The organism is Pantoea sp. GM01, from assembly GCF_000282675.1.
In the GTDB taxonomy this organism is placed as follows: domain Bacteria; phylum Pseudomonadota; class Gammaproteobacteria; order Enterobacterales; family Enterobacteriaceae; genus Pantoea; species Pantoea nemavictus.
Map to the genome: position 1 here is coordinate 1 of NZ_AKIU01000028.1, position 56054 is coordinate 56054.

Here is a 56054-nt window from a genome sequence, read left to right on the forward strand (position 1 = left end):
GCCAATGGCGAACGAAACTTGCTCCATGCGAACGAAAGTCGCTCAGCGCTTAACTGATCGGCATTACGCCATTGATGGCGACCTGCTATATCAGGCATCACGCCAGCGTTTAAACACCAGCGAGGTATTAATGCCGCCAAACGCGAAGTTGTTGGATTGGATGTAATCGGTCTCAATATGCCGTGCTTCGCCGACAATGTAATCAAGATCGCCACACTCCGCTGCCGGTTGCGTCAGATTCAGCGTCGGCGCGAACCAGCCTTCACGCATCATCTCGATGCTCATCCACGCTTCCAGCGCTCCGCAGGCACCCAGCGTATGGCCAAAATAGCTCTTCAGTGAGGAGATTGGCGTGCTGCGGCCAAAGATCGCCGCCGTTGCCTGGCTCTCGGCGATATCGCCGCGATCGGTAGCGGTGCCGTGGGCGTTGATATAGCCAATCTGATCCGCCGTGACACCGGCCGTTTTCAGCGCGCGCTCAATACAAATCTGCATAGTTTCGCGCTGCGGCTGGGTGATATGCGCGGCATCGCAGTTAGTGTGGAAACCCACCAGCTCAGCGTAAATGGTGGCACCGCGCGCCTGTGCATGATCCAGCGACTCGAGGATCAAGGTGCCCGCGCCTTCGCCAATCACTAAACCATCGCGCTGCTGATCAAACGGCGCAGGCGAGCTGTGTGGTGCATCGTTGCGCTGGCTGGTGGCGAACAGCGTGTCGAACACCGCTGCTTCGGAAGGACACAACTCTTCCGCACCACCGGCGACCATCACGGTTTGATAGCCGTGGCGGATCGCTTCCCATGCGTAGCCAATCGCCTGGCTGCCCGACGTGCAGGCGCTGGACGTCGGTATCACCCGGCCGCGCAGGCCAAAGAATAGACCGGTATTAACGGCGGTGGTGTGCGGCATCATCTGCACATAGGTGGTGCCGGTAATGTTATTAGTGTGTTTTTCCGTCAGCATGGTAGCGAACTCGCTCACCGGGCCGGTGCTGCCGGTTGAGGAGCCGTAGGCAATGCCGGTTTCACCGCTGGTCAGCACCGGATGATCGATCAAGCCGGCCTGCTCCAGCGCCAGTTCGGTCGCGCGCGTCGCCATCAGCGAGACGCGCCCCATCGAGCGAATGCGCTTACGCGTGTAATGGGCAGGCAGCGTGAAGTCGTCCACCGGCGCACCCAGCAGCGTGTGCAAGCCATCGTAAACCTGCCACTCCGGCATGTGACGCACGGCATTTTTGCCCTGCTTAATGCGCTCGGCCACCGCGCTCCAGCTGTCACCAAAGGCGGTTACGCCACCCATACCAGTTACCACGACGCGCTGAATCACAGCATACCTCCATTGATTGAAATCACCTGACGCGTGACGTAGCCCGCGATGTCCGACATCAGATAACTGGCCAGTCCGGCCACTTCCTCCGCCGCGCCCATGCGCTTCATCGGGATCAGCTTCATCGCCTCATCAATCACCAACGGCTCGAGATCGGTCATGCCGGTATCAATTAAACCCGGTGCGATGCAGTTAACGGTAATTTTGCGTTTTGCCAGCTCAATCGCTAACGCTTTGGTGGCGCCAATAATGCCAGCTTTGGCCGCGCTGTAGTTGACCTGACCACGATTGCCCATTATTCCCGATACTGAGGAGAGCGTAATAATGCGTCCTCCTTGGCGCAGGCCAATCATTGGCATCACGCACGGATGAATCACATTGTAAAAGCTGTCGAGATTGGTGTGGATTACGCTGTCCCACTCATCGTCGGTCAACGCCGGAAACGCCGCATCGCGCGTGATACCCGCATTGCTCACCACGCCGTAATAGGCGCCGTGCGTGGCGATATCCTGCTCCAGCGCGTTGCGCGTGGTTTCACGCTGCGCCACGTCAAACTGCAAGGTGCGTCCGCGTCCGCCCGCCTGTTCAATCCCGGCCAGCGTTTGCTGTGCACCGCTGGCATCGCGATGGTAATGCACCACAATCTCAAAACCGTCCAGCGCCAGACGTTGCGCAATGGCGCGGCCAATCCCTTTACTGGCGCCGGTGACTAATACGCTGCGTGTCATGGCTGAACTCCTTGTTTTAACGGCGTTTGTTGCAATTGAATTAACTCTTGTTGATTAGGCTGATAGGTGTTCAGCCGCCCGCTGGCGATCATTACGTCGTTGCAGCGGATCTCCCCTTCGAAGCTGCCCAGCCGGTCGTCACGCATCAGCAGACGCATCTCAACGCACAGCGTGCTATTGGCGGCAAAGGTGGCGCTATTGGCGCGATAGCCACGTCCACCGAGCAGCATGCCGGGATGAATCTCGCTCTCGCCGCGCTGGCGGGCATGAAAGCCAGACCAGACGCCAATGGTTTGCGCCATGATCTCCACGCCGTACCACGCCGGCAAATCACCTTGTGGCGTAAGAAACGGCGCCAGCACGCCGTCAGCGTTGATGCTGACTTCGCAGATCACGCTGTCATCGCTGACCAGGATAGCGCGGTCGAGCAGCAGCATCGGCGCGCGGTGCGGCAAATAAGCCGCGACCGGCAGAAAATCAGTCATGAGGCTTCCCTACAATCAGGCAGGTATTGTTCCCGCCAAAAGCAAATGAGTTTGAAGCGATGATCGGACGCTGCAAAGGTTGTGGCGTGGTGATCAAGCCGCATTCCGGCAATGTGGCATCACGTGCTGCCACAGAGAAATCCTGCGGCGGCAGCGGCAAATTCTGCTGCAGAATCAGCGCCGCCAGCGCCGCTTCAGTGGCGCCCGCCGCGCCCAGCGTATGGCCGGTGAGATGTTTTGTTGAGCTGCACGGCACGCGCTCGCCAAATAGCCGCTGGATAACCGCAGATTCCACCCGATCGTTGAGCGGCGTCGCGGTGCCATGCAGATTGATGTAACCGACATCCTGCGGCTGTAATCCCGCCTGCTGCAGCGCCATCAGCATCGCGCGCTCCGCACCGACGCCTTCCGGATGCGGTGCCGACATGTGCCACGCATCCGATGACTCACCGCAGCCGAGAAGCGCCAGCGGCTGCTTCTCCCGCGTCAGCAACAGCAGCGCCGCGGCTTCGCCAATCGAAATGCCGTCGCGGTCGGCGCTAAAGGGTGCGCAGTGGCGATCCGAGAGCGAATCAAGACTGGCGAAGCCGTTGATCGGCATGCGGCTCAGCGAATCCGCGCCGCCCACCAGCGCCACATCCACTAACCCGGCATCAATCAAACGTTGTCCGCTGATCATTGCGCGCGCGCTGGAGGAGCAAGCGGTAGAAATCGTATAAGCCGGGCCCTCCAGTGCTAAAAAGTGGGCAAGGAAGCGCGACGGATCGCCCAGCTCCTGCATGCGGTAATCGTAGCCCGGCAAGCCGTCAGCGACCTGACGATCGCCTTCATCCACGCCGGACGTGCTGGTGCCGAGCACAATCGCCACGCGATCGCGCCCGTATTGCGCGATGGCCGCCTCCAGCGCTGGACGCAGCTGCGCCAACGCCGCCAGCAGCAGCTGATTGTTACGCGTGTTGTGCACGGCTAACGCGGCAGGGATTGCGGGTAACTCGCCCTGCACCTGCCCCAGCCAGCAGCGTTTGCCTGCCTGCAACCAGCCGTCACGCGGCTGCATGCCCGGCGCACGGCCCGCTTGCAGCTGCACAGCAATCTGCGCCAGGTTATTGCCCAGCGCATTGACCATGCCAAAGGCGGAAATGTAGATCATGATGACGCATCCAGTTGTTGGATTTGAATCTGATAACCAAAGGCGCGTTGATCGATGCTGATCGGCTCACGCTGCGCACCGTGTTGTAAATAACGAATCAACGTCACCACCTTGCCGGCCGGATCGCGCAGCTCGCGGCGATCATCAATATCGATCAGCGTCCAGCCGCGCGGCAACTGCGGCTGCCACGCGCTGATTGGCCAATGGCTCAGCATCACGTCGGCCAGCACCTGACTGGCGGGCGGCATTTCCGGCAGCGCCATCATCTGCTGGGTGTGAATGCCGTTTTTATCATAGGTGACGCGGAACAGACGAATGCCGAGCGACGACAATCCCGCCAGGCTCAGCTGCTGCGCATCGGCGCTGAGTAATACCAGCAGCGACTGGGTTTTCCCTTTGGCGTGCCCGGTCAGCAGTTGCTGCTGCTGAAAAGCGGGCGAAATCCCTGGCGGCGGTAGCGTCACGCGTACGCCCGGTTTCAGCCAGGCGGTTGGCCGATTAATTTCGCTGGCATGTTGAGCACAACCGCTTAGCAGCAGGCTCAACATCAGCACAAGCGCACCCATTTTCATCGTTGCTTCCTTTTCCCCGGCGCCAGCGCCAGTGGCGCCAGCAAGAATGCACAAAAAATGCCGCTACACAGCACGGTACCAAAGCCGCTGATGGCGGCGGTGCTGCTGAACACCAGCATGCCAAGCGTTAATAGCGTGGTCATCATTGCCAGCGTTACCGCCAGCATTGAGGTTAACGGCGTACCGCGCGGATTGCTGAAGAACAGCGTGTAGTTGATGCCGATGCCGAGCACCAGAATCAGCGCCAGCAGAGCAAACAGATTGAGGCTCGCGCCGATCCAGCCCAGTGTCGCCAGCGCCGCCGCCAGCGACAACCACGACGGCAGCGCGCTGCGCATGCCGGCTTTTACCCCCAGCCGCAGCATGTAGCTGGCGGTAATCAGCAACAGCGCCAGCGCCAGTAAGCCGCTCAGCAAGGTGCGCCAGAAGCGGAACAGTTCATCGTAGCTGGCCTTGCGATCGACCCAGCTCACGCCTGCCTGCTGGGCTGCCAGCTGTTGCAGCGCGGCGCTGTTTTTCACGCCGCTGACCGGCACCAACACGCTGCTGCGCCCGTCCGGCAGCGACAGCCATAACAGCCGCCAGCCTTCACTCAGTGGGCTTGCCAGCCAGTCGGCGGCGCTCACCGGCATCGCGCTAAGATGGGCGTTCGCCACGCTAATGCCCGCTTGCTGCAAGCGTTGCAGAATGTTCGGTGCCGCCTGCTGCAACAGCGCCACATCCTGCTGCTGCTGCGCCAGCGAACTGAGCGGCAAGATGCGATAACCGGCCAGCCAGCCTTGCTGCTGCGCCTGCTGCAGCTGCGGTGCCAGCGCGCTAAGCCGCTGCAGCGCTTGCTGCTCATCATCGCCCCACACCACAAACCAGGTTTGATCGGCCTGCTGGCCGGTCAGTTGCGCCAATTGACGATCCTGTGCCAGTAGCTGCGCCGGTGCACTCTGCAGATGGGCAATATCATCGTCGACGTGCAGCTGCAGCATGCCGCTCAGCGCATAGATCGCCACCAGCGCCGGCAATCCGCGCTTCAGCCAATTATTGCGCCGCCAGGCTGCCAGCCAGCGTGCCAGCCATACCATCGCCGGAATGGGACGCACCGGTAAGCCACGTACCAGCCACGGATAAAAGCAGATTACCGTCAGGCAGGAGGCGCTCAATCCGCTGGCGGCAAACACCGCCAGCTGGCGCAAGCCGGGGAACGGTGCCAGCAGCATCAGCAGCCAGGCAATCGCCGTGGTGCCAAGCGCCAGCAGCAGCGTGCCGCGCACCTTGTGCAAACTCTGCCACGGCGTGGCTTGCTCGCCGTGCACCATGCGCTCCGTCAGATAGTAGAGGGTATAATCGGCCGAGATGCCGACAATGCTTAGGCTCATCACTAAGGTGGTGAGATGCAGTTCGCCAAAACAGAGTAGCGTCAGCACCGTGCCCGCCATCGCGCCTATCGCCACCGACAGCGCACACAGCGCCAGCGGCCGCAGCGAGCGAAATACCAGCCACACCAGCAGCAGCAATCCTGCCAGCGTCGCGCTGCCGAGGGTTTCCACATCATGCTGCGCGCGCTGGCTGGCATCATCACTGAATAATACCGTGCCGCGCGTTAGCAGCTGCGCATCCGGCCAGCGCGTTTTGAGCTGGGATTGCAGCTGATTGAGCGCCGTCACCAGCTGATGGCTCTCTTTAATGCTGAAGGCATTGCTCGCCAGTTCACCGTGCAGGAAATACCAGCGACGCTGCTGCGCATCCTTCACCGTTAGCCAGCCGTTATGCAGCAGCATTTTGTTGGCGCTTTGCTGCAGCGCCAGCTGCGCACCGCGCACCAGCAGCAGCGGATCGTTGCCGATCTCCTTGCTGCCGACGCCGGCGAACGCCGAGAACAGCTGCGCCAGAATCCAGTCGGCCTGCGCATCGCCGCCGTTTTGCAGTCGGCCGCGCGTGGCGGGATCGATCAGGCCATTGCGATGCTGAAACGCATACGCGCCCCAGCGCTGCAGCTGATCGTCATCCAGCTCGCCGCTCACCTGTTTCAGCATCGGCAGGGCTTGTAACTGCGTTTGCCACCAGGCTGCGACCGCATCACCCTCCTGATCGTTGGCGCTCACCAGCCACACCAGTTGACGATCGAGGCGCTGCATAAAGCCCTGCTGAATCTCCGCCGGTGCCTGGCCGAGGTTCTGCTGCGGCAACAGCGCCAGCACGCTGCTATTGAGCTGACTGCGCGGCAACAGGATCGCCAGCGCTACCGCTAACATCAGGCACACCGCCAGCCACAGCAGCGCGACGGTTTTCTCACTGCGCTGGGGCAAAACGCGCTCGCTCTTCATCGGTCAACTGTTGCGGTTCGGTGCGGGTATCGCTCAGGGTGATGTCGGTCTTATCGCCCTGCTTATCATCCAGCGTGATGCGATTGAGGAATTTATCGCCCTGCAGATCGATGCGGTTAAAGATCTTATTCAGCGGCGCGGCTTTCGGCGTCAGACCCAGCTGCCAGCGGTCATTGCCACGATCGTGGAAATCGAGCACAAAATTCTCGCGCAGCACTTTTTCATCGGCCTGGAACAGCGCGCGCAGCAGATGGTTGAACTGGAACATCTGTGGATTGCTGTCGGCGGTGATCACCTGCGGCGGCTGGCCGCTGATGCTCTGCACCATGCGCTTTTCATCGAGGATCAGCATCAGCGGGAACGGCGTCGCTTGCTGCCACCACAAGCCCTGCTGCTGGGCGATCAACAGCTGACCGCGCGACACCAGCGGCTGCGCCATGCCAGCAATGGTGCGCACCTGAACAAAATTGGCGCGAATCACCGGCTGGCTGGCGAAGCGCTGTTGCAGCTGCTCGAGCGTTACCGCGCTGGCGTTGGCACACACCATCAACAGCAACAGACAAAAGGTTCGAATCACGGCTTCACTCCCAGGCGGGCAAACAGAATGTCAGGCGAGACAAAACACATCTCCTGCGTCGCGGCGTTGACGGCGACCTGCAGCGTGTGGGCTTTGGTGGTCACCTGCCCTGCCGCGTTACGAATCACATAATCGATGCGCAAACGGTTTTCATATTCACTGATGCTGGCGGCCACGCGCGCCACCTCTTCACAGCGCAGCGGCTGGCGATATTTCACGTGGGTATCGACCACCGGCCAGACGTAGCCGCTGGCGGCCATTTCGCCGTAGCTATAGTTGATGCTGCGCAGCAAGGCTTCGCGCGCCAGCTCAAAATAGCGGAAGTAGTTGCCGTGCCACACCACGCCCATCGGATCGCAGTCGTGAAACGACACGGTTATCTCCACCTCTGCGCGGTAGTTGCTTTCACTCATCGCGGCTTTTCTCCTCGGGCAACGTCCAGAAATCGTAAAAGTTAAACCAGTCGAGCGGTGCCATCAGCGCATGCTGTTGCAGCCGCTCGGCATAGCGATCCACCGTGGCCTGCAACGCCTGCTGGCGCTGGGCGCGTGGCAGCAGTAGCGGATCGGCAAAGGCTTCACAATGCACCCGCAGGCGGCCCTGTTCGCGCAGGGCAAACATCAGCAGCACCGGACAGCGCAACGCGGCCGCCAGCACAAACGGCCCTTGTGGAAACGGCGCAGGACGGCCCATAAATTCGCTCCACACTACGCGGCGCTCACCGCCGCGCTGGCGATGGATCGCCGTGCGATCGCCAACAATCGCCACCCATTCACCGGCATCCAGTTTTTGCTGCAGCAGAATGGCGGTATCCGGACCGATATCGGTCACCGGCATCAAATTCACGCCCGCCTGCGGCGCAATGCTCTCCAGCACCTCGCGAAAACGCTGCGCGTTGTCGGTAAACACCAGCGCGTTAATCACCAGCCCGCTGACCTGTTTGGCCATCGCGCGGCAGGCTTCGATATCACCTAAATGCGATGCCAGAATCAGATGGCCTTTGCCTTCGGCGGCACGAATGGTGGCTTCAGCGCCGGGCGCGAAATCGATATCGCGACCCCACTGCAGATCGCCGCGCCAGCTGGCCACTTTATCCAGCATGCTGTAGCCGAAACGCAAAAAGTGATGATAGCTATTCACCGGCGCAGGCAGCGTGATGTTCTGCTGCTGCGCCACCGCTTGCACACGCGTCAGCCACTGCTGCGACGCGGCGCGCGCGGCGCGTCCGGTTAGCCAGTAAACCGCCACCACCGGCCACAGCAGCAGCACAAAAGGCAAGCGTCCAGCACGGCGATAGAGCCACAGCATAAAGCGCATACCGCTCTGCCCACGGCGTTCCGGCGTGGCCGACCAGTGCTGCGCATCGCCACGCTGGCGCAGCAACTGCGGGATGCGCGGCAACATGCCGAAGAACAGGCGCGTGTGCATCCACGAAATACGCAGGTTGTCACGCAGCGCATCGAAATGCGACACGCCGCTCTCTGGATAGGTGACGCGCGTGGCGAGAAAACGGCTCGGCGTGCCCTGCCAATAGAGACGCACCATGATCTCGGTATCGAAATCCATACGTTGGCCAATTGGACGGCGGTCGCAAAGCCTGAGCGACGGCGCAAGCGGATAGACGCGGAAGCCGCACATGCTGTCTTTAAGTGACAGCGACAGCGTTTCCACCCACACCCAGAAATGGGTGATGTAGCGGCCATACAGGCGCGATTTAGGGATCGAATCATCGTAAATCGGCTGACCGGAGATCAAACAGTGCGGATAGCGTTGCGCTTCGTCCAACATGCGCGGCGCATCTTCCACCTGATGCTGACCATCGGCATCCAGCTGCAGCGCGTGCGTATAGCCCGCCGCCGCCGCCGCGCGCATGCCGGCAATGACTGCCGCCCCTTTGCCCTGATTGTGCGGCAACGTCAGCACCTGCAATTGCGGCGCCGCCAGCGCGGCGATCTGCCGTTTGGTCTCGGCATTGCTGCCATCGTCCACCAGCAGCACTGGCAAGTTAAACGGCGCCAGCCGCGCCAGCACCGAGGCCAGCATCGCGCCGTGGTTATAGCAGGGAATCAATACGCAGGGCGTGAAGTGAGGGCTCAACACAGGCGGATCTTCCCGCTGCTGGCCACCGTCGCCACCTCGCCGTTGATCAGGCTGTAGCTGAAACTGAGCAGCGATTTTTCCGCTTGCCACTGTAGCCGTAACTCCAGTTCGGCATCCGGCGGCACCGGCTGCTGGAATTTAATATTATCAATCGAGGCGAAGCTTTTTCCCGGCGCTAAACGCGTCAGACCGTAATGCAGCACCCAGTCGAGCTGCGCCACGCCAGGCAGAATGGGCAAGGTGGGAAAGTGACCACGAAACCAAAACAGATCGGCGGCAGCGTGCAGACGCAACGTCAGCGCATCGCCCTGCTGTTGGGCATCTAATTCAACCGGCAACATCAAACAACTCCTCAATTTGCGGCCACGCGCGCTTGCTTTGCGCCGTGACAGGAATCGACGTCACCACGCGCCAATAGCGCGGCATCGCCACCGGCTCCAGCCAGGGTTGCAACGCGCGCTTCCACGCGATTTTTAGCTGATGCAGCGTCGCCGCATCCATCTGCTCGGCTAGCGCCAGCACCACGCCGATGGCGTGACGTCCATGGCGCTGAATCGCCAGCGCGGCGGCATCTTCTACGCCCGGCAGTGCCAGCAAGCGCCGTTCAATTTCACTCAGCGACACGCGTTTATCTTCAATCTTCACCACGCGATCCTGGCGGCCCGCCAGCTGAAACTGGCCGGACGGCTGCTGCACAATGCGATCGTCGAGCGCACAACCCTCTTCGGTGTCCAGCAAGGCGGAGAACACCCGCCAGCGACCGGCTTCCTGCTCGCGCAGGGTGATGTGCGGGAAACAGTGCCACAGCACGTTTTCCGCCGTAGCGCAGCGCCAGCCAATTACCCCGGTTTCGGTGCTGCCATAGATTTCATCCACCGTACAGCTCAGCGTCTGTTGCGCCTGCTGTGCCGCCGTCCACGGCAACGCACCGCCGGCAGAGACAATCAGCTCACAGCGCGGTGCAGTAAGCGACGTATCCAGCCGACGGAGAAACGCCGGGCTGCTGATAAAAGCGTAGCGACGGTCGCTGGGTTGATCCGCCAGTTGTTCGCCGTAAAAAATCTGTTGCGCGGCAAACGGTAAACCCAGCGCCATCGGCAAGATAATGCGGAAACTCAGACCATAAAGATGTTGATGACTCACCGAGGCAATCACATGGCAATCGCGTAACCGATCGCCCCACAAGCTGTGGAGCCAGCTGGCTTCGATATCGAGCGCGCGCAGTGATTTCGTTACCCGGCGCGGCGTGCCGGTCGAGCCGGAGGTAAACAGCACGAGGTGAGCATCATCGGCGATGGGCGGCAGCTCGCCGCTGGCCAGCGTACCGTCCCAGCGCAGCTGCGGTAATGACACCCCCAGCGGCATATCGCAAAGCACGCCGTCGAGGCTGTCGGCCATCTCTTCCAACTGGGCCGCGCGGCAGTGTCCGGGGATCACCGGCGTTTTTCCCGCATACCACAGCGCCAGCAGCGCGGCGGTGAATGCATAGCTGTTGTCAAAGCACAGCGCCCAATGCTGGCCTGGATGCTGGAGCAGCCGCTCGGCCAGCGCCTGAACCTGCTGGCGCAGGGTGTGCAGCGTAGTGTGCTGCGTGCCGTGCCAGGCAACCGTGCGATCCGGTGCAGTGAGCCAGTCGCGGATGCTGCGTAGCTTCATGTCTGTTTCCTTATGCGCTGACGCAGCAGCCATTCGCCGCCCATCAGCGTGCCCATCAGCAGGTAGCTGATGCACCCATTCCAGAGTGTCCAAAGCGTGACATCGTTGAGCAGACAGGTGACCAGCGCCACGCTGCCGTTGAAGATGAAAAAGCCGCACCACACTTGCGTTACCCGGCGAGTGTAGCGCACCGCGCGCGCGGGTAAATCTGCTTCACGCAGTCGCGCCAGGCGTTCCACCAGCGGCATTGGGCTCCACAGCGATGCGCCAAATAGCAGCAGCAGCAAAACGTTGACCACCAGCGGATACCACAGCAGCAGATGTTGCGAGCGCAGCAGCAGGCTGGTGAGACACAGCACGGTGCCAACCAGCGCCAGCAGCAGCATCACGCGGCCCATCGGGCCCGCCGCGCGGCGTAAACTCCAGACGCGCAGTACAAACAGCAGCGCCAGCAGGCCGGTGATGCCGCGCCACTGCGGCTGGGTGAGGGTTAACCACACCAGAAAAGGCCAGGCCAACAGCGCCGAGCCATTTAGCAGCCGCAGAAGCGTGCGCATGACAGAAATCAGGCTTCGTCGCGCATCAGCTGGTCGACGGCGTCAACCACGTCCTGCACGGTACGCACCGCACGGAAGGTTTCCGGTTTGATTTTCCGGCCCGTGCGCTTTTGCAAATGCACCACCATATCCACCGCATCAATGCTATCCAGCTCGAGATCTTCATACAGACGGGCATCTGGTCGAATCGCATCCGGCTCAATTTCAAACAGCGAAGTGAGTAGCGTGGCCACTTCCTGGTAAATTTCGTTTTTGTTCATCATGTTGACTGTTCTCAGGCTTGCTGTTGTTCAACAAACGCGGCCAGTGTAGCCACGGAAAAAAAGTGCGCACGCAGCGTTTCACTCTCGGCGGAGAGCTGTACGCCAAAGCGATTTTTGACCGCCAGTCCCAGCTCCAGCGCATCGATAGAATCGAGTCCCAGCCCTTCGCCAAACAACGGCGCATCGGTTTCAATGTCGTCAGGGCTGATATCTTCCAGATTCAGCGTGTCGATAATCATCTGTTTGATGTCGTTGATCAGTACTTGCATAACTTAGTTAGTCTCTTCAGGCACCAGCGCCTGTTGCAGATGTCGCGTCAGGCGACGGGCGGCCAGCGGCTGCGCATCCTCTTCGGCTTCACTAAAGGCCTGGCTAGCGATACGCGATTGTACGCGTACAGTAAAAAGCGGTTTAACCAGCGGAATCTGATACCAGCGGCTTTGCTTATCAAGCATGCGTTCGCTGCAGGTGATATGAACCACGCGCAGGTCGCATCCGGCACGCACCGCAATATTGGCGGCACCGCGCTGCAGCTTCAGTGGCTCGCCGTAGCGCGTGCGCGTCCCTTCGGGAAAAATCAGGATGGTATCGCCGCGCGCCAGCCGCTGCTGACTATCCGGCAGCAGCGTATCGGCTTCGCTATTAATCAGATAATCGGCGGCACGAATCACGCCGCGGAAGAAGATGTTGTGCTGCAGCTCGGCTTTGACCAGACAATCCATCTCCGGCAACACCGAGGCAATCATCACGTAATCGATCAACGACGGATGATTAGCGACGATCAGGCAGCCACGATCCTGGCGCAGCTGTTCTGCGCCGATAATCTGGTAATCGTAAACACCGACAAAACGGCAGAAGCGCAGGAAGCAGCGGAAGCTCCAGGCGATACTGCTGCGCGCGATTTGCCGACGACGCAGGCCATCGCGCTGCACCAGCAGCAGCACATTAAACCAGATGAGCGACAGTAATAGGCCGCCGACGCTGAACAGCGTGAAGCTGACGGCGGTCATCCCCAGTCGCCAGTAATAGTTAAAACCGGGACGCGACTGCACCAGCGAATTATCCACCATGCTGACGCTCCCACATCCATTGGTGGCGCTCGCCTGGTACGCAAAACGCTGGCGCATCACGCAATATCGCCGAGAGTACCTGCAGGCTTTGCGGCAGCGGGTGCGCTGCGGGTGGAGCGGCCTGCGCCGTACAGCGCCACTCGTCGCCCGCGCGCAGCAGCAACGCCAGCGCATAGGGCGCATTGAAATGATCGATCTCCGGCAGCCACGGACGATAGTACGGCGGTACGCTGCCGTCAAAATCCACCAGTAACACCTGCGCATAGCCGGCCTGATGCAGTGCCGCGACTTCGAGTAAACCTTGCTGGAAGCTATCAATGCCCGCCGAGATCGACGTTGACACCAGCGGCTGACGCGCGGCAATGGTTAAGCTCCCCACCGCAGAGTTGTGGACCGACATGGCGAAGTCGGTCGGAGACAGCGCTTGCTGCTCGGCCAGCGCGCTAAGAATACGCAGGTTGCGCTCGAGCTCACCGTGGCGACTGGTAAAGACGATGGCATCGACCGTTTGTCGCGCCAATAGCGCCAGCCCGCACTCTACAGCCGCTCGGCTGCCCGCGCTGAGACGACGCGCGGTCATCATCGGCAAAAATTGGGGTTTCGCGATGGGTTGTGTGGCGTTCAGCACTGGCGCCTGTTGCGCCCAGCGCTGCCACTCTTCTACGGTGCTGTGACCCGGCGCAATGGCATGCCAGTCAACAAGGGAGTAAGCGAGTTTCATACCTGTATTCTTTCTTCAGCCTCAGGGCGGGTCAGATTTCCACTGTCCGGCATCCCTTCCTTGCTCTCTATACCCGTCATCCCATGCGGATGTCGCCGATTAACAAGGCGGGCACATGGCCCGCCTGTTTTCTATTTCGGCAGCGTTGCGGCTAACTTTACAACATTATGTCCGTTAGCACGCTTCGCGCTTATTTGTAGGCATTAGCCTTTAAACGTGTTTGGATGCTGCGATCCAACCGATCAATCCAGACATTATAATTGCGGTGAATCTGACCACTACCCGCTTTTAAATTCTGGCTGCTGACATAGAGGATTTGATAGCTGTTCGCGGTGTAGTTAACGCGAATATCTGCACTGTAGCCGCGCGCGGCCAGGTAGCCATCAATAGCGCCGGGGCCTACTGGCGTCATGGTCCATTTATTGGTTGTGCCAGCCTGAATAATCGCCTGCTTCATCTGTTCATCAGAGTAGCTTTGAGCAACGGTTTGGCTAACATTTTTAATCGGCGCGGTTCGCGATGCGCAACCGCTTAACAGTGCCGCCGTAACCAACAACATTAAGCCGATTTTTTTATTCATCATTTCCTTTTTTTCCCCTGTCTTATCAGCCGCCCAGGTTGGCGACTGCGCTGTTATAGGTACCAGCACTGTTCCGTTCAGACTGTGTAAAGCGGGCGGATAATAACATTATTTGTAAAGACAAGTAAAAAGAAGCATGAATCACTTAAGAAGGGTTTAAGGCCAATCTAAAACCAGACGCTGGCCATTTTACAGCGGAATTTCTACCGTAAAATGGCCTTGCGGAATGATGTTTAACCCTGCCAGCCGCCGCCGAGGGAGCGATAAAGATCGATCTGCGCCAGCAGCAAGGTGTTTTTCACCGACACGATATTCAGCTGGGTGCTGAACAGAGTGCGCTGGGCATCCAGCTCGTCAAGATAGGAGGCGTAACCGTTCTGATATCGGTTATGCGCAATACGATAGGCTTCTGTCACATACTCTTCCTGCTTCTGCAACTCCGTCAGCTGCTGCTGGCTGCGGCGAATCGCGTCCAGCGCATTATCCACTTCGGAGAACGCGTTGCGTACCACTTTCTCATAGCCGTAGAGTGCCTGATTGCGCGTCGCCATCGCCACATCTACCTGCGCGGTGAGCGCTTCGCGATTCAGTAGCGGTGCCAGAATGCTGCCGCCAATACTCCACAAGCGGAACGGGTTATCCAGCAGTTGATGCAGCTCGCTACTTTGTAACGTGCCGCTGGCGGTGAGATTGAGTGACGGCAGCAGGTTCGCCTGCGTTGACGCCAGTGAAGCATCCGCTGCAAGCAGTTGGCGCTGCGCCTGCACAATATCTGGCCGACGATTGAGCAACTGCGAAGGCAGCAGTGAGGGCAAGGTTTGCGGCTTGATATGATCGAACTGGCTGCTGCGCGCAATTTCACGCGGATTCATGCCCACCAGCACGCTGAGCGCATTCTCCTGCTGCTCGATCTGATGCTGCAGCTGGGGAATCTGGGCTTTGGCCGTTTGGTATTCCGATGCCGCCTGCATCCACTCAAGGCGTGAGGTATAGCCGGTTTCAAACTGACGCTGTGCCAGATTAAGTGAGTTTTCCCGCGTCGCCAGCGTGGCTTCGGTTACGCGCAGCTGTTCGTCCAGCGCGCACAGGCTGAGATAGCCCGATGCTACCGAACTGGCAACGGTTAACTCGGCAGCCGAGGCGGCGGCACGCTGCGCATCCAGCGTGGCTTCGGCTGCGCGAATGCTGTTGCTGCGGCTGCCCCATAAATCCACGTCATAGTTGGCCTGCAACAGCCCCTGAAACACCGCGCTTTCATACGGCTGACCGGTTGCCGCCGACAGCGCGCGCTGATGCGTCGCCGCGACGCCGGCTGACAAGGTCGGAAAATTATCGCCCTGCGCGGCGCGCAACTCAGCGCGGTATTGGTCGACGCGCGAACGTGCGGTGAGGATATCGCTGTTGTGCTGCAGCGCCTGATTAACCAGGCGATTGAGGTTGGCATCACCAAAGTTTTGCCACCACTGCGCCTCTGGTGCGGCCTGCGGCCCCACCTGCTGACGCCAGCTATCGGGAATCGGCAATGATGACGGCGCCTTTTCGACTTCTGTCGCACAGCCGCTCACCATCAACGCCACAACCGTGGCTAACAGTGAGCGCTTCATGGCGCATCCTTGTGTGGCTCAGCGGCGGTATCAATGTGTACTTCTACCGACATACCTGGACGTAGCGCGTGCAGATCGTCGTTAAGAATCTTAATCCGCACCGGAATGCGCTGGGCAATTTTCACAAAGTTGCCGGTGGCATTATCTGGCGAGATGGCACTGAATTCGGAGCCGGCAGCAGGGGAAATAAACTCGACCCGACCGTCATAATGCTTGCCGTCCAGCGCATCGACGCGAATGCTCACCGGCAAGCCGGGACGCACGCGTGCCAGCTGGGTCTCTTTCAGGTTGGCGATGATCCATTTGTTCTCTGGCACCACCGACGTTAAACGCGTGCCGGCGGTGACGTAGGTCCCTTTGCGCACCGAAAGCTGACCAAGCTGGCCGCTATCTGGCGCGATAATACGGGTATTTGCCAGATCGATATTCGCCAGCTCCAATGCCGCCTGGGCGCTGGCGACATCGCCTTGCAGAGATCCGCGGTTAACCACCACGGTTTGCAGATTTTGCTGCGCTACCGCGACCTGCGCATCCGCCTGACGCAACTGCGCTTGAGCCTGGGCGTTGGCCGCACGCGCCGCGTCGCGTTCACGCACCGACAGCGAACCGTCGGCTGCCAGATTCTCCACGCGCTTGAGATCGAGACTGCTTTTCAGCGCCTGAGCTTTAGCATTTTCCAGCGCCGCTTTATTGCTGAGAATTGTGGCTTCAGCACTTTTGCGCTGCTGCTGGTTATTGTTCTGCGCGGCGATTTTCATATCCAGCTGCGCCTGCGCCTGATGCACCCGCTGACGATAAATACGATCGTCAATGGTCATCAGCAGCTGGCCTTTGGTCACCGGCTGCAAATCCACGACCTTGACTTCGGTGAGATAGCCACTGACCTGCGGGCTGATAAAGGTCACCTGACCACGCACGTAGGCGTTTTCCGTGGATTGAATGGTGCTGGTAAATGGCCATAGCTGCCAGGCATATAAAATCACCAGCACGCCGACGATGACAATACCGCTACCGGCAGCGATGGAAAGAATGCGTCGGCGGTTGGTGCGCTCGCGCTCCGCAGCCTGAATGTCGTCCTGTTGGCTCATGAATTCTCCGTCGGGTTTACTGCGGGTTGTGCCGCATTCATTTTTGTCTGACGCCAGTTGAGATAGCGTAAACGCGTCAGGCGATACAGCACCCAAATTAAGGTGACGAACGCCAGCGCAGCGGTAAGAAGATAGGTGTCGTTATAGGCCAGCACGTTGGCCTGCAGCGTGGCTACCGCTTGCAGCTGAGCGCTACTTTGCGCGCTGAGCAACACGTTATCGGGCAGCTGGCTGCTGAATAATGAACTGTACTGGCTCAGTCGTTCAGTGACGTTGGGATCGAGCTGTGAAAGCTGATCGCCCAGCAGGCTGGAGTGATACTTTTCGCGCCACGTCTGGAAGGTGCCGAGAATCGCCGCGCCAATCAATCCGCCTAAGTTCTGGCTCATGCCAAACAGCACCGAGAAGCTGACCAGGTTCTTCGGCTGCGTGACCACGCCACCAATCCCCAACAGCATGGCCGGCGCGAGGAAGAAGGCGCTGCCAAATCCGAGTAAAAACTGGCTGAAATAGAGATTGTGAGCGCGCGTCAACGGGTTGGATTGCGCATCCATCAGCGAGGCGACGATCATCACCACCAGCGAGGCCACAATCGGCCAGCTCAGATGCGTTGGTTTAATGGTTAAGGCACTGGCAATGATGCCGGAAATTACCCCAGCAATGATGGCAAACGCCAGACCGCGCATCTGATCGTTAAGCAAGCCAAGCTGCTGCAGGAACCCCACCGCGCCGGTGTTCTGTTCGGCCAGCAGAATACGCATCATGATCATCACAATGCCTAACCGCACAATCGTGCCGTTGCTGAGCCAGCGCGTGTTGAGCAACGGGTTTTTGCGATTATGTTCAACCACAATCGCCGCCACGATTAACACCAGCGCCAGCGCCAATGCCACACCGAGCCACGGCGTGCTGAACCACCACTCGATACGGCCAAGCGACAGTACCGCGCACAGCAGCGCCATGCCCGGCGCCATCAGCATAAAGGTGAGGAAATCCATCTTCTCGAACGCTTTGATGCGATCGCCGGGCGGCAGCTTCACTAACAGCACGCAACCCAACGAGATCAGCGCCAGACCGAGTTCAAACAGGTACAGGCCGCGCCATGCTTCCAACTGCAGCAGTTCGGTAGAAAAGAGACGCGCCAGCGGGATCGCCAGCTGCGAAGCGGTAATGCCAATCACTAACGCCTTAAGACGATGCTTCGCCGGCCATGCCTGAATCTGGTAATAGATGCCGAGCGAGCTGAGCGCGGCGCCCACCATGCCGTGCGCGGTGCGCACAATAATCGCCGAGCTGAGATCGTTGGCGAGAATATGGAAAAACGCCACGATGACGTACAGCACCAGAAAGGCTTCGGTAAAGAGTCGCAGACCAAACTGCTGGCGAAACTTCACCAACAGCAGGTTGATGGAGATGTTGCCCATCACATATACCGCGGGCAGCCAGGCGATCTCATTGCTATAGGCGGCAAAGGTGCCTTGCAGATTGGTAAGATTGGCGGATACCAGCGCGTTACTCAGCGCACCGGTAATCGAGATCAGCAGGCCGATAATGCCAAAGGCGATGCGTTTAGAGGGCGAATGCAGCGGCGTAGAGGGCGAGCCCGGCAGCATCGGTTTTTCATGCGGCAGCCATTCGCGTTGGGCGTAGGGATTACGTTTGGCCACGATCAGACGCTTCCTAGTCGGGTGAGCAACTGTTGTAAGACTTTTTCAGTGATGGCTAACGATTCCGCATCAATATCTGCCAGCAACTGCGCACGCAGCGCATCGGCTTGCGTTTTCACTTCAGCAAACGCTACGCGGCCTTGCTCGGTCAGCATCAACAGACGCTTGCGACGATCTTCCGGTGGCTGGACGCGCGCTAATAGCTGCTGCTTCACTAATCGATCGACCAGCGGCACCACACTCGCCTCCTCCAGGCCGAGTAGCTGTGCCAGCGCTTTCTGCGTCGGCGGTTCGGCTGCGGTGGCAACGCTGGCAATCGCCATCCAGCTACTCATACTCAGTCCGCTCTCTTTTAAGCGACGATCAACCGCCAGCCGCCATGCGTGCGCGGTGAGATGCAATAAACGAGAAAAGGGTTGCGGATAGTCGCTCAAAACGTAGTGGCCTAATGGTTAGGTATCTAACTAAATGGGGGCGTTATTATATGCGAAGCCGCATAGCAATGAAAAGTTTGCTGATACCAACAAACGTAGTTGACGCGATTAACACTCACCAATTTTCTTTATCAGTTGTACAACCTTGGGCAAATTTTGCCAGGAATTCACTTTCTTGTATAGCTTTTAGAAAACATTACAAATCACAACTCATTGTTAAATAAGGATTAGCACTAATTGCCTAAAAAGCTTATTGTACAAGTTGAGCTGAATTGTATAAGTTTACGTCCCGTGAGCCAGCTGATGGCTCCGTAACGAATGATGCACTTTGCGTCGCCTCTGAAGGTGTTATGGATTTCCACCTTCAGAGGTGTCTTTTTGCGTTGGTTAATGAGTTGGGTCTAGCGCGCCTGTCCGCGCGTGAGTTTTTTCATCATGGAGCTGAAGGCACATTGCCCTCAGGCCGATCTTAAGGGCTTCACATATGCAAAACGCCGCAACCAGTAACAACGCCATTGCTGACTACTTCAAACTGGCAGGTAACAGCGATAGCGCTGAGATGGAAGTTTTCGGGCAGATCATTGCCGAAATCCTGCAAGCCGGTATGCCGGTTTCTAATAAAGCGATTATTTCCTCTCTGATTAACCGCCTTGAAATGGAAAGCGATGTGATTCAGCTGGACATTTATCGCCACCTGCTTGAATTGGTCGTGAATAAAACACCTGACGATCTCGCGGTCTAAAGCCGGATTCCAGGGATGGAATCACTCTCACCTCCCCCATCACGCTAGCGTCTTCGCTTTTTGCCCGGTAACATCCTCCCTCGCACTATTCCAACTGGTTACTGCCGTACCGTGACGGTATGCGCACAATAATAAAAGAGCCTGCACAATCTATGAGCCAACCAACCGATCGCGCCACTGCGGTGGAGAGCGATATTACCGTGGGGCGCGTACTCCGCTCGCCTGCCCTGCTCACGCGCGAATGTCTGGCGGGGATCATTACCGCCCTGGCGCTGATTCCTGAAGTTATCTCCTTCTCGGTGATTGCGGGGGTTGATCCCAAAGTCAGTCTTGTTGCCTCGGTGGTGCTGTGTCTGACGCTGTCGATTCTGGGCGGTCGTCCGGCGATGGTGACCGCCGCTGCCGGTTCCGTGGCGCTGGTGATTGGCCCAATGGTGCACGCGCACGGCGTCGAATACATCCTGCCGGCGGTGATCATGGGCGGCATCATCCAGATCATTTTTGGCTTCGCTGGCTTATCGCGCATGATGCGCTATATCCCGCGCTCGGTGATGATCGGTTTTGTTAATGCTCTCGGCATTTTGATTTTCTTCGCGCAGGTTCCACACGTGTGGGGGCAATCCAGCCTGGTGTGGGTGCTGTTTGCCGTGACGCTGGCGATTGTTCTGCTGTTGCCGAAAGTGTTGAAAAGTGTGCCATCTCCGCTGGTCGCGATTGTGGTGGTGACCGCCGTGGCACTGCTGCTGGGTTATCGCGTGCCGAACGTGGGCGATGAAGGCCCAATGACGGCCGGTCTGCCAGGTTTCACTACGCTGCTGGTGCCGATCAATCTACAGACGCTGCAAATTATCTGGCCAACCGCGCTGAGTATCGCCTTTGTTGGTCTGATGGAGTCACTGCTGACGGCAAAATTGGTGGATGACATCACTGATACGCCGTCCGGCAAACGTCGCGAATCCTGGGCGCTGGGCATCGGCAATATTCTGGCGGGCTTTTATGGCGGCATTGCTGGTTGCGCAATGATTGGGCAAACCATCGTTAACGTTGAGCTGGGCAAAGCGCGTACGCGCGTTTCCACTGTAGCGGCAGGTATTGTTTTACTGCTGCTGGTGACCGGACTGAGCCAAATTATGGCACAGATTCCTATGGTGGTGCTGGCAGGCATTATGATGGTGGTGGCGGTAAAAACCGTGAACTGGCACAGCCTGCAACCGGCAACGCTGAAGCGTATGCCGTGGTCGGAAACCTGTGTGATGGTGATTACCGTCGCTGTTACCGTATGGACCGGCAACCTGGCAATTGGCGTACTGATCGGTGTGATTCTGGCGATGATGCTGTTTGCCCGCCGTATCGCCCATGTGATTCACGCAGAGCGTCAGTTGAGCGACGATGGCGAACAGGTTAATTACACCGTGCGTGGCCCGCTGTTCTTCGGCAGCAGCAATGATTTGTTTGAACACTTTGATTACGGCCACGATCCTAAAGCTGTCACCATCGATCTGACACACGCTCAAATTTGGGATGCATCCAGCGTCGCGGCCCTCGATGCTATCGAGTACCGCTATCAACGCCACGGCGCGACCGTAACCTTTATTGGTTTGGATAACCGCAGCAGCGATTTCCGCGATCGGCTGAGCGGGAATTTAGGTTAAGTCGACTTCGCTTAGGATTGAGATGAAAAACGCCGAAAAGGGGGTGTTTTTCATCTATGCACTGCCGCTTCGCTTGCGTAATAGGCTGCTGCTGTCTTTGCTTACCTCTAGGTCAATGCCTTGATCTCTTTGAGATTGATTACGTAATCGCTTAATAATGGGGAGTAGCAGATGCAGGTTTTAACAAAAGCAGTATTAGTAACGTTGACGTTGGTATCGCTTGCCGGCTGTATGCATAAAAGTGACGCTGTAGGCGGTGATGGACGCCCACATGCTCCAAGTAACCAACCGGTGCCGGGCGCCAGCGAAGGCGCGGGGCCAGTAGGACAACCTCAGTCTTGATGATATGCCCGGCTTCGCCGGGTTTTTTATTGGCTATGGGTAAACGACAAAAACAAAAAAACCGCCCTTAGGCGGTCACGACATTGCTGCTTATTGCTTTATTTTATTCGTTTTATCAACTGCGAATATGGTGCCCGGGGCGGGACTTGAACCCGCACAGCCATAAGCCGAGGGATTTTAAATCCCTTGTGTCTACCGATTTCACCACCCGGGCAGGGTGTAAATTGGAGGCGCGTCCCGGAGTCGAACCGAGGTAGACGGATTTGCAATCCGTTGCATGGCCACTCTGCCAACGCGCCTTTAATCTGGTATGTAATCCGTTGAATACGAATCACTAAATTTGGAGCGGGAAACGAGACTCGAACTCGCGACCCCGACCTTGGCAAGGTCGTGCTCTACCAACTGAGCTATTCCCGCATTACCATCGCACTTGAGTTTGTCACTGCATAGCTTCTTTCACTCATCCAGGCCACTTACTTGTGTAAGTTTTCAGGGAATTGTTTAGTTGCCGCGTTATTACCAACTCAACTACTCGGTTTTGGTATTTCTTTATCAAACTTGCTGATTTTATTCAGCTTCTTGCAGACTCGCTGCCGTTCGATGCGATGCATTCTACTTATCTGACGCAGTGAGTCAATAGAATTATCCACACACTGCGTCCGTTTGCTGCTTTTTAAATCGCATCGATCAGCTATCGAGCAAATCGCCGCGCGCCGCGCTCAAATACTGGAACATTGACCAGAAAGTCAGCACTGCCGCGATGTACAGCGCAATCACCCCAACGCCCACCACCGTAGCTTCTGGACGCCACAACAACGCAAACAGCGAGAACATCTGCGCGGTGGTTTTCACTTTACCGATCCACGACACCGCCACGCTGCTGCGCTTGCCAATCTCCGCCATCCACTCACGCAGTGCAGAGATAATGATTTCACGCGCAATCATGGTTGCTGCGGGCAGCGTAATCCACCACGCATGAAAATGCTCAGCGACCAGCACCAGCGCAATGGCCACCAGCACTTTATCCGCAACCGGATCGAGGAACGCGCCAAAACGCGTCGTTTGCTTCCAGCGACGCGCCAAAAAACCATCAAACCAGTCAGTTACCGCAGCGATCACAAAGATCAGTGCAGTGGCAAAGGGAGCCCATTGAAATGGCAAATAGAACGCCAGGACAAAGAAGGGAATAAGTACGACTCGAAACAGGGTAAGACACGTCGGAATGTTAAATTGCATATGCCAGTAACTGTCTGGTGTGAGTAGGATTTCACGTATGTTCCTACATTGCCCACCCTGTTTCAACGTTAGTGTTTCAGTGAGTAGTATATTTTTTCCGCCAGGGCGGTGGAAATCCCCGGCACTTTGGCGATTTCATCCACGCTGGCATTCATCAACGGTTGCAGGCCGCCCATGTACTTAAGCAACTGCTGGCGGCGTTTTGGTCCTACGCCTTCGATACTTTCCAGCGCACTGGTGTTCTTCACTTTGGCGCGTTTTTTCCGATGACCTGAAATCGCATGATTGTGAGAGTCGTCACGAATATGCTGAATGACATGCAGCGCAGGCGAGTCAGGCGGCAAGGAAACGCCCTCACCTTCCGCTTCAAAGAACAGCGTTTCCAGCCCGGCTTTACGATCGCTGCCTTTAGCAACACCGAGTAAAATTGGGCGATCTTTATCCCAGGGAACATTTAACTCAGCAAAAACCTGTTTCGCCTGGGCCAACTGACCTTTACCGCCGTCGATGATGATCACGTCGGGGATTTTATCCTCTTCCAGCGCTTTACCGTAACGACGACGCAGCACCTGATTCATCGCAGCATAATCATCGCCAGGCGTGATGCCTTCTATGTTGTAGCGACGATAATCGGAACGCAGCGGACCATCCCGATTAAACACCACGCACGACGCAATCGTCTGCTCGCCCATGGTATGGCTAATATCGAAGCACTCCATGCGGTTGATGCTGTCGAGCTCAAGGAACGTCGCCAGCGCCGCCAGACGCTGCTGGATAGTCGAGTTCTGCGAAAGCTTAGTGGTCAGCGCGGTTGCCGCGTTAGTGCGCGCCAGTTTCAGATAGCGCGCACGGTCACCACGCGGCTTACTTTGAATGTTCACCTTGCGTCCCGCCAGGACGCTGAGCGATTCGGCCAGTAGCTCACGTTCTGGCAGAGTAAAGTCCAGCAAGATTTCCGCCGGCAAGGTGCGCGCTTCACTCCCCTGCAGATAAAATTGCCCAACAAAAGTTTGCACCACTTCGGTCAGTTCGGTATCGGCTGGCACTTTAGGGAAATAGCTTCGGCTCCCCAGCACTTTGCCCTGACGAATAAACAGCACGTGCAAACAGGCCATTCCGGCATCAAACGCCACACCCATGACATCAAGGTCGTCGCCCTGATTGGAGACAAACTGCCGCTCGGTGACGCGTCGCACGGCCTGGATTTGATCGCGTAAAATTCCCGCCTCTTCAAATCGCAGTTCCTGACTGGCATTTTCCATGCGGTTAACCAGCTGATTGATCACCTGATCATCTTTGCCGGCGAGAAACAGCCGCACGTATTCAGTTTGCTGCGCATACTCTTCTTCGCTCACCAAACCCGCGACGCACGGGCCAAGGCAGCGGCCAATCTGATACTGCAAACATGGGCGCGAACGGTTGCGGTAAACGCTATTCTCGCACTGCCGTATTGGAAACACCTTCTGCAGCAACGCCAGCGTTTCACGCACCGCGTAGCCATTGGGGAACGGCCCAAAGTACTCGCCTTTGGCATGCTTCGCCCCGCGATGCATCGCCAGACGTGGGTGACTATCGCCGCTAAGAAAAATATAGGGATACGATTTGTCATCGCGCAGCAGCACGTTATAGCGCGGCTGGTAGAGCTTGATGTAGTTATGCTCCAGCAGCAGCGCTTCTGTTTCGGTGTGCGTCACAGTGACGTCAATGTTGTGGATGTTGCTTACCAGCACTTCAGTTTTGCGACTGCCCACCTGCGTACGGAAGTAGCTGGTCAGGCGCTTTTTGAGGTCTTTGGCTTTACCAACATAGATCACCGTGCCGGTCGCATCGTACATGCGGTAGACGCCGGGTTGACTGGTCACGGTGCTGAGAAAGGCTTTGGAATTAAAAACGTCACTCACTACTGATTAACGGCTCCGCATTGAATAGACCATGTCGAATGGCTAAATGCGTTAACTCTACGTCGCCACTGATATTCAGCTTACTGAACATGCGATAACGGTAGCTGTTAACGGTTTTCGGGCTGAGACTAAGTTGTTCGGATATTTCCGTCACTTTCTGCCCGCGCGTGATCATCAGCATAATCTGCAATTCCCTTTCCGACAAACAGCTGAACGGTGATTCGGCTTTTTGCGGCTCGATCTGGCTTAGCGCCATTTGCTGGGCGATATCCGAAGCAATATAGCGCTGACCTGAGTGTACCGAGCGGATGGCGCTTACCACTTCCTGCGGCGCGGCACCTTTGCTGAGATAACCGGCGGCTCCCGCCTGCATCACTTTGGCAGGCAGTGGATTTTCAGTATGGATGGTGAGCATGATGATACGGATATCGGGATTAAAACGGACGATTTTACGCGTCGCTTCCAGACCACCGATACCCGGCATGTTCATATCCATTAGCACCACGTCGACGGGATGGTTACGACACCATTTTACCGCGTCTTCACCGCAGGCCACTTCACCGGCAATCACAAGTCCTTTCATATCTTCAAGAATACGGCGAATACCGGCGCGTACCAGTTCATGGTCATCAACAAGAAGCAGGCTGATCAACGGGACGTACTCCGCAGGTTAAGAAAGGGAAATATATTACAGAGCCGTTATCTTACCGGTTTTCAGGTGGAAAAAACATCTATCGCCACAGATAAATCTCAAATGAAATGATACAAATCAATTAGATTGCTTTGATCCTGTTTTTTTAACAAATGGCAATAACATGCGAAAACCCAAATGTGAAATTGTGACTAATATCATTAAGTTATAATTTATAGCTCATTTTCATTCGTTTAGCCGATTTGCCGCATAAATAACGCGTAAACGTCTTTTCTGTTTGCAGATAAATAGCGCAATGAACAATTAAAAAGCAATCTCCGTTAACCGCTTCGGCTTGATTAAAATTCGGCTGACAACCATATGATATACTCTCTTTTTTACGCACAGGAAGAATGTGTCAACACTGAGTAACACCACCAAGGAGTCAATGATGAGTGATGAAGATTTTGCAACTTCACGAGACACGCAGGCGCTGGCAGACGAAGTAGCCTGTCTGAAAATGATGGTGACGCTGATTCTGAAAGGGATGGGTCAAGCCGATGCCGGTAAGGTGATCATCAACATGGAGCGTTATGTGCAAGCTTCGTTAGGCGATAAGCCGCAGGCGGAAGTATTTAACAATACTATTCGTCAGATCAAAACCGCTTACCGTCAATAAGCGCTATGCCCCGCGCGCGATGCGCGGGGTAGTTAGCTGTGTGATTGCCAGTTCACCGATACGCCCAGCGACGGCAATACCTCTTCCGGACTAAAGCGGCGCGTACCACGATACTTCTCCGCCAGCGCCGGCTGATTAACCGGGATGCGAATGGCGAACAGATTATCTTCAGATTGGATCAGACCTGGCGACAGCGGCTCGTACACCACCTGATGCTGCTCAAACATCTTCTCCAGCATCGGCGTGGCCGAGCTGATCAAATACTCCATGCCGTTCAATTCGGCTAACTGCACCGAGTGCCACAAAATACTCAGCGGCAGCTCCGCATCGACTTCGAGGCGCGCCGAAAAGCGCGACATCTCCCAGACCTTTTCCTGATCAAAAGGCAGAACAAAGCCTTCAGGCACTTCAGGTTCATGCCAGGGTAATAAACGCGCGCAACCGCAAATACCCTGTCGCGCGTTCCAGGCAATCAGCCATGTGACATCCGAACGATCAAAACGGTCATACTCCTGCCCGGGGGTACTCAATCGCGGTGGAATTGACCACCCTTCGCCACGCGCAAATACGCTGTAACGATACGTTCCCAGTTCTGCCAACAGTGAGGACGGCATATCCTTAAGCTGTGTTTGAATTACTTTCATCATGCGCCTCTGACATCCTCATGTATGCAATGATTTCTTTGAGCCAGCCTGGCAACGTTGCGCGCAGGGTAGACAACTGACACGGCAGAAGGAACTACTAAAATTAGTAGTTGCCTTTTCGCTATATCAGGCCAACCGCTGCGGCGTAACAAGCAATCTGCGTTTTATTGGAAACATTAAAACGCTTTTGCATATTCTTTTGGTGAAAATTCACCGTATGTTCAGATATGGCTAAAATAAGTGAAATTTCCGCAGAGGTTTTCCCTTCTGCCGTCCATTTCAGAATTTCCAACTCACGCTGACTAAAATCATTAGATAAAACCACCATAGAACTATCGTTCAGACGCTCCAGCACGCGCAAACTCAGTTCCGCCAGAAGATGCAGTTTCACCTCTAGCTGGATGCGTAAGTGTTGGGTCTTACTGTGAAGCTTCGATGCAATAGATAATATACCAATGGTACGATTTGGCGCCATTGCTGAGCAGGAAAAGCCACTCATTAATCCTGCCGCGTTGGCTTCCGCCCATAAATTACCCGCACCGGTAAATAAATCGCGCGTCCACTCCACGCCGCGGCCTGGTCGCTGGCAAAGTAATAGCACCGGATCGACTGCATAATAGTTCTCACTTTCGTAGCGTTTTACCCAGCTTTCTGGATAACTACTAAACAAAAAGAGCCGCGGCCGGGTAAAAGGCACCGGATGCTGAACCAGAAAAGCGAAGTAATCAAAACCCAACGCTTCAATCTGCTTTTGCAATAGCGATTTCAATTGCATCACTTCTTTGAGCGCCAGAAATTCATTTTCCATTTCGCCTCGCCAGACGAAATAATTATCGGTCGTCATTATTGCCTTAGCGCTGTTTCACGCTTATACATCCTGAAATTCATTGTTGCTAACGCAAAAAAATAAATTAGTCAGACAAAAAATATTGATTGAAAAGAGAGCAAGTCTACTAGCAGCAAGCATAACTCTCTTAATGTCAATGCGTTAACCTAATGGGAGAGTGTGAGTTCACGCTATTTTTTTAACAGGTTCACAACGTTAATTCCTCAGCATATTAGAATAGGATTTTTCTGAAGTAGTTTCAATCACCCTATTCATCGAAAATGATCATTAGATTGATAAATTTTTAGCATCGACATTAACTAAAATTAGTCATGGTTAGAGCAGATTCTTTTGTCATGAAAGGATTATAGGGGGGGAATTAGTTTCGACTTAATCTTAATCCCACTTATTTATGCGGTTAAGATAATGTAATACGCTGCGGTATGATCTCTCTCAGGCTCTTTTCCGGCTACGCTTAATCGGTGAGAGCAGAATCATGCACGGCGAGCTTGCAAGGGGAGACAGTGGCGCAGCACTCATCAGGCGCATTGTCGCACGTAGGTTGGCGTTTTAGCGGAACTGACTATGTTGAACCAGTTTGCATTACCTTTCCTTGTCTTGGGTGGCTGCACTGCCCTGATGATTTTAAAAGATCTTTTTCGCCATCCACATCCTGTGCGGGTGATGAATATTATTTGGCCTGTAACCGGGTTGTATATGCCATTTATTGGCTGGATCGCCTGGTGGTACCTGGGCCGTAAACCTTCGCGCCAGCAAAAACTTGCGCTGCTGGTTTCGCAAAAAATAGCGGGCAATGCCGGCTGGCAAACCATATTTATTTCCACTTCATTATCCGCTGCGGCCTGTATATTCGGCGATATCATCACAATCCCGATAATCACCTTACTAAAACAATTTGCTATTAATCCGACGCTATGGATGCAGGCAATTATTTGCGTGATCGTTTCATTGTTTATCGGATTACTCTTTCAATTCCTGGCTATTCGCCAACGTGAAAAACTTTCATTCGTCCGCGCATTATTACTCGCGCTGAAAACCGAAATTTTTCCCTTACTCATTTACCAATTAGGGATCTTTATCTTTATGGCGCTGGCCCTAAAATTTGTGCTAAACCAGCAGATTGACCCGCTGCTGGCAGCATTCTGGTTTATGCTGCAATTAGCAATATTGATTGGCTTTGTTTTCTCGTGGCCAGCTAATCATTTCCTGATAAAACGTGGACTTAATCCCGCCGTGTAGTTATCGACAGTAACCCGAGCCGCGCATGCCAAGATGAAAATGAGTGGCGTGCGCCGCGTTGTAGTCGGGCCCCAGCGCGTTGCCAAAAGTGGCGCAACCATTACGCCACAGCGCATGCAGTCCTGCCGCTGCCTCTTCCGGCTGCTGCCAGTTCTTCCCCACCTGTAACCAGCGCCCATTCGCGAGTTGAAACCCAGTGACATCCCAGGCATCGGCGCTGGCATGCTCGCTCAAGCGGCCTTCCTGACGATGATAAATATTGCGGCAGGCATAGCTGCCAACGTGAGAAATCCGCTTAAGCGAGCTATTAATTCCCGCCTGGCGCAATGCGCTATCGCTATTGATCACGAACATGGTGCTGGTGACTGCCATTGGACAGCTGGCGAGAAAACTGCTGCTGAGCGTGACGTCGCCGTAGCCACTGATGCGCAGCGGCTGCTCAAGCGGGCAACCGCCTTGCATCGGCGGCAACGCACGGAACTGCACCAGCCGCTGTTCACTTGCCTGACGCATTACCGCCATGCAGGCAGCAGGATCGCCACTCAACTTCTTGAGCTTATAACGCGTCATCCAACCCGGCGGGTCGGTCACTTTAAGTGGTGTAAACGGATTCCACTGCGGTGGCAGATGGGTTTTCAACCACGGCAGACTTAACCAGCCGCAAACGGCCAGCAACGCGACGGCTAATAAAGCGCGCACAATGCCTCACTTTTCCTGATGAAATGAACTAACAAGTGTAGAGGTCGCGCGCGGGGAGAGTGACGTAAATGGCTTAATTGCTGAAGATTTACGCAAAATGACTGCGCTTTAAACACTGTAAATAATTACTGACAGAGCAAAGCGCGTAAAAGGTCACAAAGGGGGAAAAACCATTATCGAAACTGCCTGCCTTTCCACTATCTTATGCCCCTTGCCCTATAAAGGGCACCTAACAATGCCCTAAATAATTCGAGCTGCAGGAAGGCGGCAAGTATGTAAATCCTCAGGAGCTTACTTAAGTAAGTGACTGGGGTGAACATGCGCAGCCAACGCATCTGCGGCTTGAAGTATGACGGGCAAATCAGCCATTAGAGCTGACACAACATCCCCGACAGGAAAGAAAAATTTATGGTTGATCAATCTAAAGAGGCGCTCAACGAGGCCGAACAGCCGGATAAACTCCAGCGTAATCTGCATAATCGTCACATCCAGCTCATTGCCATTGGTGGCGCCATCGGCACCGGACTGTTTATGGGTTCGGGAAAAACCATTAGCCTTGCCGGCCCATCGATCATCTTCGTGTATATGATCATTGGCTTTATGCTGTTCTTCGTGATGCGCGCCATGGGCGAGCTGCTGCTGTCGAATCTCGAATACAAATCCTTTAGCGATTTTGCTGCCGATCTACTTGGCCCGTGGGCGGGATATTTTACCGGCTGGACCTATTGGTTCTGTTGGGTGGTGACCGGTATTGCCGACGTGGTTGCCATTAGCGCCTATTTCCAACTGTGGTTCCCGGACTTCTCCATCTGGATGAGCGCCCTGCTGTGCGTCTTCGTCTTCCTGGCGCTGAATATTGCCACGGTGAAGTTGTTCGGCGAGATGGAATTCTGGTTTGCGATTATCAAAATCGTCGCCATTGTCGCCCTAATCATCACCGGTATTGTGCTGGTGAGCATGCATTATCCGTCTCCGAACGGCGGCAGCGCAGCATTGAGTAATATCTGGGATCACGGTGGCATGTTCCCGAAAGGGTTGAGTGGCTTCTTTGCCGGCTTCCAGATTGCCGTATTCGCCTTTGTCGGCATTGAGCTGGTCGGCACCGCCGCGGCAGAAACTAAAGATCCGCACAAAGTTTTACCGCGTGCGATTAATGCCATTCCGCTGCGTATCATTATGTTTTACGTGCTGGCGCTGATGGTGATCATGGCGGTGACGCCGTGGAATCAGGTGCTGCCGAATCGCAGCCCGTTCGTAGAAATGTTTGTGCTGATTGGCCTGCCTGCTGCCGCCAGCATTGTTAACTTTGTGGTGCTGACGTCGGCGGCCTCGTCTGCCAATAGCGGTATCTTCTCTACCAGCCGCATGCTGTATGGCCTGGCAGAACAGGGCGTGGCGCATAAATCCTTTGGTCGCCTCTCGGCGCGTGCGGTGCCGACGACCGGACTGTTCTTCTCCTGCCTGTGCCTGCTGGCTGGCGTGGCGTTGATTTACCTGATTCCGGATGTGATGACCGTATTTACCATGGTCACCACCGTGTCGGCGATTCTGTTTATGTTCGTCTGGACGATCATCCTGTGCAGCTATCTGGCTTACCGTAAGCAGCATCCACAGCGTCATGCGGAATCGAAATTCAAGATGCCGCTGGGCAAGTTTATGTGCTGGGTGTGCATGGCGTTTTTCGCCTTTGTGCTGGTGCTGCTGACGCTACAGGAAGATACCCGCCAGGCGCTGATGATCACACCATTATGGTTTGTGATTCTGACGATGGGATGGTTGTTGCGTCGTCGTAAGGCCTGATTTGCACAGCCAAAGGCCCGGTGATTTCACCGGGCCTTTCTCGTTATAACCTCTCCAGCAATTTTCGCCACGCTTCACCTAACGCCGGACGCAGCGAAGGTTCACGCTGTGGCGCCACCTCAGGCGACTGCGGCGATCCCAGATTAAAGGTGAAGGTGTAATTCGGCTCTTCGCCCATGCGCAAGTCGCTAATCAACGTATCATCGCCCTGCTGCTGCATCGCGTAGAAACCATGGCTAAACCACGCCACGCGTTCGGCATGCCATTGGCCTTTAAACGGGGCAAACAACTCAGGTTTGCGATCGTGCCAGCTAATCTGCAGCTGACGCTGCGACGACAGCAGCGACCAATAGGCTTCGCCATAGCGATCTGGCGTGATGATCACCGTGCGCCATACCAGCGTATTGAACGCGGTCGGCGTCACCAACAGCTGCTCAGGTTGCACCGATTGCTGCGTCAACTGTTGCTCAATATGCTGCGTCGCCATGCTTTGAATCACCATGCTCCAGGCGAGATATAGCGTACTCACCAATAGCCCCGCCTGATTCCAGCGTAAGCCTCGGGCATCGCGCCGCCATAAGGCGACCAGCAGTGCAATCAGCAGGGGCAAGGTATACAGCGGATCGATGATGTACATGCTGCCAATGGCATAAGGGAAATCGGTGAGCGGCAGACCCAGCTGCGTGCCATACACTGTGGTGAGGTCCAGCAGCGGATGCGTCACCAGCGCCAGCCAGATTGCCAGCGTCCAGCCGCGCCAGTGAGTTCGACTGCGCATCGCGCCCGCCACCAGCCAGCCGAGCAGCGGCGCAATTAAGGTGAGAAATATCAGCGCATGACTTTCGGTGCGATGCAGCGTCATATTGCGGATGGCATCGCCGTGATCGATGAACACATCGAGGTCCGGCAAGGTGCCGGCGACCGCGCCCACCAGCGCCGCCTGCCACACCGGCACGCGTTTGCCCATCACGGCGACGGTTACCGCCGCGCCTAACGTCAGTTGCGATAATGAATCCATGCACTCTCCTTGAAAAAGCGGGATCAGCGCACGCGGATCCCTTCAATAATCATGCGCTGTACGTTTTCCAGCGTCTGTTCAAAGAACGCCGCATCGTTCAACGTTTGGCCGGTAATCGCTTCAACCTGCGAGGCGAAATCCGCATAGTGCTGCGTGGTGGCCCACAGCAGGAAAAACAGGTGCTGTGGCTGCACGCCCGCCAGGCGACCTTCGGCGATCCACCGTTCGATAATCGCCGCCTTTTCATCCACCAGCGCCTTTAAATCACCGACCAGTTCGCCTTTTAACAGCGGCGCGCCCTGCAACATCTCGAGGCAGAATAAGCGCGAGGCTTGCGGATGGTCGCGCGAGACTTCCAGTTTCAGACGAATGTATTGGCGAATGGCCGTCAGCGGATCATGATCGTGCTGCAGCGCACGCAGCGGCGCCAGCCACACATCAAGAATCTCTTTCAGAACCGCCACATACAGCACTTCTTTTGACGGAAAGTAATAGAGCAGATTGGTTTTGGAGACATCGGCACGTTCGGCCACTTTATCCAGGCTGGTGCCGTGAATGCCGTATTGCGAGAAGAAGGCTAAAGCCGCTTCAAGAATAGCTGCCCGCTTAGCGGCGACCGCACGCGAACGGCGTCCCGGTTTTTTTTCATCGCTTTTCACACTGTTACCTCATCCGTCCTGCTTAACCGCATCATAACAAAGGCCTCCTTTCCTGCCTAATTCGCCGCCTGCACCTTTTTTGACCACGCCGCGCATGAAAAACGTGCAGCCGTTTTGACCAAACGGTCTGATTTGGACCAATTACTCCAGTTTACACGCCACGTAAATTTTAACGCATTGTTATATAAGCCCTTTAAAAATGTGGCACAGGCTTTGCAGATTTGTGATGGAGCGCCGCCCGCAGGATGCGTGCAGGAAGCAGCGCAGCGCGTGAAGCAATCCCCGTCTAATGCAGAGAGGTTTCACATGAAAATTGGCGTCTTTATCCCGATTGGTAATAACGGCTGGCTGATCTCCACCCATGCGCCGCAGTACAAGCCCACCTTTGAACTGAATAAAGAGATCGTGCTGAAAGCGGAGCATTATCATTTCGACTTTGCGCTTTCGATGATCAAGCTGCGCGGCTTCGGCGGTAAAACCGAGTTTTGGGATCACAACCTCGAATCCTTCACCTTGATGGCGGGCCTCGCGGCAGTGACCTCACGCATTGAGATCTACGCTACCGCCGCCACGCTGACCTTACCGCCCGCGATTGTCGCGCGCATGGCATCCACCATTGATTCCATCTCCAATGGCCGCTTTGGCGTCAATCTGGTTACCGGCTGGCAGAAACCCGAGTATGAACAAATGGGCTTGTGGCCAGGCGATGCCTACTTCTCCAGCCGCTACCAATATCTGACCGAATACGTCACCGTGCTGCGCGATTTGTGGGGCACCGGCCAGAGCGATTTCAAAGGCGAATTCTTCACCATGAACGATTGCCGCGTCAGCCCGCAGCCACAAAAACCGATGAAGGTGATCTGCGCCGGTCAGAGCGATGCCGGCATGGCGTTCTCGGCGCAGCACGCCGATTACAACTTCTGCTTCGGCAAAGGCGTCAACACGCCAACCGCCTTCGCCCCGACCGCCGCGCGCATGAAACAGGCCGCCGATAAAGCCGGTCGTGATGTCGGTTCCTATGTGCTGTTTATGATTATCGCCGCCGAAAGCGACGAAGCCGCACGCGCCAAATGGGAGCACTACAAAGCCGGTGCCGATGAAGAGGCGCTCGCCTGGCTCACCACGCAAAGTCAGCAGGACACCAAGTCCGGCAGCGACACCAACGTGCGCCAGATGGCCGATCCGACCTCAGCGGTCAACATCAATATGGGCACGCTGGTTGGCTCTTACGCCAATGTGGCACGAATGTTGGATGAAGTTGCATTAGTTTACGGCACCCAAGGCGTATTGCTGACCTTTGATGACTTCCTGCAAGGCATTGAAGATTTCGGTGAGCGTATTCAGCCATTAATGCAGTGCCGTCACGATTTAATTGCATCACAGCAGGAGGTTGCCTGATGAGTACCGTTGTTTGCGCCCATAGCGAAAGTTTACCGAACATCACCTTGCCCGCGCGTCCGGAAGCTATCGCGCTGCCCGCCGCGCAAAGTGCGCTGATTGTGGTGGATATGCAGAATGCTTACGCCACCGAAGGCGGATATCTCGACCTGGCGGGCTTTGATGTCTCTGCCACTAAACCGGTAATTGCCAAAATTCATCAGGCGGTGACCGCTGCGCGAGCAGCAGGTATGCAGATTATCTGGTTCCAGAATGGCTGGGACGATCAATACGTTGAAGCCGGGGATGCCGGTTCACCCAATTTCCACAAATCCAATGCGCTGAAAACTATGCGCAAGCGCCCGGAACTGCAGGGCACGCTGCTGTCGAAAGGCGGCTGGGATTATGCGCTGGTGGATGAACTGGTGCCGCAGGCTGGCGATATTGTGCTGCCGAAACCGCGCTACAGCGGCTTTTTCAATACCCCGCTCGACAGCATGCTGCGCAGCCGAGGTATTCGCCATCTGGTGTTTACCGGTATTGCCACCAATGTCTGCGTCGAATCAACGCTGCGTGACGGCTTCTTCCTCGAGTATTTCGGCGTGGTTTTGGAAGACGCCACTTATCAGGCAGGACCTGCGTTTGCCCAGCAGGCGGCCATTTTTAATATCGAGACGTTCTTTGGCTGGGTCAGCAATACCGACACGTTCTGTGAAGCGCTAAAAAGCTAACGTACCGCTTCATCTGCAAACTGATAAGAAGAGGATTTCGCCATGCCTAAAAGTGTGATTATTCCGCCCGGCACTGGAACACCCATCGCCCCATTCGTGCCCGGCACCTTAGCCGATGGCGTGGTGTACGTCTCCGGCACCTTGCCCTTTGATGCTAACAACAATGTAGTGCATGTCGGTGATGCGGCAGCGCAAACACGCCACGTGCTGGACACCATCAAAAAGGTGATTGAAACCGCAGGCGGCACCATGGATGACGTCACGTTCAACTCGATCTTTCTCACCGACTGGAGCAACTACGCGGCGATTAACCAGATTTATGCCGAATATTTCCCCGGCGATAAACCGGCGCGCTTCTGCATTCAGTGTGGGCTGGTGAAACCGGATGCGCTGATTGAAATCGCCACCGTTGCCCATATCGGCAAGCAGGAGGCGTGATGCATCTGGAGATTCAGGGATTAACCGCCGCAGATGCGCCGACGCTGGTGCTGGCTTCTGGTTTAGGCGGCGTTGCCGGTTTCTGGCAGCCGCAGCTGGCGGCGCTGACGCCACACTTTCGCGTGGTGACTTACGATCAGCGCGGTACTGGTCGCAGTGCCGATACGCTGCCGGAAGGCTACAGCATGGCGATGATGGCGGCGGAACTGGCCGCTGCGCTGGAACAACGGGGCATTGAACATTACGACGTTATCGGTCATGCGCTGGGCGGTTTGATTGGCCTGCAGTTGGCGCTGGATTTCCCCGCGCGCGTTGGCCGCGTGGTGGTGATCAATGGCTGGCTGTCGCTGGATGCGCATACGCAACGCTGCTTCCAGGTGCGTCAGGATCTGCTGATGAACGTTGGCGTTGAAGCCTTTGTACGCGCTCAGCCGCTGTTCCTCTATCCTGCCGAATGGCTGGCGCGTAATCAGGCGCGCATTACGGCGGAAGATGCGCACCATGTGGCCCATTTTCAGGGTATGGAAAATCTGCTGCCTCGTCTGCACGCGCTGAAAAGCGCCGACTTCCGTGCGCAGATAGCGCGTATCACGCAGCCGGTATTAGCGATTTGCAGTCAGGACGACTTGCTGGTGCCGTGGAGCTGCTCGCCGCAGCTGGCGCAGGCATTGCCTAACGGCAGCCTGATTGAGATGCCCTGGGGTGGACACGCCATGAGCGTGACGGATGCCGACAATTTTAACGCGCTGCTGTTGCGCTGGCTGGCCGATACGGCTGCGCCTGCCCAACGTGCGGCCAGCTAATCACAGGAGCCGCTGATGAGCGTGCACGAACTGCCTGTTTTACCCCTTGTGGAGCGCGATGCGTTTCGTAACGCCATGGCGTGCCTAGGCGCAGCGGTGAATATCATCACCACCGATGGCCCCGCCGGACGCGCCGGTTTTACCGCTTCAGCGGTGTGCAGCGTGACGGATACGCCGCCGACGTTGCTGGTCTGCCTTAACCGCTCAGCGTCGGTATGGCCGATTTTTCGCGATAACGGCTATCTGTGCGTCAACACGCTGGCCGCCGGGCATGAAGAACTTTCGACGCTGTTTGGTGGCAAAACGCCGATGGATCAACGCTTCGCCGCCGCCGGTTGGCAGACGCTTGCCAGCGGTGCACCCCTGTTAGACGGCGCGCTGGTGTCGTTTGATTGCAAAGTGTCGCAAGTGGTCAGCGTCGGGACACACGACATCCTGTTTTGCGAAGTGCTGGCGCTGGTGCGCAATGATGAAACGCACGGCCTGGCATGGTTTGACCGTGGATATCATCACCTTTTACGGCAGGATGCCCGCTAACGCCGCGCTGTGCGGCCCGCTTTCACTGACACCCTGGAGATGACGATGGCGAGTTCCTGGTTCCCCCGCTGGCAGAAAAAGTCAGCCTTGACCGATGATGGGCTGATTGCGCCGGATGAAACGCTGCCGTTTGCGCAGACGGTCGTCCTTGGCCTGCAGCATGCTGTGGCAATGTTTGGCGCAACGGTATTGATGCCGTTGCTGATGGGACTGGACCCCAATCTGGCGATTCTGGTTTCCGGCATCGGTACGCTGCTGTTTTTTGTTGTCACCGGCGGACGCGTGCCCAGCTATCTCGGCTCCAGCGCGGCGTTTGTAGGTGTGATTATTGCGGTAACCGGCTTTAACGGCCAGGGACTCAATCCTAATCTGGCGCAGGCGCTCGGCGGCGTGATCGCCTGCGGCGCGCTCTATACGCTGATTGGTCTGGTGGTGATGAAAGTCGGCACCGGCTGGATCGAGCGCCTGATGCCGCCAGTGGTGACGGGTGCGGTGGTGATGGCGATTGGTCTGAACCTGGCCCCGATAGCCGTGCACGGCGTCTCCGGCTCGATGTTCGACAGCTGGATGGCGGTGATGACGGTGTTGTGCATCGGCCTGGTGGCGGTGTTTACCCGCGGGATGATTCAGCGCCTGCTGATCCTGGTCGGGCTGATTGTGGCATGGGCAATCTACGCCTTGCTGACCAACGTGATGGGCTTTGGCAAGCCGGTGGATTTCAGCGGTCTTGCCAATGCGCCGTGGTTTGGTCTGCCGCACACCACCGCGCCGATCTTTGATATGCAGGCCATCGTGATGATTGCACCGGTGGCGATCATTCTGGTGGCGGAAAACCTCGGTCACATTAAAGCGGTGGCGGGTATGACCGGACGCAACCTCGATCCGTGGATGGGCCGCGCATTCGTCGGCGATGGATTAGCAACCATGCTATCCGGCTCGATGGGCGGCAGCGGCGTCACCACCTATGCGGAAAATATCGGCGTGATGGCGGTGACGAAAGTCTATTCGACCTTAGCATTCGTCGCGGCGGCGGTGATTGCACTGGTGCTCGGCTTCTCACCAAAATTTGGCGCGTTGATCCACACCATTCCCGGCCCGGTGATTGGCGGTGCATCGATTGTGGTGTTTGGTTTGATTGCGGTGGCAGGGGCACGTATTTGGGTGCAGAACCATGTGGACTTCAATCAGAACGGTAATCTGATCATGGTGGCGACCACGCTGGTGCTCGGTGCCGGTGATTTTGCGCTGAAGATTGGTAGCTTCACGATTGGCGGTATTGGCACCGCGACCTTTGGTGCCATCATCCTCAACGCCATTCTGCAACGACGCGGTGCCGCACGGGTTAACCAGGCGGCACGGCAACATCCTTAAGGTTCGAGCGGTGCCTCATCGGGCACCGCTTTCTTACGGCGAATACGCAGCTCGCTAACGATGACCCCGCACACAATCAGTGCCGCGCCCAGCAGCGCAGCGGCAGGCAAACGTTCCCCCGCGATACGCCCTACTACGCCCGCCCAAACCGGTTCACCGGCATAGATTACCGTGGCACGCGTTGGCGATACGCTACGTTGCGCCCAGTTCATCGTCACCTGGATTAATGCACTGGCCGCACCTAAACCCAGCGCGCTGAGCAGCAGTGGCGTGGACATGGCAGGAACCGATTCGCCATTCGGGATCATCAAGACAAAGGCACAGGCGGATGCGACCATCAGCTGAATCAGCGTCACACGGCGCACATCGACTTGCCCGGCATAGCGGCTAATCAGGATGATCTCCGCCGCAATCGCCAGCGTACTGAGTAAGGTGGCGATTTCGCCGGCATTCAGCGTCAAACTGCCATCCTGTGGACCCGCCACCAGCACTAAGCCGGTAAATGCCAGCAGAATACCCAGCCACGCCATTAATCCCGGCGGACGCCGCAGAAACACCCATTGCAATAACGGTACCACCGGCACATACAGCGCGGTGAGAAACGCTGACTGACTGCTGGAAATGGTCTGCATGCCCCAGGTCTGCAAGCCGTAGCCGCCAGCGATCGACAAACCAATCAGCGCGCCAGCTTTGATTTCCAGCCAGGTTACCTGTTTAAGGTAACGACGGAAGAAAAATGCCAGCAGTAGTGAAGCCGTGGCAAAACGCAGCCCAACGAAGAAAAACGGGCCGGAATGGGCCATCGCCCGATGCACCACCAAAAAGGTGCCACCCCAGACCATGGTAATGAAAATGAGTACCAGCTCCTGACGCGAAATTCGCAGGCTGAGACGGTAAGATGAAGCGGACATAACGCACCAAAATAGTCAATTGGCGGTCAGTTTGCGCAGAGATATGGGAAATTGCAATGCTTGTTACCGCCGGGCGAACCCGGCGGCCGGGGATGAATGGGCAGGAGCACTATTTTTTAGCGCGGCTGCGTCCCCCTTTTTCACCGGCTTCGGAAGCGCGCTGTGGGTCGTTTCTGAAATTACCCCCGCTGTTTTTACCGCCTTTGCGGCCCGCTTCTGCAGCTCTTTCACGGTCTTCTGCGAAATTGCCGGAACCTCCACGATGTTGTGCCATCATTTCCTCCAGAGATTGAGCATCCAGTTTGAGGACTCATCACGTTGCAACTGTGAAAAGCAGGGTGGCGAATGTTCCGCTCACCTGCTTAAAGAATAGACAACCCACCGATAACCCCGCCTGCCATTCATATTTTGAAACAGATAATTCACTCATTTAGCTGCAAAAAACCAAATTTACCGCCGCGTTACAACGAGTTATCCGCCAATTATTAGCACCTGCTCAAGCTCTGTACAGCAGCCTGCGCAGGCTCTTCTATACTTCTGATTACTCATCACCTCCAGCAGGATGAAAACTATGGCAAAGATTTTGGTGCTCTACTATTCGATGTACGGACATATTGAAACCATGGCGCAGGCCGTGGCCGAAGGTGCAAAGAGCGTAAGTGGCGCAGAAGTCACCATTTTGCGCGTGCCGGAAAGCATGGATGCGGAGCGTTTCGCCCAGGTTGGCGGCAAAGTGAATCAGGCGGCGCCTGAGGCTAAACCGGAGGATTTGCCGCAGTACGATGCCATCATCGTCGGCACCCCAACCCGTTTTGGCAATATGGCCGGCCAGATGCGTAACTTCTGGGATCGCACCGGCGGACTTTGGGCCTCGGGCGCGCTTTACGGCAAAATCGCCAGCGTCTTTGCTTCAACCGGTACCGGCGGCGGCCAGGAACAAACCATCACCTCTGTCTGGACCACCCTCGCCCACCACGGCATGGTGATTGTTCCCATCGGCTACGGCACCAAAGAACTTTTCGACATCTCGCATGTGCGCGGCGGCACGCCTTATGGCGCAACCACGCTGGCTGGCGGAGATGGATCGCGTCAACCCTCGGCGGAAGAACTGGATATAGCCCGTTATCAGGGCCAACACGTCGCCGGACTGGCGGTAAAGCTGCAAGGATAAAATCCACAACAGGAGACCTTTATGACAACAGAACAGTCGAAAGAGCATCACGTGGGCGAATGGGCTTCACTGCGCCATACATCGCGCGAAATTGCTGAAGCCATTTTTGAGGTAGCCAACTACGACGAACGTCTGGCAGAGCAGATTTGGAGTCAGCAAGGCAGTGATGAAGTGCTGATTCGCGCTTTCAAAAAGACCGACCAGGACGTTCTGACCTGGGACGACAAAACCGTTGAGCGCAAAAACGTTTGAATTGCAGGCGGGCCTTGTCCCGCCCTCGCTATCTTTTAGATTTTCAGGGAGCCATATATGTCAACTTATCAAAGTATCAATCCGGCCAACAACCAACTGCTCAAAGCGTGGGACGAACACGATGACGCTTATGCGCAACAGGCGCTGAAAACCGCGGATGAGCTTTATCACTCCAGCTGGAGCAAAGGCGATATTCAGCCACGTCTACAGGTGTTGCATCGTTTAGCCGATTTGATCGACCAACGTGCCGAAGAGCTGGCAACTATCGCCAGTAAAGAGATGGGCAAGCTGATTGGGCAAAGCCGTGGTGAAGTGAAAATTTGTTCGCAGATTGCCCGCTATTACGCTGAACATGCTGCCACCTTTTTGCAGCCGCAACCTTATGCCAGCGAAGTGGGCGACGCCTGGCTTGAATATCATCCGATTGGCGTGATCGTCGCGGTTGAACCGTGGAACTTCCCCTACTACCAGCTGATGCGCGTATTGGCGCCAAACCTGGCGCTTGGCAATCCGGTACTGGCGAAACATGCTAATATCGTGCCGCACTGTGCAGATGTGTTTGAAAAATTGGTGGCAGAAGCTGGCGCACCAAAAGGTGCGTGGACCAATCTGTTTATCTCCACCGATCAGGTTGCGGATTTGATTGCCGACTCACGGGTGCAGGGCGTGGCGCTGACCGGTTCCGAACGTGCCGGTAGCGCGGTAGCAGAGCAAGCTGGCAAACATCTGAAGAAATCAACGCTGGAATTGGGCGGTAATGATGTATTCGTGGTGCTGGACGATGCCGATATTGATGAAGCGGTTCGCCAGGGCGCTCAGGGCCGCCTCAGCAACTGCGGCCAGGTCTGTACTGCGGCCAAACGCTTCATTCTGCATGAAAAAATCGCCGATAACTTTATGGCGAAATTCAGCGCGGCACTGCAATCGGCCACGCCGGGCGATCCGCTGGATGAGAAAACCACGCTGGGTCCGCTATCTTCTAAAGATGCACGCGATCGTTTAGTGAAGCAGGTTGATGATGCGGTTAAGCACGGCGCGCGCCTGGAGTTTGGCGGTCGTGCGATTGAAGGCGTCGGCTGCTATTACCAGCCAACGGTGCTCACCGGTCTGACGCCGGATAACCCGGCTTACTATCAAGAGTTCTTTGGTCCGGTGGCGCAAGTGTATGTGGTGGCCGACGATCGTGCAGCCGTCGCGCTGGCGAATGACTCGAACTATGGCCTTGGCGGTTCAGTCTGGACCAAAGATATTGCACGTGGTCGTAAGATGGCATCGCAAATTGAAACTGGCATGGTATTCATCAATTCGCAGAGCGATACCTCCGCAGAGCTGCCGTTTGGTGGCGTGAAGCGATCCGGTTACGGACGTGAACTATCGGATTTGGGTATTAAAGAGTTTGCCAACCAAAAACTGGTGGTGGTCGCCGGTTAACGGTTACCAGATACAAAAAACCCCGCCGCGGCGGGGTTTTTCTTTTGCGTCAATCTTAATTGCTGGTCGCCGGTTTAGCCGGTTCTGCTGGCGTCGCATCCGCTTGCGCTTTCTGCGCGGCTGCCGCATCGGCCTTGGCTTTGTCATCCGCTGCTTTCTGAGCAGTGGTTTTCTCCGCTTTGGCTTTCTCGTCAGCGGCTTTCTGCGCTGCCGCTTTATCCGCTTTCACTTTCTCTTCAGCGGCTTTCGTATCAGACGCTTTCTGCGCCGCGGCTTTATCCGCTGCGACTTTTTCTTCAGCCGCTTTGTCTGCAGCGGCCTGATCGGCTTTCTGCTTAGCATCATCGGCAGCAGGAGCTGCAGTGGCTGGGGCTGGGGCTGGCTGTTCTGTCGGAGCCGGTGCAGTTGCAGGCTGCAATGGCGTACCTTGCAGAGCGCCATTCAACGCGCCAGTGAACTGATCCCAGCTGCAGTAGCCGTTGGCATCTGTTTCACAACCCGCCAGCTGCAGCGTGACGCGTTTCGGCGGATTTTTCAGGCTCAGCACATCGGCATCGCGCAGCTGATCGGCGGTTTGATAAACGTACTCAATTTTCAGCAGATCTTTGTTGTTCTTCACATCGTGCCAGCGTTCAAATACTACCTGGCCGCCAATGGGCGTTTTCTCATCATTGCCTGGCAGCTCATAAGGCTTCACCTGCAACGCACTGAGCAAGGAGGCGATATTGGAGTCATGTCCGACCATCAACGTCACTTTCGGCGCGTTGGCTTTATCCTGATCGACTAACTGGCTGCGGATATAATCCACCAGCGGTGCGGCCACTTCGCGCGCCACTTCAGGCGAGGCGAACAACGCATCCTGATAACCATTTTTGATCGACGCCAACTCTTTCCACTGCTCAGGCGTTTTGATCTGGCCCCACGCCACCTGATCGGCCGGGAAACCTTCGTAATATTGCAGCGTGAACGCATCCACCAGCGAGTTGCCAATCTTCAGCGGGCCGCTGACATTCGGCTCTTTGCCGTTATCTGCACTGAACGTGTTGTCGCCGCTGCTCAGATCACACTGTTTTTTGCCGTTACAGGCAGGAGCAGATTTGTAATCAACAATTTTTTCCAGATGCTGGAATGCTGGCTTTAACGCCAGTTTTTCATTGGCAGCGGTCATGGCAGCCAGCGCTTTTTTGTTGAACTCATCGCTGCCGTCGGTAACAACCGGATTAAAGATAGGATCCATGGTACCCATCGCATCCTGATGGGTTACCGCGATATCGCAGCCCGGGAAGGCGCCAGTTATAAAGTACTGCGCGGTAGCGACGGTGCGCTGCAGGCTGTTGGCATAAACGAAGATATTGCTGCTGTCCGGGCAGGTGCCGTTTTGCACCAGCCCCTGCTGTGCCAGCCACTGACGGGTGTAGTTACCCATGTAGACTTCCAGCACGCCACCTTTGGTGGTCAGCTCGCCACCCGCGACATCCCACTTCGGCCAGCTTTTTTTGGTGGATTGCTCCAGCACGCTACCATTATTGGCTAACGGCGCACGCAGGTTATGCCGACTTAACATCAGCACCTGCTGGAGTTGCATATCTCCATCCGCCGCGTACGCGGACATGCCCATCGGGAGCGCAGCGATGACTGACAACGCGCAAAGACTCAGTTTCTTGATCATTGTGCCTATTCCATAATTCATCAGTGAAACACTCTGGCTTTCAAGCGATTAGCACGCCAAAGAGCGAATTACCGCACAGTGTAACCCAGCTTGCATCGGAAAATCGCCAGATGTTTGCAAAAACCGTGAATGGAATATAGCAGTAAACGCGCGTGCCGTCGGGTAACGGCAGCAGATTGAAAAGCAACGCGATGTTTTTCGGAATCTGTGAATGCTGAAAAGCAAAAAGCCCGCATTGCTGCGGGCTTCTCTAATATGGCGGAGGAACAGAGATTCGAACTCTGGGATGGTTTCCCATCGACGGTTTTCAAGACCGTTGCCTTAAGCCACTCGGCCATCCCTCCGGGGATTTTTTGTTGCGTCACTCTGCAAGAGTGAATGGCGGAGGAGGAGAGATTCGAACTCTCGGATGGTTTCCCATCGACGGTTTTCAAGACCGTTGCCTTAAGCCACTCGGCCACCCCTCCGCAATGAGGCGCACTATAAACATCCCCCCGAACGATGTAAAGCCTGCATTGAATCGTTCGGCTGAAAAACAGCCAAATTTTATTTTTTCGGCGTCAAATTCGCCATTCTGCTCAGCGAAACAGCAATTTATCGCGTAAAGATGGGTAAAACGCCTTTTCTGTCTTTCAGACGCTGCGTATCCTCGTGCCATATTTGGTGTTTCTCTCTTTAAGGAGCGCATGATGGAAAGAATTTTTAGCTCGTCGCAGCAATCGTTAGTCAGCACCCACAAGGTGCTGCGCAATACTTATCTGTTACTTGGCTTTACGCTAGCCTTCTCGGCGGTCACCGCCACACTCAGCACCGTGTTTGCCTTGCCTTCGCCGGGCCTGATTCTGATGCTGGTTGGCTTTTATGGTTTGATGTTCCTGACGCATAAACTGGCTAACAGCCCGGCAGGTATTCTGGCTGCCTTCGCCTTTACCGGTTTCCTCGGTTATTGCCTTGGCCCAATCCTCAGCTCGTTCCTGACCGCAGGCATGGGTGATGTGATTGCCATGGCGCTGGGCGGTACCGCGTTGGTGTTCTTTGGTTGCTCGGCATATGTGCTGACCACGCGTCGCGATATGTCATTCCTGAGCGGCATGATGATGGCGGGCTTCGTGGTGTTGCTGGTAGCGGTTGTTGCTAACATCTTCCTGCAACTGCCTGCGCTGCATCTGGCGATCAGCGCTCTGTTTATCCTGTTCTCTGCCGGTGCCATCCTGTGGGAAACCAGCAACATCATTCACGGCGGCGAAACTAACTACATTCGCGCCACCGTAAGCCTGTATGTTTCGCTGTATAACATCTTTGTTAGCCTGCTCAGCCTGCTGGGCTTCGCTAACCGCGATTAAGTTGTTCGCAATAGTCTTTCAAACCCTGCTTCGGCAGGGTTTTTGCTTTTTATGGCCGGGCGAATTTACAATGTGCCGATTAACGCGATGAGGAAGAACTGTGATTTTTGCCGGTAAAGAGATTGCCACCGATGCGGAAGGCTATTTAAAAAATAGCGCGGACTGGAGCGAGCTGCTGGCTGTCGCCATCGCGGAGCAGGAAGCGATCGTAATGAGTGAAGCTCACTGGGAAGTGGTGCACTTTGTCCGGGCGTTTTATCAGGAATTTAATACCTCACCGGCGGTACGCATGCTGGTGAAAGCCATGGCGCAAAAATATGGCGAGGAGAAAGGCAACAGCCGCTACCTATTCCGCCTGTTTCCTGAAGGTCCAGCAAAACAGGCGACTAAAATTGCGGGTTTGCCAAAACCGGCTAAATGTTTGTAATCATCCAGTGGTAAACCGGGTGGGAAGCTCCGCCGGCTGATGCGGTTCCACCAGCACTTTGTCGACGCGCGCGCTGCGCGGCCCACCCGCTTTTAACCAGCTGATTAATTCATCGACCTGTTGCGCATCACCGGACGCCAGCACTTCAACGCTGCCATCCGCTAAATTGTGCGCATAGCCGTTGATATTCAATGCTCTGGCCTGCGTTTGCGTGTGATAACGGAATCCCACGCCCTGCACCATGCCGTGCACCCAGATTTTGCAGCAAGTGGTTGCCATTACGTTCTCCCATCACTGTGCGTTGCAATTTGCGGCCATCCGCCGGAAAATGGCGCCTCATTTTTTCAGGTAAGCATAGCAAACTATGACCGTTCGATTGATTCTCGCAAAGGGACGTGAAAAATCCCTGCTCCGCCGCCATCCGTGGGTGTTCTCAGGTGCCGTTGCACGTATGGAAGGTAAAGCCCAGTCTGGTGAGACCATTGATGTCTGCGACAGCAATGGCAAATGGCTGGCTCGTGCCGCGTATTCTCCGCAATCACAAATTCGCGCACGCGTCTGGAGCTGGCAGCAGGATGAGTCAATCGACATCACCTTCTTCGTGCGCCGCTTTGAGCAAGCACAGCTATGGCGCGACTGGCTGGCAAAACGCGATGGGTTGGATAGCTATCGTCTGATCGCCGGTGAATCCGACGGCATGCCGGGCGTCACCATCGATCGCTTCGGTGACTTCCTCGTGCTGCAACTGTTGTCAGCGGGCGCAGAGTATCAGCGTCCAGCCATCGTCTCCGCTTTACAACAGTGCTTCCCTGACTGCGCTATTTACGATCGTTCAGACGTCGCGGTGCGTAAAAAAGAGGGACTGGAACTGGCGCAAGGTCCGGTTTCAGGTGAACTGCCGCCGCCGCTGCTGCCTATCACTGAGCACGGCATGAAGCTGTTGGTGGATATTCAGGGCGGTCATAAAACCGGTTATTACCTTGATCAGCGTGATAGCCGCCTGGCGACACGTCGCTACGCAGAGAATGCCCGCGTACTGAATTGCTTCTCTTATACCGGTGGTTTTGCGGTTTCAGCATTGCTGGGCGGCTGCCGTGAAGTGATCAGCGTCGACACCTCGCAGGATGCGCTCGATGTGGCAAAACAAAACGTTGAGCTGAATGGCCTCGATGTGTCGCGCGCGCAGTTTGTACGCGACGATGTATTTAAACTGCTGCGCCGCTATCGCGACAGCGGTGAGAAGTTCGACGTGATCGTGATGGATCCGCCGAAATTCGTCGAGAATAAGAACCAACTAATGGGCGCGTGCCGCGGTTATAAAGATATCAACATGCTGGCAATCCAGCTGTTGAATCCCGGCGGCGTCTTGCTCACCTTCTCATGTTCCGGCTTGATGCCAACCGATTTGTTCCAGAAAATCATCGCTGACGCCGCCGTTGATGCCGGTCGTGATGTACAATTTATAGAGCAGTTCCGTCAGGCAGCCGACCATCCAGTGATTGCCAGCTATCCTGAAGGGCTTTATCTGAAAGGTTTTGCCTGCCGCGTGCTGTGACTTGAAAACGCTGTCCCTGCCTCCATATTGGTGATAGGGCAGTCTTTTGGGAGGTCACAATGATTACGACTAAATTTGGAATTGGACAGCAGGTCCGACACCGTCTCTCCGGGGTGCTCGGCGTTATTGTGGATGTCGATCCGGAGTTTTCGCTTGATGAGCCAGAGGTGGATGATGTCGCCTCTAGCGAAACATTACGCGCCGCGCCTTGGTATCACGTGGTGATGGAAGATGAAGAAGGCGATCAAGTGCACACTTACGTGGCTGAGGTTCAGCTGGCAGGTGAAACCTCATTCGAACATCCTGAACAACCTTCCATGGATGAGCTGGCCGCTTCAATTCGGCAGCAGCTGCAGGCACCCAGCCTGCGCCATTAATCAAAACGGCGACTCAGGTCGCCGTTACTTTTAGTGCGTTATTCCCAATCGCGGAATTTCAATTTTCGGACAACGATCCATAATCACTGTCATACCCGCGTCCTGCGCTAACACTGCAGCTTGCTCATTAATCACGCCCAGCTGTAGCCACAAGGTATCCGCACCAATGGCGATCGCTTCCTGCGCCACGCCCCATGCCGCTTCGGCATTGCGAAACACATCTACCATATCCACTTTTCCCGGAACATCTGCCAGCGTGGCATAAGCCGTTTGGCCCAGAAGCTGCTGACCAGCCAGTTTCGGACTGACCGGAATCACCTCGTAGCCCTGATCGAGCAGATATTTCATTACGCCATAGCTTGGTCGGTCGGGGCGATCGCTGGCGCCTACTAATGCGATACGTTTAGTTTTGGTGAGCACATCGCGAATTGTTTGATCATTCATCTTTTTTCTCCTGGTTCATTCGCCTAAGTGTAGTTGGCATTGCACTTTACGCTGCTAATGCTGCGCACCAGAAGTTTGCGCAGCCGCACGAATAAATATGTAAAAATGTAAATTTACTGCCATAATGTAATACTTTGCTACACATATTCGATTACCCCCCCCCTTTTGCCGGGAGTTGCAATGAAGCTGTCCTTTACTGCTACGGGTTTACTCATGTTGCTCGTATCAGCATCCTGTCATGCCATTACGCTTAAGCTCGATCCCGAGATCGAACTGTTGGTGTTAGACGGTCGCAAAATTTCCGGCTCGTTATTGAAAGGCGCTGGAAGTCTTGAGCTGGAACGTGGACAGCATCAGTTTCTCTTCCGTGTAGAAAAACCCGCTGCCGATGCCACGCATTTTCAGTCGGTGCCCATGATTGTCACTTTTAATGCCAACGCCCATTCTGTTGCTATCCGCTTACCTGCCTTAAATAACCGTCGTGAGCGCAACGCTTTTGATAAAACCTTGAACTTTCAACTGATTGATGAGCGAGGCATCGAAATTACTAGCCTGCGCGACCACCTGCCGCGGGCAAGTGATAACGATTTTGAAAAAGCGATGGTGAATTACAATCGCGATGCGCACGCAGCTTCGGTGCCACGCTTTGCCCTCCATTCGCTCAGTGCTAATGAAGCACAGCTGAATCTCGATTACGCCTGGCAAGACGTCAGCGATCTACCCGCTTTGCAAGGCTGGTTCAAGCGTTTTGATGCTGCAACCCGTTTGCGTTTTATTAGCTGGATGAAAACCTTACGCGCAAGTTGATAGTAATGAAACGCCAGGGGTAAACTCCTGCATTAACAAATAATGCATGAGAAGAAACAGGAAGCCCTATGGAGCAGACCGTTCGTACCCTTCAGGTTCAAAAACATATCGCCCTCGTTGCACATGACCACTGTAAAGCCTCGCTGCTGGAGTGGGTGCAAATCAACCAAAGTACCTTGCAAACTCATGTGCTGTACGCCACCGGTACGACCGGTAACCTGATAAATCGTCATACCGGTTTGGATGTTAACGCCATGCTGAGCGGGCCGATGGGTGGCGATCAGCAGGTTGGTGCGTTGATTTCGGAAGGCAAAATTGATGTGTTGATTTTCTTCTGGGATCCGTTGAACGCTGTGCCGCACGATCCGGATGTAAAAGCGTTGCTCCGCTTGGCAACGGTGTGGAACATCCCGGTGGCCAATAATCGCACCACCGCAGATTTTATTATCCAGTCACCGAAGTTTGCCGAGCAGATTGAGATCCAGATTCCAGACTATCAGCGTTACCTCGCCGATCGCCTGAAATCGTAATCATCAGGCCTTGCGGCTTTGCGGTACACCCAGCTCGCGGAAGTGTTCGACAAAAACCGAAGGCCGATCTTTATCGAACATCAGCCACACCTGTTGGCGTGCACGCGTCATTGCTACATACGCCAAACGTCGCTCCTCCGCATCCGGGAAATCTTCCGGCTGGGGCAACAAACCCTGTTCCATGATCGATTCACGCGCTTCTGCCGGGAAGCCGTCGCGTCCCTGATGCAGGCCCAGCACAATGACGAAATCTGCCTGCTGACCTTTACTGGCGTGAATGGTCATGAAATCCAGTTGCAGTTTCGGCCAGCGCGTTTTGGCTTTATCCAGCACAGTGGGACGCAAATGGTGATACCGCGCCAGCAGTAGCACACGCTCATCCGATTTGGCATAGCCACTTAATTTATCCAATAGCGGCTCCAGCTGCTCGTGCGGCAGCAACGTCACCGATTTCTTATTACCTTTGCTCAGACTATTAAGCGGTTTGCGCAGTTGATGCGGGTTTTGTTGCACAAAACGATTGGCAATCTCACCAATGCGATCGTTAAAGCGATAAGTAGTATCCAGCACACAACGGTCGCCATCGCCAAAATAGTAATGGAACGCGGTGGTCAGACTCATCTCGGCCCCGCTAAAGCGATAGATCGCCTGCCAGTCATCGCCTACTGCGTAGAGGCTGGTACGCTTATTTTGCTGACGCAGTGCCGTCAGCAGTGCGGCGCGCTGCGGTGAGATATCCTGAAATTCATCGACCAGAATATGTTTCCACGGGCTGATAAAACGCCCTTTATCCAGAATGGCAATCGCCTGATGAATCAGCCCGGAAAAATCGACCGCGCCCTCCTCTTTCAACGCGCTTTTCCATGCTTTTAGCAGCGGTGCCATCAGCTTGACGCGCTTGCTGAAATTGTCGCGCTGCTCTTCCGCCACATCCGCGATCATTGCCGCCTGCGCGCCGCCGTGCATACGCATTAATCCGAGCCAACGCTCCATACGCGAGGCGATACGCTGCGCCAGTTTGTCATCTTGCCAGAATGGGCCTTCGGGGATTTCCCACTCCAACTCGTCCTGCAACCACTGGCGCCAGCCGCTGGCCTGCGCCTTCTTGCTGTTGCACTGTTCACGCCAGGTCTCGATCAGCAACTGTCGACGCGCTTTGCTGTCGCTCTCCAGTTTACTGATCACCGGTTGTTTATTGCTGCCTTCGCGGATGATGTGCAGCGCCAGCGCATGGAAAGTACGCGCCTGAATGGCGCTTTCGCCAAGGCGAGTTTGAATGCGGTCATTCATCTCTTCCGCCGCCTGACGTCCAAACGCCAGCAGCAGAATTTGATCGGGTTGCGCCAGCTTGCGCTTCAGCAGCCAGCCTGCACGTGCCACCAGCACCGAGGTTTTGCCGCTGCCCGCCCCCGCCAGCACCAGCAGCGCATCTTCGCCGTTGACCACCGCTTCACATTGCGATGGATTGAGCGGCGTGGTTTCGATCGTGGAGAAAAATTCCTGATAATCCTTGAGGATCTTGCTGGTCCATGCGCGATTGCGTTGGCGGATGGCCGTTTCACCTTGCTCCAGCCATTGTTGGCAGAACGCCCAACGTTCACGGCAGTTATCGAACTCGGCAATCCGTTCGAGAGGTAATGGTAAGGCGGAGAACTGACGGCTAATGCTCTCTTTCACCGCGCTGAGCTCACTGCGTTTTAGCCAGCGGTCCTGCTCCGTAAAGGCGAGGATTTCCTGTTCCAACACCACCAGCACCTCAGCGCTTACCTCGCTCATCTCCTGGCTCCACTGCTGCCAGGCATGTTGTAAGTAGTGGAAAAAACGCTGAGTTTCCTGCCATTCAGTACCATGCAGGCGCACGACTTTTTCTTCTGGCAGCAAAAATTCCAGCTCGCCCCACACCATGCCGCGTTTGCAGGCAATGTTGAGCAGCTGATTAAACGGGATGAGATATTCATGGCGATCGCCGCTGACTTCTACGCCAGCCGCCAACAGGCGAACCCGGTTATAGGGATGCTGTGCCAGACGTTTACCCATTGATGTTGCTTTCAGTTCCATGTCCGCACCGTCATGAGGAATTCGATTATCGCGCAGTTTACCTGTCAGACTCTTGGCGCTCCAGCCTTAAAACAGGCTAAACTTGGCGCCACATATTGCGGATTGCAAAAGGAAAATCGCGTTATGCGTACCGTTTTAAATATTCTGAATTTCATTCTCGGTGGTTTTTTCACCACGCTGAGCTGGCTGTTTGCCACATTAGTCAGCATTGTGCTGATTTTTACGCTGCCGTTGACGCGCTCCTGCTGGGAAATCACCAAATTATCGCTGCTGCCGTTCGGCAATGAAGCGGTACATGTTGATGTGCTGCGTCCAGACAGCAAAAGCCACGTGATGAACACCGGCGGCACTTTCCTGAATATCTTTTGGCTGCTGCTGTTTGGCTGGTGGCTGTGTCTGGCCCACATCTCAGCAGGTATTGTGCAATGTCTGACCATCATCGGCATTCCGGTTGGCATCGCTAACTTCAAAATCGCTGCCATTGCGCTGTGGCCAGTGGGCCGTCGCGTGGTATCCGTTGAAGAAGCTCAGGCCGCGCGTGAAGCCAATGCGCGCCGCCGTTACTGAGGCCGTTCAATGATGCATGACGCTTTGCCAGGCTGGCGACGTTATCTGTTTAACAGCAGCTTGCGCTATCTGCTGCGCATCTTCTTTGCTTTGACAGGATGCGCGGCAGTGCCGTGGTGGCTACACCAAATCGAGTGGACGATCCCGCTGACCCTTGGCGTGGTTGCTGCAGCGCTGGCCGACCTCGACGATCGCTGGGTTGGGCGTGTACGCAATCTTGTCATCACATTAGTGTGTTTCTGCATCGCCTCCGTTTCGGTGGAGTTGTTGTTTCCGCATCCCTGGGCGTTCGGTTTGGGTTTAGCACTCTCCAGCTGGGGCTTCATTTTGCTCGGTGCGCTGGGGCAGCGTTATGCCACCATCGCCTTCGGCGCTCTGTTAATTGCGGTTTATACCATGTTGGGTATTGGCTTATTCCCGCAATGGTGGATGCAACCGTCGCTGCTATTGATTGGGGCCCTTTGGTACAACCTGTTAACCTTCATCGGCCATTTAATGTTCCCGGTGCGTCCGGTACAGGAACAACTGGCGGCTAGCTTTTCACAGCTGGCGCGTTATCTCGAAGCTAAAGCTAACCTGTTTGATCCCGATGGCGGTGAGCATGATGATGCCACTTTAGTCGCCACCGCGATGGTCAATAGCCAATTGGTGGCACAGCTTAACCTCACCAAAAGCACCATTCAGAGTCGGCTCCGCGGCGACCGTGGTTCACTCAGCACCCGCCGCAGCCTGCACTACTATTTTGTCGCGCAGGATATTCATGAACGTGCCAGCTCCTCGCATCTGCAATACCATCTGCTGCGCGATAACTGGCGTTACAATGAAGTGCTATTCCGTTTCCAGCGTTTAATGAATATGCAGGCGCGGGCCTGTCGTCAACTGGCAGAAACCATTCTGCTGCGTCAGCCATGGCATCACGACAGCCATTTTGAACGCACCTTCGAACGACTGGAAACCGCCCTGCAACGGCTGCAGCAAAATGAGCCACAGGATCCGCACATCCACGCGCTGTTTTGGCTGCTGCGTAATCTGCGGGCTATTGATGCGCAACTGGCATCCATTGAGTCGGAGCAGATGCTGGCGGAGCCTTCACCGCAAAGTGATAACCATCTTTCACGTGAAGGACTCAGCGGCTGGGCCGATATCCGCTTGCGACTAAGTCGTCATCTGAGTCCGCATTCCGCGCTGTTTCGCCATGCGGTGCGCATGTCACTGGTGCTTTGTGTCGGCTATGCCTTTATTCAAATCACCGGTGTTGATCGCGGCTACTGGATATTGCTCACTAGCCTGTTTGTCTGCCAACCTAACTACAACGCGACCCGACGGCGCCTGGCGTTGCGTATCGGCGGTACACTCGCCGGTATCGCTATTGGCTTACCGGTGCTGTGGCTGGTGCCGTCCATCGAAGGCCAACTGGTGCTGATTGTGTTGAGCGGCGTGTTGTTCTTCGCCTTTCGCCAGATTCAGTATGCTCAAGCCACCTTGTTTATCACCCTGCTGGTATTGCTGTGCTTTAACCTACTGGGTGAAGGGTTTGAAGTAGCGTTACCGCGTGTAGTCGATACCTTGCTAGGCTGCGGACTGGCATGGCTGGCTGTTGCGTTTGTCTGGCCCGATTGGCGCTTTCGTAAAATTACCGCCGTGGCCGACCGGACACTTGACGCCAATTGCCGCTATCTGGATGCGATCATGCTGCAATACCATCAAGGTAAAGATAATCGCCTCGATTATCGTGTGGCGCGTCGCGATGCGCACAATGCCGATGCTGAGCTCGCCTCCGTGGTGTCCAACATTAGTGGTGAACTCAAGCTTCAACAACTACTACGTGAAAATGCGTTTCGGCTGTTGTGCCTGAATCACTCCTTCCTCAGCTATATCTCTGCGCTAGGAGCGCATCGCGAGCGTCTGGCGGATAATGCGCTGCTTACTTTGCTGGATGATGCGGTCTGCTTCATTGAAGATGTGCTGCAGATTGAACGTGTCACAGATGCTCAAGCCACAGATATGCAGCACAAATTAATGATGCGCCTGAGCGAGATGAAAACCAGCCCCGATACACGCGCACCCCTTGTCATTCAACAATTGGGATTGTTGGTCGCATTAATGCCTGAGATTGCCCGGCTGCGTCGTACCCTTGTCAACCACTAACGCTGTAAATGCTCCGCCGCCGCTTGCTGGCGGAGCGTTTTTAAATACCAGGCGTAGAGTTCCTCTCTGATTTCACTGGGCAGTGCCGCTTCGTGATGTCCTGATATCGCGCCTTCCAGCGCCAGCAGCGTTTTCAACCCAATATGCTTATTCAACGCTCGCAGTTTCAGCCAGCTTTGCCGCGATCCCGTTTCACAAAGTAGCCGCACTGAGCAGATCCCCACCTTATGCAGCATGAGCTCCAGTCGCAGGCTAAGATTGGGCAGATCTTTCAACCGCAGCGAGACAAGTCTTGTCGCGGCTTCATCCTGAGCAGCCCGAAGAGAGCTGGCCGATAACTGCAGTAATCGCTCAGAGTCTTGCCACAATTGCTTATCAACTTTGAAGTAGCTTAAGGTCACCGGCATGCCACGTTTGCGGTATACCAGGGGTTCGAGTGAACGCTGTGCGTTGTAGACGTGAAGCGCCTCGCTGGCTCGTAAATAGAGCGCATCCTCATTGATGTAGGCAAAGATCACCTTCTCAACAGTCAATGCATAACCACCGAACTGGGTTCGGGATTCGATTTTGCCTAATGCAGCTAACTGCGCTTTTGATTGTTCAACTACCGGGTTATTTCTTTTCATAACTCTCCCTTAATTTCATTCCATGGACGGGAAATTTCCTATAAAAGCTCTTTGATTCATCTGCTTAGAAGATATGAAAAACGATTTAGCTGTTCAATGAATAAAAGCGTGTGAAAGGAATCTTGTGCAGAAATTGCGAGGCGTTTTCAGAAATTGAGGTTGATCTTTATCCAGGAAGCCATTACTGTATATTCATACAGTTCATTACTGAGTGATTAAATTATGCGTACTCATTTCTCTGGCCCTGCTGATCGTTCTCATCGTTACGCTTCATCAAGTTTAGCGAAGCCTTCGCTGGGTGGAATCACTGAACTGCGTTCCAGCGAACAGCCTGGAATGATGCAACTTATGCTGCTGCCGGTGTTAAAACAGCTGAGCGAACAATCACGTTGGCAGTTATGGCTAACGCCAGCTCATAAACTGAACCGCAGCTGGATGCAGCAGTCGGGATTGCCGTTAGAAAAGAGTATGCACATCACTGAATCTGAGCGCTTTAATACGGTAGAAAGTATGGTGAAAGCATTGCGCACGGGTAATTATAGCGTGGTTCTAGCCTGGATTCCGTACGAATTGAGTGATGAAGAGCGCCTGGAATTGGAACAAGCAGCGGCCGAAGGTGAAGCGCTTGGTCTGATTTTGCGTCCTCAGGGACACCAATATGCCCTCTCCAGACAACCCAAAGCCGCAAAAATTCCGTCAGATTTGTTTCATTAAGTAAATTCCAGGAATTTTCTCAGCATTTTTTTTGCATAAGTTGCCGCTAAGCCACTGATTCTTTTCCCGCCAGCTATGACAATGGTTTAGCCGCTTTTTTCTTTTCTGATGGCGAAGATTTTGCCATGCGATTTGTTAAAATGTGTGTATAAATCCCTGTTTTTTTGCTGCACGGCGTCACATCATACTTGTAAGTTTCCAATCTCGTTGTAGACTTTAGCTCGCCAGGGTGCTCAATAACCTCCGTTTTTTCGGTAGAGTCAAAAGCGAGCGTTTAGACCCGGCGAAGGATTAACACAAAGAGCAACCTTTTTGCTCATTGCCTATTTGGATGATAACGAGGCGCAAAAATGAAAAAGACAGCTATCGCAATTGCAGTGGCACTGGCTGGCTTCGCTACCGTAGCGCAGGCCGCACCTAAAAATAACACCTGGTACACCGGTGCTAAACTGGGCTGGTCTCAGTATCACGATACTGGTTACTACGGTAACGGTTACGCGAACAACGACGGTCCAACTCACGAATCTCAGCTGGGTGCTGGTGCATTCGCAGGTTACCAAGCTAACCCGTACCTGGGCTTCGAGCTGGGTTATGACTGGTTGGGCCGTATGCCTAACAAAGGCAACCAAGTGAATGGCGCTTTCAAAGCACAAGGCGTTCAGCTGGCTGCTAAACTGAGCTACCCAATTACCGAAGACTTCGATGTCTACACCCGTCTGGGTGGTATGGTATGGCGTGCTGATTCGACTCAAAACAACAACGGCGTTCGCATCAGCGACCAC

At 55.3% G+C, this 56054-nt stretch carries 60 protein-coding genes and 5 tRNA genes (1 of these 65 running past the window's edge); 24 read left to right on the top strand and 41 right to left on the bottom strand.

Annotated features, from left to right (window positions below; translation table 11 throughout):
• Positions 1 to 90: 90 nt before the first annotated feature.
• The 21 genes from PMI17_RS06485 to PMI17_RS06585 all read right to left on the bottom strand — a co-directional run bounded on the left by PMI17_RS06485 (position 91) and on the right by PMI17_RS06585 (position 18896).
• Entirely contained in the window at positions 91 to 1326 is a 1236-nt protein-coding gene (locus PMI17_RS06485; RefSeq protein WP_007887261.1) for a beta-ketoacyl-ACP synthase, read from the bottom strand.
• The gene (locus PMI17_RS06490) at positions 1323 to 2054 is read right to left on the bottom strand and encodes a 3-ketoacyl-ACP reductase FabG2 (RefSeq protein WP_007887262.1); all 732 of its coding nucleotides are present in this window, start codon (positions 2052 to 2054) and stop codon (positions 1323 to 1325) included. The genes PMI17_RS06485 and PMI17_RS06490 overlap by 4 nt, the downstream gene beginning before the upstream one ends.
• Positions 2051 to 2539 carry a hotdog family protein gene (locus PMI17_RS06495; protein ID WP_007887263.1) on the bottom strand — a complete coding sequence of 163 codons (489 nt, stop codon included), beginning with the start codon at positions 2537 to 2539 and terminating at the stop codon, positions 2051 to 2053. Before PMI17_RS06495 ends, PMI17_RS06490 begins: the two co-directional genes overlap by 4 nt.
• On the bottom strand, positions 2532 to 3689 hold the full coding sequence (locus PMI17_RS06500) for a beta-ketoacyl-[acyl-carrier-protein] synthase family protein (RefSeq protein WP_007887268.1): 1158 nt from the start codon (positions 3687 to 3689) through the stop codon (positions 2532 to 2534). Before PMI17_RS06500 ends, PMI17_RS06495 begins: the two co-directional genes overlap by 8 nt.
• Positions 3686 to 4261 (bottom strand): DUF3261 domain-containing protein, encoded by a 576-nt coding sequence (locus tag PMI17_RS06505; protein WP_007887270.1) that lies wholly within the window; start codon positions 4259 to 4261, stop codon positions 3686 to 3688. Before PMI17_RS06505 ends, PMI17_RS06500 begins: the two co-directional genes overlap by 4 nt.
• Positions 4258 to 6579: an MMPL family transporter gene (locus tag PMI17_RS06510; RefSeq protein WP_007887271.1), complete on the bottom strand. Its 2322-nt coding sequence runs from the start codon at positions 6577 to 6579 to the stop codon at positions 4258 to 4260. The genes PMI17_RS06505 and PMI17_RS06510 overlap by 4 nt, the downstream gene beginning before the upstream one ends.
• Positions 6545 to 7126, bottom strand: a complete 582-nt coding sequence (locus tag PMI17_RS06515; protein WP_193372774.1) for an outer membrane lipoprotein carrier protein LolA — start codon at positions 7124 to 7126, stop codon at positions 6545 to 6547. Before PMI17_RS06515 ends, PMI17_RS06510 begins: the two co-directional genes overlap by 35 nt.
• 26 nt (positions 7127 to 7152) lie before the next feature.
• Positions 7153 to 7569, bottom strand: coding sequence for a thioesterase family protein (locus tag PMI17_RS06520; protein WP_007887274.1), 417 nt, complete (start codon positions 7567 to 7569; stop codon positions 7153 to 7155).
• Positions 7562 to 9199 (bottom strand): glycosyltransferase, encoded by a 1638-nt coding sequence (locus tag PMI17_RS06525; RefSeq protein WP_369751410.1) that lies wholly within the window; start codon positions 9197 to 9199, stop codon positions 7562 to 7564. The genes PMI17_RS06520 and PMI17_RS06525 overlap by 8 nt, the downstream gene beginning before the upstream one ends.
• 50 nt (positions 9200 to 9249) lie before the next feature.
• The gene (locus PMI17_RS06530) at positions 9250 to 9597 is read right to left on the bottom strand and encodes a 3-hydroxyacyl-ACP dehydratase FabZ family protein (protein WP_007887277.1); all 348 of its coding nucleotides are present in this window, start codon (positions 9595 to 9597) and stop codon (positions 9250 to 9252) included.
• On the bottom strand, positions 9584 to 10912 hold the full coding sequence (locus PMI17_RS06535) for an AMP-binding protein (RefSeq protein ID WP_007887279.1): 1329 nt from the start codon (positions 10910 to 10912) through the stop codon (positions 9584 to 9586). The genes PMI17_RS06530 and PMI17_RS06535 overlap by 14 nt, the downstream gene beginning before the upstream one ends.
• Positions 10909 to 11469: a hypothetical protein gene (locus PMI17_RS06540; RefSeq protein ID WP_007887280.1), complete on the bottom strand. Its 561-nt coding sequence runs from the start codon at positions 11467 to 11469 to the stop codon at positions 10909 to 10911. The genes PMI17_RS06535 and PMI17_RS06540 overlap by 4 nt, the downstream gene beginning before the upstream one ends.
• An 8-nt stretch (positions 11470 to 11477) precedes the next feature.
• The gene (locus PMI17_RS06545) at positions 11478 to 11732 is read right to left on the bottom strand and encodes an acyl carrier protein (protein WP_007887281.1); all 255 of its coding nucleotides are present in this window, start codon (positions 11730 to 11732) and stop codon (positions 11478 to 11480) included.
• A gap of 11 nt (positions 11733 to 11743) precedes the next feature.
• A complete protein-coding gene (locus PMI17_RS06550) occupies positions 11744 to 12001 on the bottom strand; it encodes a phosphopantetheine-binding protein (RefSeq protein WP_007887282.1) in 258 nt (85 codons plus the stop codon).
• A gap of 3 nt (positions 12002 to 12004) precedes the next feature.
• Positions 12005 to 12802 carry a 1-acyl-sn-glycerol-3-phosphate acyltransferase gene (locus PMI17_RS06555; protein ID WP_007887283.1) on the bottom strand — a complete coding sequence of 266 codons (798 nt, stop codon included), beginning with the start codon at positions 12800 to 12802 and terminating at the stop codon, positions 12005 to 12007.
• Positions 12792 to 13523, bottom strand: coding sequence for a beta-ketoacyl synthase chain length factor (locus PMI17_RS06560; RefSeq protein ID WP_007887284.1), 732 nt, complete (start codon positions 13521 to 13523; stop codon positions 12792 to 12794). The genes PMI17_RS06555 and PMI17_RS06560 overlap by 11 nt, the downstream gene beginning before the upstream one ends.
• Before the next feature lie 190 nt (positions 13524 to 13713).
• Positions 13714 to 14172: a hypothetical protein gene (locus PMI17_RS06565; RefSeq protein WP_369751408.1), complete on the bottom strand. Its 459-nt coding sequence runs from the start codon at positions 14170 to 14172 to the stop codon at positions 13714 to 13716.
• A gap of 164 nt (positions 14173 to 14336) precedes the next feature.
• Complete coding sequence (locus PMI17_RS06570) at positions 14337 to 15707, bottom strand: efflux transporter outer membrane subunit (protein WP_007887291.1); 1371 nt, start codon at positions 15705 to 15707, stop codon at positions 14337 to 14339.
• The gene (locus tag PMI17_RS06575) at positions 15704 to 16795 is read right to left on the bottom strand and encodes an HlyD family secretion protein (protein ID WP_007887292.1); all 1092 of its coding nucleotides are present in this window, start codon (positions 16793 to 16795) and stop codon (positions 15704 to 15706) included. The genes PMI17_RS06570 and PMI17_RS06575 overlap by 4 nt, the downstream gene beginning before the upstream one ends.
• Entirely contained in the window at positions 16792 to 18462 is a 1671-nt protein-coding gene (locus PMI17_RS06580) for an MFS transporter (protein ID WP_007887293.1), read from the bottom strand. Before PMI17_RS06580 ends, PMI17_RS06575 begins: the two co-directional genes overlap by 4 nt.
• Before the next feature lie 2 nt (positions 18463 to 18464).
• The gene (locus PMI17_RS06585) at positions 18465 to 18896 is read right to left on the bottom strand and encodes a MarR family winged helix-turn-helix transcriptional regulator (RefSeq protein WP_007887294.1); all 432 of its coding nucleotides are present in this window, start codon (positions 18894 to 18896) and stop codon (positions 18465 to 18467) included.
• Positions 18897 to 19380: 484 nt separating this feature from the next.
• On the opposite strand from PMI17_RS06585, the gene PMI17_RS06590 reads away from it, so the two are divergent.
• Together PMI17_RS06590 and PMI17_RS06595 are read left to right on the top strand one after the other, a co-directional pair.
• Positions 19381 to 19638, top strand: coding sequence for a biofilm/acid-resistance regulator YmgB/AriR (locus PMI17_RS06590; RefSeq protein WP_007887295.1), 258 nt, complete (start codon positions 19381 to 19383; stop codon positions 19636 to 19638).
• Positions 19639 to 19790: 152 nt separating this feature from the next.
• A complete protein-coding gene (locus PMI17_RS06595) occupies positions 19791 to 21290 on the top strand; it encodes a SulP family inorganic anion transporter (protein WP_007887296.1) in 1500 nt (499 codons plus the stop codon).
• A gap of 470 nt (positions 21291 to 21760) precedes the next feature.
• Here PMI17_RS06595 and PMI17_RS06600 read toward each other — a convergent pair.
• The 6 genes from PMI17_RS06600 to uvrY form a co-directional block, all read right to left on the bottom strand.
• A tRNA-Leu gene (locus tag PMI17_RS06600) sits at positions 21761 to 21846 on the bottom strand.
• 11 nt (positions 21847 to 21857) lie between these two features.
• Positions 21858 to 21931: transfer RNA gene (locus PMI17_RS06605), tRNA-Cys, on the bottom strand.
• Between the two features lie 42 nt (positions 21932 to 21973).
• A tRNA-Gly gene (locus PMI17_RS06610) sits at positions 21974 to 22049 on the bottom strand.
• Positions 22050 to 22319: 270 nt separating this feature from the next.
• Positions 22320 to 22868 (bottom strand): CDP-diacylglycerol--glycerol-3-phosphate 3-phosphatidyltransferase, encoded by a 549-nt coding sequence (gene pgsA / locus PMI17_RS06615; protein ID WP_007887300.1) that lies wholly within the window; start codon positions 22866 to 22868, stop codon positions 22320 to 22322.
• A gap of 68 nt (positions 22869 to 22936) precedes the next feature.
• On the bottom strand, positions 22937 to 24769 hold the full coding sequence (gene uvrC / locus PMI17_RS06620) for an excinuclease ABC subunit UvrC (protein ID WP_007887301.1): 1833 nt from the start codon (positions 24767 to 24769) through the stop codon (positions 22937 to 22939).
• Positions 24762 to 25421 (bottom strand): UvrY/SirA/GacA family response regulator transcription factor, encoded by a 660-nt coding sequence (gene uvrY, locus PMI17_RS06625; protein ID WP_007887302.1) that lies wholly within the window; start codon positions 25419 to 25421, stop codon positions 24762 to 24764. Before uvrY ends, uvrC begins: the two co-directional genes overlap by 8 nt.
• A gap of 430 nt (positions 25422 to 25851) precedes the next feature.
• Between uvrY and PMI17_RS06630 the strand changes: the two genes are divergently transcribed.
• Positions 25852 to 26079: a DUF2594 family protein gene (locus tag PMI17_RS06630; protein ID WP_007887303.1), complete on the top strand. Its 228-nt coding sequence runs from the start codon at positions 25852 to 25854 to the stop codon at positions 26077 to 26079.
• Between the two features lie 32 nt (positions 26080 to 26111).
• Here the strand turns inward: PMI17_RS06630 and PMI17_RS06635 are convergent, their stop codons facing one another.
• Together PMI17_RS06635 and sdiA are read right to left on the bottom strand one after the other, a co-directional pair.
• Positions 26112 to 26723, bottom strand: coding sequence for an acyl-homoserine-lactone synthase (locus PMI17_RS06635; protein WP_007887305.1), 612 nt, complete (start codon positions 26721 to 26723; stop codon positions 26112 to 26114).
• A 121-nt stretch (positions 26724 to 26844) separates the two neighbouring features.
• Positions 26845 to 27567: a transcriptional regulator SdiA gene (sdiA, locus tag PMI17_RS06640; RefSeq protein WP_007887307.1), complete on the bottom strand. Its 723-nt coding sequence runs from the start codon at positions 27565 to 27567 to the stop codon at positions 26845 to 26847.
• A 567-nt stretch (positions 27568 to 28134) separates the two neighbouring features.
• On the opposite strand from sdiA, the gene PMI17_RS06645 reads away from it, so the two are divergent.
• Positions 28135 to 28809, top strand: a complete 675-nt coding sequence (locus PMI17_RS06645; protein WP_007887312.1) for a DUF4396 domain-containing protein — start codon at positions 28135 to 28137, stop codon at positions 28807 to 28809.
• Here PMI17_RS06645 and PMI17_RS06650 read toward each other — a convergent pair whose 3' ends face one another.
• Entirely contained in the window at positions 28810 to 29508 is a 699-nt protein-coding gene (locus tag PMI17_RS06650; protein ID WP_007887314.1) for an extensin family protein, read from the bottom strand.
• 408 nt (positions 29509 to 29916) lie between these two features.
• Here PMI17_RS06650 and cycA point away from each other — a divergent pair, with 408 nt between their 5' ends.
• On the top strand, positions 29917 to 31308 hold the full coding sequence (cycA, locus tag PMI17_RS06655) for a D-serine/D-alanine/glycine transporter (RefSeq protein ID WP_007887316.1): 1392 nt from the start codon (positions 29917 to 29919) through the stop codon (positions 31306 to 31308).
• 43 nt (positions 31309 to 31351) lie between these two features.
• Here cycA and PMI17_RS06660 read toward each other — a convergent pair whose 3' ends face one another.
• Positions 31352 to 32326, bottom strand: coding sequence for a metal-dependent hydrolase (locus PMI17_RS06660; RefSeq protein WP_007887317.1), 975 nt, complete (start codon positions 32324 to 32326; stop codon positions 31352 to 31354).
• A gap of 23 nt (positions 32327 to 32349) precedes the next feature.
• Positions 32350 to 32985: an HTH-type transcriptional regulator RutR gene (rutR, locus tag PMI17_RS06665; protein WP_007887318.1), complete on the bottom strand. Its 636-nt coding sequence runs from the start codon at positions 32983 to 32985 to the stop codon at positions 32350 to 32352.
• Between the two features lie 306 nt (positions 32986 to 33291).
• Here rutR and rutA point away from each other — a divergent pair, with 306 nt between their 5' ends.
• The 6 genes from rutA to rutG are packed head-to-tail and all read left to right on the top strand — an operon-like array spanning position 33292 to position 38242.
• Positions 33292 to 34383 (top strand): pyrimidine utilization protein A, encoded by a 1092-nt coding sequence (gene rutA / locus PMI17_RS06670; protein ID WP_007887319.1) that lies wholly within the window; start codon positions 33292 to 33294, stop codon positions 34381 to 34383.
• Entirely contained in the window at positions 34383 to 35093 is a 711-nt protein-coding gene (gene rutB, locus PMI17_RS06675; protein ID WP_007887320.1) for a pyrimidine utilization protein B, read from the top strand. The genes rutA and rutB overlap by 1 nt, the downstream gene beginning before the upstream one ends.
• A 42-nt stretch (positions 35094 to 35135) precedes the next feature.
• Entirely contained in the window at positions 35136 to 35531 is a 396-nt protein-coding gene (gene rutC / locus PMI17_RS06680; RefSeq protein WP_007887321.1) for a pyrimidine utilization protein C, read from the top strand.
• Positions 35531 to 36334, top strand: coding sequence for a pyrimidine utilization protein D (rutD, locus tag PMI17_RS06685; protein ID WP_007887322.1), 804 nt, complete (start codon positions 35531 to 35533; stop codon positions 36332 to 36334). Before rutC ends, rutD begins: the two co-directional genes overlap by 1 nt.
• 15 nt (positions 36335 to 36349) lie before the next feature.
• Positions 36350 to 36871: an NADH-dependent FMN reductase RutF gene (rutF, locus tag PMI17_RS06690; RefSeq protein WP_007887323.1), complete on the top strand. Its 522-nt coding sequence runs from the start codon at positions 36350 to 36352 to the stop codon at positions 36869 to 36871.
• Between the two features lie 45 nt (positions 36872 to 36916).
• A complete protein-coding gene (gene rutG, locus PMI17_RS06695; protein WP_007887325.1) occupies positions 36917 to 38242 on the top strand; it encodes a pyrimidine utilization transport protein G in 1326 nt (441 codons plus the stop codon).
• Here the strand turns inward: rutG and PMI17_RS06700 are convergent.
• Together PMI17_RS06700 and PMI17_RS06705 are read right to left on the bottom strand one after the other, a co-directional pair.
• The gene (locus PMI17_RS06700; protein ID WP_007887326.1) at positions 38239 to 39153 is read right to left on the bottom strand and encodes a DMT family transporter; all 915 of its coding nucleotides are present in this window, start codon (positions 39151 to 39153) and stop codon (positions 38239 to 38241) included. The genes rutG and PMI17_RS06700 overlap by 4 nt on opposite strands.
• A gap of 109 nt (positions 39154 to 39262) precedes the next feature.
• On the bottom strand, positions 39263 to 39427 hold the full coding sequence (locus PMI17_RS06705; RefSeq protein WP_007887327.1) for a general stress protein: 165 nt from the start codon (positions 39425 to 39427) through the stop codon (positions 39263 to 39265).
• 297 nt (positions 39428 to 39724) lie between these two features.
• Here PMI17_RS06705 and wrbA point away from each other — a divergent pair, with 297 nt between their 5' ends.
• Genes wrbA through PMI17_RS06720 form a run of 3 tightly spaced genes read left to right on the top strand, consistent with a single transcriptional unit; the run spans position 39725 to position 42007 of the window.
• Entirely contained in the window at positions 39725 to 40324 is a 600-nt protein-coding gene (gene wrbA / locus PMI17_RS06710) for an NAD(P)H:quinone oxidoreductase (RefSeq protein ID WP_007887328.1), read from the top strand.
• 21 nt (positions 40325 to 40345) lie between these two features.
• Entirely contained in the window at positions 40346 to 40576 is a 231-nt protein-coding gene (locus tag PMI17_RS06715; protein WP_007887329.1) for a YccJ family protein, read from the top strand.
• A 57-nt stretch (positions 40577 to 40633) separates the two neighbouring features.
• Positions 40634 to 42007 carry an NAD-dependent succinate-semialdehyde dehydrogenase gene (locus PMI17_RS06720; RefSeq protein ID WP_007887330.1) on the top strand — a complete coding sequence of 458 codons (1374 nt, stop codon included), beginning with the start codon at positions 40634 to 40636 and terminating at the stop codon, positions 42005 to 42007.
• Between the two features lie 55 nt (positions 42008 to 42062).
• Here the strand turns inward: PMI17_RS06720 and agp are convergent, their stop codons facing one another.
• From agp to PMI17_RS06735, 3 genes are all read right to left on the bottom strand, one after another.
• On the bottom strand, positions 42063 to 43676 hold the full coding sequence (gene agp / locus PMI17_RS06725) for a bifunctional glucose-1-phosphatase/inositol phosphatase (protein ID WP_007887331.1): 1614 nt from the start codon (positions 43674 to 43676) through the stop codon (positions 42063 to 42065).
• Positions 43677 to 43932: 256 nt separating this feature from the next.
• Positions 43933 to 44020: transfer RNA gene (locus PMI17_RS06730), tRNA-Ser, on the bottom strand.
• Positions 44021 to 44055: 35 nt separating this feature from the next.
• Positions 44056 to 44143 (bottom strand) — tRNA-Ser (locus PMI17_RS06735).
• 222 nt (positions 44144 to 44365) lie between these two features.
• Here PMI17_RS06735 and yccA point away from each other — a divergent pair.
• Together yccA and tusE are read left to right on the top strand one after the other, a co-directional pair.
• Positions 44366 to 45019, top strand: coding sequence for an FtsH protease modulator YccA (yccA, locus tag PMI17_RS06740; RefSeq protein WP_007887332.1), 654 nt, complete (start codon positions 44366 to 44368; stop codon positions 45017 to 45019).
• 100 nt (positions 45020 to 45119) lie between these two features.
• A complete protein-coding gene (gene tusE, locus PMI17_RS06745; protein WP_007887333.1) occupies positions 45120 to 45446 on the top strand; it encodes a sulfurtransferase TusE in 327 nt (108 codons plus the stop codon).
• Here tusE and yccX read toward each other — a convergent pair whose 3' ends face one another.
• On the bottom strand, positions 45447 to 45725 hold the full coding sequence (gene yccX, locus PMI17_RS06750) for an acylphosphatase (protein WP_007887346.1): 279 nt from the start codon (positions 45723 to 45725) through the stop codon (positions 45447 to 45449). It lies immediately after the preceding gene.
• Positions 45726 to 45810: 85 nt separating this feature from the next.
• Between yccX and rlmI the strand changes: the two genes are divergently transcribed.
• Positions 45811 to 47001: a 23S rRNA (cytosine(1962)-C(5))-methyltransferase RlmI gene (gene rlmI / locus PMI17_RS06755; RefSeq protein WP_007887347.1), complete on the top strand. Its 1191-nt coding sequence runs from the start codon at positions 45811 to 45813 to the stop codon at positions 46999 to 47001.
• 59 nt (positions 47002 to 47060) lie between these two features.
• Positions 47061 to 47378, top strand: a complete 318-nt coding sequence (gene hspQ / locus PMI17_RS06760) for a heat shock protein HspQ (RefSeq protein ID WP_007887348.1) — start codon at positions 47061 to 47063, stop codon at positions 47376 to 47378.
• A 30-nt stretch (positions 47379 to 47408) separates the two neighbouring features.
• On the opposite strand, the gene PMI17_RS06765 is transcribed toward hspQ, so the two are convergent.
• Positions 47409 to 47822: a CoA-binding protein gene (locus tag PMI17_RS06765; RefSeq protein WP_007887349.1), complete on the bottom strand. Its 414-nt coding sequence runs from the start codon at positions 47820 to 47822 to the stop codon at positions 47409 to 47411.
• A gap of 180 nt (positions 47823 to 48002) precedes the next feature.
• Here PMI17_RS06765 and PMI17_RS06770 point away from each other — a divergent pair, with 180 nt between their 5' ends.
• Positions 48003 to 48629, top strand: a complete 627-nt coding sequence (locus tag PMI17_RS06770) for a DUF2057 family protein (RefSeq protein WP_007887350.1) — start codon at positions 48003 to 48005, stop codon at positions 48627 to 48629.
• 68 nt (positions 48630 to 48697) lie between these two features.
• Positions 48698 to 49159 (top strand): methylglyoxal synthase, encoded by a 462-nt coding sequence (locus PMI17_RS06775; protein WP_007887351.1) that lies wholly within the window; start codon positions 48698 to 48700, stop codon positions 49157 to 49159.
• Positions 49160 to 49162: 3 nt separating this feature from the next.
• Here the strand turns inward: PMI17_RS06775 and helD are convergent, their stop codons facing one another.
• Positions 49163 to 51217, bottom strand: coding sequence for a DNA helicase IV (helD, locus tag PMI17_RS06780; RefSeq protein WP_007887352.1), 2055 nt, complete (start codon positions 51215 to 51217; stop codon positions 49163 to 49165).
• Between the two features lie 123 nt (positions 51218 to 51340).
• Between helD and PMI17_RS06785 the strand changes: the two genes are divergently transcribed.
• A complete protein-coding gene (locus PMI17_RS06785) occupies positions 51341 to 51784 on the top strand; it encodes a YccF domain-containing protein (RefSeq protein ID WP_007887353.1) in 444 nt (147 codons plus the stop codon).
• Positions 51785 to 51793: 9 nt separating this feature from the next.
• Entirely contained in the window at positions 51794 to 53932 is a 2139-nt protein-coding gene (yccS, locus tag PMI17_RS06790) for a YccS family putative transporter (RefSeq protein ID WP_036620471.1), read from the top strand.
• Here the strand turns inward: yccS and PMI17_RS06795 are convergent.
• Positions 53929 to 54558: a TfoX/Sxy family DNA transformation protein gene (locus PMI17_RS06795; RefSeq protein ID WP_007887355.1), complete on the bottom strand. Its 630-nt coding sequence runs from the start codon at positions 54556 to 54558 to the stop codon at positions 53929 to 53931. The genes yccS and PMI17_RS06795 overlap by 4 nt on opposite strands.
• Positions 54559 to 54780: 222 nt before the next feature.
• Between PMI17_RS06795 and sulA the strand changes: the two genes are divergently transcribed.
• Together sulA and ompA are read left to right on the top strand one after the other, a co-directional pair.
• The gene (gene sulA / locus PMI17_RS06800) at positions 54781 to 55272 is read left to right on the top strand and encodes an SOS-induced cell division inhibitor SulA (protein ID WP_007887356.1); all 492 of its coding nucleotides are present in this window, start codon (positions 54781 to 54783) and stop codon (positions 55270 to 55272) included.
• Positions 55273 to 55622: 350 nt separating this feature from the next.
• Positions 55623 to 56054, top strand: the 5' portion of a protein-coding gene (ompA, locus tag PMI17_RS06805; protein WP_007887357.1) for a porin OmpA. It continues 636 nt past the right edge of the window; only the first 432 of its 1068 coding nucleotides appear in the window; it begins with the start codon at positions 55623 to 55625; its stop codon lies off the right edge, out of view.

Coding starts and splice junctions, on each gene's coding strand:
- PMI17_RS06490 (WP_007887262.1), bottom strand. CDS start 2,054: ATGACACGCAGCGTATTAGTCACCGGCGCCAGTAAAGGGATTGGCCGC.
- PMI17_RS06495 (WP_007887263.1), bottom strand. CDS start 2,539: ATGACTGATTTTCTGCCGGTCGCGGCTTATTTGCCGCACCGCGCGCCG.
- PMI17_RS06500 (WP_007887268.1), bottom strand. CDS start 3,689: ATGATCTACATTTCCGCCTTTGGCATGGTCAATGCGCTGGGCAATAAC.
- PMI17_RS06505 (WP_007887270.1), bottom strand. CDS start 4,261: ATGAAAATGGGTGCGCTTGTGCTGATGTTGAGCCTGCTGCTAAGCGGT.
- PMI17_RS06510 (WP_007887271.1), bottom strand. CDS start 6,579: ATGAAGAGCGAGCGCGTTTTGCCCCAGCGCAGTGAGAAAACCGTCGCG.
- PMI17_RS06515 (WP_193372774.1), bottom strand. CDS start 7,126: ATGGTGTGTGCCAACGCCAGCGCGGTAACGCTCGAGCAGCTGCAACAG.
- PMI17_RS06520 (WP_007887274.1), bottom strand. CDS start 7,569: ATGAGTGAAAGCAACTACCGCGCAGAGGTGGAGATAACCGTGTCGTTT.
- PMI17_RS06525 (WP_369751410.1), bottom strand. CDS start 9,199: ATGCTGGCCTCGGTGCTGGCGCGGCTGGCGCCGTTTAACTTGCCAGTG.
- PMI17_RS06530 (WP_007887277.1), bottom strand. CDS start 9,597: ATGTTGCCGGTTGAATTAGATGCCCAACAGCAGGGCGATGCGCTGACG.
- PMI17_RS06535 (WP_007887279.1), bottom strand. CDS start 10,912: ATGAAGCTACGCAGCATCCGCGACTGGCTCACTGCACCGGATCGCACG.
- PMI17_RS06540 (WP_007887280.1), bottom strand. CDS start 11,469: ATGCGCACGCTTCTGCGGCTGCTAAATGGCTCGGCGCTGTTGGCCTGG.
- PMI17_RS06545 (WP_007887281.1), bottom strand. CDS start 11,732: ATGATGAACAAAAACGAAATTTACCAGGAAGTGGCCACGCTACTCACT.
- PMI17_RS06550 (WP_007887282.1), bottom strand. CDS start 12,001: ATGCAAGTACTGATCAACGACATCAAACAGATGATTATCGACACGCTG.
- PMI17_RS06555 (WP_007887283.1), bottom strand. CDS start 12,802: ATGGTGGATAATTCGCTGGTGCAGTCGCGTCCCGGTTTTAACTATTAC.
- PMI17_RS06560 (WP_007887284.1), bottom strand. CDS start 13,523: ATGAAACTCGCTTACTCCCTTGTTGACTGGCATGCCATTGCGCCGGGT.
- PMI17_RS06570 (WP_007887291.1), bottom strand. CDS start 15,707: ATGAAGCGCTCACTGTTAGCCACGGTTGTGGCGTTGATGGTGAGCGGC.
- PMI17_RS06575 (WP_007887292.1), bottom strand. CDS start 16,795: ATGAGCCAACAGGACGACATTCAGGCTGCGGAGCGCGAGCGCACCAAC.
- PMI17_RS06590 (WP_007887295.1), top strand. CDS start 19,381: ATGCAAAACGCCGCAACCAGTAACAACGCCATTGCTGACTACTTCAAA.
- PMI17_RS06595 (WP_007887296.1), top strand. CDS start 19,791: ATGAGCCAACCAACCGATCGCGCCACTGCGGTGGAGAGCGATATTACC.
- pgsA (WP_007887300.1), bottom strand. CDS start 22,868: ATGCAATTTAACATTCCGACGTGTCTTACCCTGTTTCGAGTCGTACTT.
- PMI17_RS06630 (WP_007887303.1), top strand. CDS start 25,852: ATGAGTGATGAAGATTTTGCAACTTCACGAGACACGCAGGCGCTGGCA.
- PMI17_RS06635 (WP_007887305.1), bottom strand. CDS start 26,723: ATGAAAGTAATTCAAACACAGCTTAAGGATATGCCGTCCTCACTGTTG.
- sdiA (WP_007887307.1), bottom strand. CDS start 27,567: ATGACGACCGATAATTATTTCGTCTGGCGAGGCGAAATGGAAAATGAA.
- PMI17_RS06645 (WP_007887312.1), top strand. CDS start 28,135: ATGTTGAACCAGTTTGCATTACCTTTCCTTGTCTTGGGTGGCTGCACT.
- cycA (WP_007887316.1), top strand. CDS start 29,917: ATGGTTGATCAATCTAAAGAGGCGCTCAACGAGGCCGAACAGCCGGAT.
- PMI17_RS06660 (WP_007887317.1), bottom strand. CDS start 32,326: ATGGATTCATTATCGCAACTGACGTTAGGCGCGGCGGTAACCGTCGCC.
- rutA (WP_007887319.1), top strand. CDS start 33,292: ATGAAAATTGGCGTCTTTATCCCGATTGGTAATAACGGCTGGCTGATC.
- rutB (WP_007887320.1), top strand. CDS start 34,383: ATGAGTACCGTTGTTTGCGCCCATAGCGAAAGTTTACCGAACATCACC.
- rutC (WP_007887321.1), top strand. CDS start 35,136: ATGCCTAAAAGTGTGATTATTCCGCCCGGCACTGGAACACCCATCGCC.
- rutD (WP_007887322.1), top strand. CDS start 35,531: ATGCATCTGGAGATTCAGGGATTAACCGCCGCAGATGCGCCGACGCTG.
- rutF (WP_007887323.1), top strand. CDS start 36,350: ATGAGCGTGCACGAACTGCCTGTTTTACCCCTTGTGGAGCGCGATGCG.
- rutG (WP_007887325.1), top strand. CDS start 36,917: ATGGCGAGTTCCTGGTTCCCCCGCTGGCAGAAAAAGTCAGCCTTGACC.
- PMI17_RS06700 (WP_007887326.1), bottom strand. CDS start 39,153: ATGTCCGCTTCATCTTACCGTCTCAGCCTGCGAATTTCGCGTCAGGAG.
- PMI17_RS06705 (WP_007887327.1), bottom strand. CDS start 39,427: ATGGCACAACATCGTGGAGGTTCCGGCAATTTCGCAGAAGACCGTGAA.
- wrbA (WP_007887328.1), top strand. CDS start 39,725: ATGGCAAAGATTTTGGTGCTCTACTATTCGATGTACGGACATATTGAA.
- PMI17_RS06715 (WP_007887329.1), top strand. CDS start 40,346: ATGACAACAGAACAGTCGAAAGAGCATCACGTGGGCGAATGGGCTTCA.
- PMI17_RS06720 (WP_007887330.1), top strand. CDS start 40,634: ATGTCAACTTATCAAAGTATCAATCCGGCCAACAACCAACTGCTCAAA.
- agp (WP_007887331.1), bottom strand. CDS start 43,676: ATGATCAAGAAACTGAGTCTTTGCGCGTTGTCAGTCATCGCTGCGCTC.
- yccA (WP_007887332.1), top strand. CDS start 44,366: ATGGAAAGAATTTTTAGCTCGTCGCAGCAATCGTTAGTCAGCACCCAC.
- yccX (WP_007887346.1), bottom strand. CDS start 45,725: ATGGCAACCACTTGCTGCAAAATCTGGGTGCACGGCATGGTGCAGGGC.
- rlmI (WP_007887347.1), top strand. CDS start 45,811: ATGACCGTTCGATTGATTCTCGCAAAGGGACGTGAAAAATCCCTGCTC.
- hspQ (WP_007887348.1), top strand. CDS start 47,061: ATGATTACGACTAAATTTGGAATTGGACAGCAGGTCCGACACCGTCTC.
- PMI17_RS06765 (WP_007887349.1), bottom strand. CDS start 47,822: ATGAATGATCAAACAATTCGCGATGTGCTCACCAAAACTAAACGTATC.
- PMI17_RS06770 (WP_007887350.1), top strand. CDS start 48,003: ATGAAGCTGTCCTTTACTGCTACGGGTTTACTCATGTTGCTCGTATCA.
- PMI17_RS06775 (WP_007887351.1), top strand. CDS start 48,698: ATGGAGCAGACCGTTCGTACCCTTCAGGTTCAAAAACATATCGCCCTC.
- helD (WP_007887352.1), bottom strand. CDS start 51,217: ATGGAACTGAAAGCAACATCAATGGGTAAACGTCTGGCACAGCATCCC.
- PMI17_RS06785 (WP_007887353.1), top strand. CDS start 51,341: ATGCGTACCGTTTTAAATATTCTGAATTTCATTCTCGGTGGTTTTTTC.
- yccS (WP_036620471.1), top strand. CDS start 51,794: ATGATGCATGACGCTTTGCCAGGCTGGCGACGTTATCTGTTTAACAGC.
- PMI17_RS06795 (WP_007887355.1), bottom strand. CDS start 54,558: ATGAAAAGAAATAACCCGGTAGTTGAACAATCAAAAGCGCAGTTAGCT.
- sulA (WP_007887356.1), top strand. CDS start 54,781: ATGCGTACTCATTTCTCTGGCCCTGCTGATCGTTCTCATCGTTACGCT.